The sequence below is a fragment of the Embleya sp. NPDC025285 genome (assembly GCF_055558835.1).
Window position 1 is genome coordinate 70157 of the sequence record NZ_JBVHLU010000015.1, and the last position, 57176, is coordinate 127332.

The following is a 57176-nucleotide window of genomic DNA, read 5'->3' on the forward strand; positions in this document are numbered from 1 at the left end:
GTGACGCCGCGAAGGACGGGACGATGACCAGGCGTGCCGGGTCGGACCGGGGAACCAAGCCCGTGACGCCGCGAAGGACGGGACGATGACCAGGCGTGCCGGGTCGGACCGGGGAACCAAGCCCGTGACGCCGCGAAGGACGGGACGATGACCAGGCGCACCCCGTCGGACCAGGAAGCCGTCCGCACCTTCGAGGCGTTCCCGTCCACCAAGGGCAGTCGAGCGCCGTTCGCCGAGTCCTGGTGGGGCCGCGAATGGCTGCGCGCGCTGGAGGAGTCCTCCCTGGACTCCGGGCGCCTCCAGCGCGGCCGGACCTATGCGCGCGGCGGTGCGGTGGGCCGGGTCACCATCAGCCGCGGTACGGCCGCCGCCCCGGTGCACGGTAGCCGCCGCACCCCGTATCGCTCCACGATCCGGGTCGAGCGGCTGACGGACCGACAGTGGGACCGACTGCTCGACATGATCGCCGACCGGGCCGCCAACATCGCCGCTCTCCTCGACGGCGAGATGCCCGCCGGACTCGCCGACGACGCCGTGGCCGCCGGCGTCCCGCTGCTGCCCGGTCCCCGCGACCTCGACCCAGAGTGCAGTTGTCCCGACTGGGGTTACCCCTGCAAACACGCCGCCGCGCTGTGCTACCAGGTCGCCCGACTGCTGGACCGCGACCCCTTCGTGCTGCTGCTCCTGCGGGGGCGCGGCGAGCGGGAACTGATGGACGAACTCGGCCGTCGCAACACCGCGCGAGCGGCGGCCGAAGCCGCGGCGGACGCGGTGGGCGCGGGCCCGGCCGTACCTCCGGCCCGGGCCGGCGACCCGGCCGGTCTCGCCTTCGCCGCCCGAACGGAACTGCCGCCCCTGCCCGCGCCGCCTGCATTGCCCGAACGGCCCGGTCGAGGCCCCGCACTGGTGGACTCGGCGGTCCCGGAGCCCGGTGTGGACCCCGCCGCGCTCGAACTGCTCGCCGCCGACGCCGCGACGCGCGCCCGTCACCTGCTGGCCGCAGCCCTCGGCGAGCGGCACGCCGACACCGCCCCACCCCTCCCGCTCACCGAATGGCAGGACGCCGTCCGCCTGGCGGCCGCCCACCCGACGCCGGAGGTCCTCACCCGGATCTCCTCGAACTGCGGCCGTACCCCCGGCGAACTCGCCCTCGCCACCCGCGCGTGGCGGCACGGCGGCGCGGCATCCCTGGAAGTGCTGGAAAACCACTGGACGCCACCCGCCACCCGCCTGGAACGCGACCGCGAGGCGCTGCGGGCGAACTGGCCCGACGGCGAACCACCCCGACTCCGCTCCTGGCGCAACCGCTGGACCGTCGAGGGCCGAGCCGCCCAACTCCGCCTGGGCCGGGACGGCCTGTGGTACCCGTACACCAAGGACCGAGGCACCTGGTGCCCCGCCGGCCCACCCGACGCCGACCCCGCCATCGTCCTGACCACCCTCCTCGACCCCTGACGCCGCCCTCGGGCCGCTCAGGGGTCCTGGTCACGGCGGAGTTGCCCGGCGTGCGCGGTCATGCGTCCGGGGCGCCCGGCCGAGGGTGTCGCCCGGAGACTTGCCGCCCCACCAAAGGCGACGTACAGTTTCTTGTACTTAAGGAGGGTGGGCCATGAAGACCATGACGTACTCCGAGTCTCGCGCGCGCTATGCCGAGGTGCTCAACTCCGTCAACGACGACCGCGAAGAGGTTGTCATCACCCGAGCCGGACACGACCCGGTCGTGATCGTCTCCCTGGAGGACTACGAGTCCTTGAAGGAGACCGCCTACCTGTTGCGAAGCCCTGCGAACGCCCGGCGTCTGCTCGCCTCCATCGACGAGTTGGAAAACGGCGGCGGCACCGTACGCGAACTGACGGCCGACGAGTGAGGGTCGGCGGCGTATGAAGATCACGTTCTCTTCCCGCGCCTGGGAGGACTACCTGTGGTGGCAGCTTCAGGACCGGAAGGTCCTGAAGCGCATCAATACGCTCATCGCGGATATCTCCCGAACGGGCAACGAGGGGATCGGCAAACCCGAACCGCTCAAGCACGGGTTCCAGGGCTACTGGTCGCGCCGCATCAACGACGAGCACCGACTGATCTACAAGGCCACCGAGGACACGGTTCTGATCGCGCAGTGCCGCTACCACTACGAGAGCTGACCCGACCCGAGCGGATCAAGCTCATGGACGGCGTACGCGTCCAGGGGTCGTTGCTCGGTGACGACTCGGGGCGAGCTGTTTCGTGTGGTGGGTACGTGCGCGGCCCCGCACTTGGTGTGCGGGGCCGCGGGGGAGTCGGAGGGGCGGGTCAGCGGGCGTCCGGGATCCAGGAGCCGTGGATCATCGCGGGGACCCGGCGGGGGAGGTGGACGGTGGCGACCGGGGGCGCGGTCAGGTCGCGGGCATCGAGGACCAGGAGCCGGGAGCTGTCGGTGTTGAGGTCGCCGACGACGCTGAGGAGGTATCCGTGGTCCTCGGCGGCGGCGTGCGCGGCGGGGACGAAGATGGCCTCGCTGGGGAGTTGGCCGACGCCGATGGGGCGCAGCTGCCGGGCGCCGGTGGCGCGGTCGTACTTGACGAAGGTGTGGTTGCCGACGCCGTCGTCGTCCGGGAAGGCCAGTGCGTACTGGTAGCGGTGCGGGCGGCCGAGCAGGGTCTCGTTGATGGTCGGGAACTCGACGATCAGGTCGTCGGTCTGCTCCTCGCGTGCCACGCCCGCGGCCAGGTCGATCGTCCACCGGCGGCTACGGGAACCGGAGGTGGGCTCGGCACCACGACCCGGTGCGCCGACCCACCAGTTCCAGGAGCGCTGCCAGCCGGTGCGGTCCACGGTCGCGCCCTCGACGATGATGCGGCCCAGTGCGTCCTGGTACGCGTTGGCGAAGTGCATACCGAACCCGGCGCCGACGTCGAACCAGCGGATGTTCGCCGCGCCGCCGGGACCCATCGGCATGACGCCGACGCGGCAGGGCTGCGCGTCGCTCCAGCTGTACGGGATGCCGGAGGCCTCGGTGTGGTCGAAGGTGACCGATCCTTCGAGGAACACGACATGGTGCTCGGTGATCGCGAAATCGTGCTTGAGCGCGGCGGATGCGCCGGGGACGTCCTGGCTGAGCGTCAGGTCGCCCTGCGGGGAGACCACGTAGTGGGTGAGGAACGGCGGGAACGGCGACGATGCGAAGAAGTGCAGTTCGCCGGTGGCCGGGTCCTCCTTGGGGTGCGCGGTCATGAAGGACTTCAGCTTGCCGCCGAAGTCGTAGGCGCCGACGGTGTCCAGCTCGGGGGTGAGCTCGTACGGCAGCGCCGACTCGCACAGGGCGAGCAGCCGGCCGCCGTGCTCGATGACGTGGGTTCCGGCGGTGCTGACGGTGAAGTCCGGGCCGTGCTCGGTCATGTACGGCGCGCCGTCCAGGGCCGGCGTGCGCACCCAGCGGTTGCGGTACCACTCGGCGCGGCCGTCGCGGAGCCGAATGCCGTGGACCATGCCGCTGCCCTTGAACCAGTGGCTGGGGATGACGCCGGGCTTGGGGTTGTGGCCGGCGCGGAGCAGGCTGCCGGTGAGTTCGGGCGGGAGGGTGCCTTCGACGGTCAGGTCGGTGGCGGTGATCTCGTCGGCGACGGGGGCGTAGTGGCCGGTGAGGTAGGGCTTGCGGGCGGCGGGCCGGCCTGCGGCGGTGGTGTTCATGTCGGGTTCCTTCCGGTCTGCGGCTCTCGGGTTTGGGGCTCTCGGCTCTGCGGTTCTCGGGTCTGCGGGTCGGGCGAGGTGCGGGGGCGTGCTTCGGTTGCGGCGGAGTTCAGGGGGTCGGCGTGGTTCGCCGGGTGAGCAGGGGAGTCAGCAGGGCGCCGACGGCGGCGATGCCCGCGGAGACCAGGAAGGCGGTGCGGTAGCCGTCGGTGAGCGCGACCTCGTGGGGGACCGCCGATCCGGCGGCATCGGTGCGCGCGGTGGCGAGGGTGCCGAGTACGGCCAGCCCCAGCGCACCGCCGATCTGCCGTGTGGTGTTGACCAGTCCGCCGGCCGACCCCGCGTCGGCGGTCGGGACTCCGGCGACGGCCGCGCCGGTGAGTTGGACGAAGGCGGCGCCGAGGCCGAGGCCGACGACGACGGTCGGGCCGAGGAGGTCGCCGAGGAAGCCGCCGTCCGCCGATATCCGGGAGAGCCACAGGAAGCCGCCGGCGATGGTGGCCATACCGGCCGCGAGCACGGAGCCCGCTCCGAACCGCCGGGCGAGCCGTGGTGCGACGGCCGCGCCGAGCATGTTGGCCACGGCAAGCGGGAGTTGTGTGAGCCCGGCCCGCAAGGCGGTGTATCCCAGGGCTTGTTGCTGGTAGAGCGGCAGGAAGAAGAACAGGCCCACCCACACGCCGCCCAGCAGCGTCATCACGAGGTTCGCCGGAGCGACCGCGCCGGACCTGAGCAGGCGCGGCGGCAACAGCGGTGCGCTGTGGCGCCGTTCCAGCACCGCGAACAGGCCGAGCAGGGGTACGGCGACGGAGATCGCGGTCAGGACCCGGGGGTCGGTCCAGCCGTTGCGGCCCGCGGTGGTCAGGCCGTAGGCGAGGGCGACCAGTCCGAGTGTCACCGTCGCGGTGCCGCCGAGGTCGAAGGAGCGGGTGCCGTGGTCCCCGGCCGGCCGTGTGCCCGGCAGCAGCCGGGAGGAGGCGGCCAGCACGGCGGCGCCGAGCACCGCGACCGCCACGAACACCGCACGCCAGCCGAAGGCTTCGGTGAGCACGCCGCCCAAGAGGACGCCCGCTGCGCCGCCCGCCCCCGATACCGCGCCCCACACGCCGAGCGCCTTGCCGCGCGCCGGTCCCGGTGCGAAGGTCCGCATGACGAGCGCCAGCGCGGCCGGTGCGATCGCGGCGGCGCCCAGCCCTTGGGTGGCCCGGGCCGCGATCAGCAACCACGGTGCGGTGGACGATGCCGCCGCGACCGACGCGGCGGTGAAGACGGCGAGTCCCGCGAGCAGGACTCGGCGCTGTCCCAGCAGATCGGCGAGCCGCCCGCCGGGCAACAACAGCGCGCCGAAGGCGAGGCCGTACGCGTTGACCACCCACGCCATCCCGTCACCCGACAGGCCGATCCCGTCGCGGACCTGCGGCAGGGCGACGTTCACGATCGACGTGCTCAGCACCACCGCGAACTGCGCTGCCGCGAGGACGGCCAGCACCCGACCGGCCGGGCCGGCGGCCGGGTCCGCTGCGGTGGAGGGCGGGTCCGCCGGTTGGGCGAGGGGTGCCGAGGACATGGGGGACTCCTGTTCCGAGGTCGTCTCGATGTGACGTCAGTGTGTGATTGATCAATCATTCTTTGCCGCAAAAAAGAACGCCCCGGAGGGCCGCGCACGAGCGCGCGTCAGTCGCAGCGTTCCGCGCGTTGCTTGAGGTTGTTCAGCCAATGGCCGAGCGAGCCGTCGAGCGCCTGCTGCAGGAACTCCTTGTTCGCCTCGACGGGTTCGCCGGTCCAGGACTCCTCGGTGTGGACGCGCACACCTTCCTTGGTCTTGGTGAACGTCCACACGTGGACCGCCGTGATGCCCTGGGCCGGCCCGCCCCACACGATGCGCCGCTTCGGGTCGACCTGCTTGACCGTGGACGTGATGTCCTCCAGGCCCTCGGTCGACCAGACCCACGACGATCCCGGACGCAGCGGCCCCGGCGTCTGCTTGACCACCGAGCTCACGCCGGGCTGCCAGGCGGGCCATGCCTCGACGTCGGTCTGGATCCGCCACACCCGGTCCAGTGGCGCGTGGATGGTGATGTCGTCGCGGGTGATGACCGGGGCGTTTTCGTCGATGCCGATCGAGCCGTGTCCGCCGGGCGAGAAGGCGAGCGGGAGGGCGGTGGCGGTGGCGATGGCGGCGGCGAACATGGGGGACTCCTCGGGGGTGGGGTGGATTGAGGTGCGGCGAGGTCGTAACTTGAATGAGTGATCAACCACTCACTGCAAGGTCCGACCAAAGGCGCTCCCGGGCGGTGGTGTGGTGCGACGTGGGGATGTGGCTCGGACGGGTCAGTAGTGCCGGATGCCGGCCGCGAGTGTGCGCGTCCACGGCGCGTCCACCTCGGCGGCGCCGATCGCCGACACCAGGTGGCACAACATCCCGCGGGCGAAGAACTGCTGGACCTGCGCGTCGTCGCCCCCGGAGGCGCCGCGCACGTACTCGACGAGCCGGGCGTACCCGGTGCGCACCACATCGCGCACGGCGGGCTCGGAAGCCGCCGCGGCCTGGGCGTGGATCTGCACCAGGAGCAGGTCGTTGTCGGTGATCAGGCGGGCGTACGCCTCACCCATGGCGGACAGCACCGCCTCGGGCGAACTGCCCTCGGCCGCCGCCGCGCCGCGCTCCAGGCTCTCCCGGACGCGGAGGAAGCAGTACTCGACCACGGCGACGAACAGGCTCTCCTTGTTCGGGAAGAGCCGGAACACGTAGGCCTGCGAGATGCCCGCGGCCTTGCCCACCTCGGTGGTCGTCGTGCCGTAGTACCCCTTCGCCGCGAACGCCCCGATGGCGGTGCGCAGCACCGTCTCGCGGCGTTCGTCGGCGGTGGAGAGTGTTCGGCGTGGTTCCGTCTTCATGTGAGTACTCAATCACTCACACCCTGCGGCGTCAACCTCGGCGTGCTGGTTCAGTCGATGACAGCGATCGCCTCGACCTCGACCAGGTGCTCGGGGACGTCCAGCGCCGCGACGCCCAGCAGAGTGCCCGGCGCTACCGGCGTGACGCCCAGCTTCCCGGCCGCCCGCGACAGCCCGTCCAGGAACAGGGGCATCTTGTCGGGCGTCCAGTCGACGACGTAGACGGTCAGCTTCGCCACGTCGTCGAAGGACGCGCCCGCCCCGGCCAGGGCGGTGGCGACGTTGAGGTAGCACTGTTCGACCTGCGCGGCGAGATCGCCCGGGGCGGCCGTGACGCCGTCGGCGTCCCAGGCGACCTGCCCGGCAACGAAGACCAGCTTCGACCCGGTCGCGATCGACACCTGCCGGTACACGTCGATCTCCGGCAGTCCGCCGGGGTTCACCAGGGTGATGGCCATGCTGTTCGCCTCCTCGTCCTGCGGGCCGCAGCCCGTTCCCACCGAATCGAGGCGATCGCTCTCTTTCGGTTACTCGGAAACCGTAGGAGAGTCTGCACTGACGTGGAAGAACGCACTTTTCGGTGAGAGGGGAACCAGATGGTGACCATGCAGTTCACGGCCCATCGACGAGCCGGATCCGATGTCGCCAACAAATGGGCTCTCCGCTATTGCCACAAAGGAGTACCCGGCGGCCGAACCGACCTGGGTCGGGTCCGCGACCCCGGGCGCGAAGAGCAGGAAGTCCGGTTTCTCGAAGAAGAACAGAAAGCCCCGCGATCGCGTCGGCAAGGCGGCGGCCTACTCGGGCCTCGGCGTGCTGGTCCTGGTGGAGCCGTGGCCGCCGCTACGCAAAAAAGAGACCCTTCCGGAAATTCCGGAAGGGTCTCCAATCCGAGTCGGGGTGGCGGGATTTGAACCCACGGCCTCTTCGTCCCGAACGAAGCGCGCTACCAAGCTGCGCCACACCCCGATGCTGCGCGTTCAGCTTAGCGGGTCGGGGGCCTGAGGCGAAATCCGGTTTAGCGGGGGGCCGGGGGGAGGGAGCCGGCGGTGGATTGACGGGGTGTCAGGGTGAGGAGGGTGGCCTCGGGGGGGCAGGCGAAGCGGAAGCGGGCGTAGCGGGAGGTGCCGCAGCCGGCGGAGACGTGGAGGTAGGCCTCGCGGTCGGCGGAGGTGTGTTTGGACAGGCCCTTGGCGCGCTTGCGGTCGAGGTCGCAGTTCGTGGTGAGCGCGCCGTAGAAGGGGACGCAGACCTGGCCGCCGTGGGTGTGGCCGGCGATCACGAGGGGGTAGCCCTCGGCGGTGAAGGCGTCCAGGGCGCGCAGGTACGGGGCGTGCACGACGGCGAGCGAGATGTCCGCTGCCGGGTCGGGGCCGCCGGCCACCTGTTCGTAGCGGTCCCGGTCTATGTGCGGGTCGTCCAGGCCGACCAACTCGATCTCCAGGCCGTCCACCTTGACGCGGCCGCGCGCGTTGTTGAGGTTCTCCCAGCCCGCCGCGTCGAAGCCGTCGCGCAGGTCGGTCCACGGGTTCTCGCGGCCGAGCCGGCGGGTGCCGTCGTCGCGGCGCAGGTAGCCGGTGGGGTCCTTGGGGCGCGGGCCGTAGTAGTCGTTGGAGCCGAATACGTACGCTCCCGGCCGGCCGAGCAGCGGGCCGAGCGCGTCGAGCGTCTCGGGCACCGCGTCCGGGTCGGACAGGTTGTCGCCGGTGTTCAGCACGAAGTCGGGGTGCAGCGCGTCGAGCCGGCGCAGCCACTCCTGCTTGCGGCGCTGGCCGGAGACCATGTGGATGTCGGACACCTGCAGGATCCGTACCGGCCGCGCCCCGCGTGGCAACACCGGCACCTCGACCCGGCGCAGACGGAACGAACGGGCCTCGTAGGCCGCCGCATAGGTGAGGCAGACGGCCCCGGTGACGGCAACGGCTAGGGGGAAGGCTGAACGCGGTCGCATCCCTCCATGCTGGCAGAGCCGGCCGGTCGTCGGCAGTCTCGATGGCGTTGTGCCGCTCCGCCGACCACAACGCGGCAGGTCGGCACGACGCCCTCGACAGGTCCGCCTCGGGCCGCACCCGGGTAATTGGGTGGGGCCCCCACGCCCACGGCTGCGACACTTGACCCCATGAGCCCCTTCAAGAGCCGTTTGCAGAGCGACCTCACCGAGGCCATCCGGTCCCGTGACGAACTGGTCTCCTCGACGCTGCGCCTCACCCTGACCGCGATCACCAACGAGGAGGTCGCGGGCAAGACGGCCCGCGAGCTGTCCGACGACGAGGTCCTCAAGGTCATCGTGCGCGAGGCGAAGAAGCGTCGCGAGGCCGCCGAGGCCTTCGAGAACGGTGGCCGGACCGAGTCCGCCGCCCGCGAGCGCGCCGAGGGCGAGGTCCTCGCGGCCTACCTGCCGGCGCAACTGTCCGACGACGAGCTCAAGGTGATCGTCGCCGACGCCATCGCGGAGACCGGGGCGAGTGGTCCGCAGGCGATGGGTCAGGTCATGAAGGTGGTCCGTCCCAAGGTCGGCGACAAGGCCGAGGGCGGCCGGATCGCCGCCGAGATCAAGAGCCAGCTCGGCACCACCTGACCCGACGCGGCCCCGGCCCACACCGGCCCACCCGGGCCCCATTCCGGCCGACCGCACCCGACACGACGACGATGGCGGTGCCCCCCAGAAACAGGGGAGCACCGCCATCGTCGTTCACGCGGAGCCGACGGAGCCGAGGGAGCCGAGGGAGCCGACGTGGCCGCGGAGCCCACGGGCCCGCAGAGCCCCGGAGTCACGAACCCGCAGACTCACGAATCCGCAGAGTCACGAACTCAAAGACTCACGAACCCACGGACCCCGCCCGACACCGGATTCACCAAGGAGCCCGGCCGACACCGGCCCCCTCGGTCGTCACCCGTCGGCGCCCCTCACCCGTCGTCACCAAACCCGCCACCCCCGGGCCCGCCCCCGATCGGCGGCCACGAGTGCCCCGGCGGTCGCGTCGACTCCGGCGGCTTGGTGTTGCCGCCTCCGCCACCACTGTTGCCCCCGTTACCCCCGCCGGGCGGCGTGGTGTTGGTCGGCGTGGTCGGCGGAGTCCACGGCGGCCGCGTGTTCGTACCGCCCGTCGGCGGCCGGTTCTGATCCCGCGGCTTGCCGTCGGTCGGCTTCTTGTTCGGGTCCGGCTTCGCCGGGATCGTCCCCGAGGGGGGATCGACGAAGCCGGGCGCTTCCACGCCCTTGAGCGCACCGGACATCGCGGACTTCCAGATCGGTCCGGGGACCTGTCCGCCGTAGACCTTGTCGTGGCGGACGCCGGCGATGGTGATGTCGACCATCTCGACGTCGTCCTTGGCGCCACCGATCCAGACCGCGGTGGACAGGTTCGGCGTGTAGCCGACGAACCAGGCCGCCTTGCGCTCGTTGGTGGTACCGGTCTTGCCCGCGTTGTCCCGGTCCTTCAGGCCGGCCTGGGTGCCGGTGCCGTCCTCGACCACGCCCTTGAGCAGCGCGTTGATCGTGTCCGCCGTCGACTGCTTCATCACCTGCTTGCAACCCGCCTGGGGGACGGGCAGCTTGGTGCCGTCGAGCTTGGCCACCTCGGTGACCGCGATCGGCGAGCAGTAGACCCCACGGCTGGCGAACGCGGCGTACGCGGCGGCCATGTTCATCGGCGCGACCGTGTTGGCGCCCAGCGTCATGCTCGGCACCTGCTCCAGCGCCTTGCCGTTGCCCTGGTGCACACCGAGCTGGTCGGAGAGCGTCGCGATCGGACACAGCCCCACGTCCTTGGACAACAGGACGAAGTACGTGTTGATCGACTTCTCCAGCGCGGTCTGCATGTTCCAGGTGCCGGTCTCGCTGCGGCTCTCGTTCTGCGGCTGGTACTGCGGGTCCCGGGCCGCGTCACCGCAGGTGCGGAACTTCTCTTTCCGCATGTCGATGTCGTAGCCCGTGGAGTACTCCTGGTCGACCTTCATCCCGCTCTCCAGCGCCGCCGCGGCGGTGATCGGCTTGAACGTCGAGCCGGTCTGGAAGCCGTACGTCGAGCCGCCCATGGAGTGGTCGACCGAGTAGTTGAGCGTGGTCTCGTAGTCGCCGAACCCGTACGGCCGACTCTGCGCCATCGCCTTGATTTTGCCGCTGCCCGGCTCGACCATGACGACCGCGTCGGCGACCGGGTCCTTTTGGAGTACGCCCTTGGTTGCGGCGGTGTAGGCCGACTTCTGGGCCTTTCGGTCCAACGTGGTGGTGATCCGCAGACCGCCCTCGCGCCACAACCGGTCGCGGTCGCCCTTGTTCGCGCCGAACGCCGGGTCGTTCTTGACCACCCGTTCGACGTAGTCGCAGAAGAACGCGGCACCGTCGATCTGGTCGGCGGTGATGCAGCCGTTGGGCAGCGGCTGGGTCTTCAGGTTCAGTTCGGTGGCCTTGGCCGCGTCGGCCTCGACCTGCGAGATGACCTTCACCTCGGCCATGCGCTGCAACACTATGTTGCGTCGTTCCCGGGCGGCGTTCGGGTAGCCGATCGGGTCGTACGCCGAGGGCGCCTGCACCACGCCGGCCAGGGTGGCCGCCTCGGTCAGGGTCAGGTCCTTGGCGTGCTTGCTGAAGTAGCGCTGCGACGCGGCCTCGACGCCGTACGCCTGGCGGCCGAAGAAGGTGATGTTGAGATACCTGGTGAGGATCTCGTCCTTGGACAGCCGTTGTTCCAGGCCGATCGCGTACTTCAGTTCCTTGACCTTGCGGGAGACCTCCTGGGCCTGGGCCTTGGCCACCTTGGCCGGGTCGTTGCCGGCCTCCTCCACGAAGATGTTCTTCACGTACTGCTGGGTGAGACTGGAACCGCCCTGCTTGGATCCCGTGCCACCCGACTGCTGATTGCGCATCAGGGCGCGCAGGGTGCCCTTGAGGTCGATCGGACCGTGCTCGTAGAAGCGCGAGTCCTCGATCGCCACGATCGCCTGACGCATGATCGGTGAGATCTGGTCGAAGTTCACCAGGATGCGATACCGGTCGTAGACCATCGCGAGCTGGTTGCCCTCGGAGTCGAGGATGTACGACGGCTGCGACAGGAACGGTTGATCCAGATCACTGGGCAGATCGTCGAAGTTTTCCGACGCCGCCTTCGCGGTCAGGCCGAAGCCTCCCACGAAGGGCAGTGCGATTCCCGCGACCAGGGCGCCGGCGAGGATGCTCGCACCCACGAAGGCGGCGAACCGTCCCACGAAGCCCAACGGGGATCGTGAGCGGGACGAGCCGCGTTTCGGGCGGGCCGAGCCGGAGGAAGTTCGGGCCATGGGCGACAGCCTACGTGCCGAAACACCCTACGCGGTGAAGGGACTTCGCCTAAGCTGGCGGAGCAGCCGGGGGATCCGTGTCAGTAGCCATTTCACTCTTTAGAGTGAATGCGGCCGGATGTCGGATCTCGCTGCCGTGCTCTGTGCCGCGGACGTGCCTCCTTCTGAGTGAAGCCGTGACCGGAAACGCAAGAGCATTCACCCGGACGGGTGGGTCCATATTTGCGCATAGTCCTTCCGGGCCATCGATGACTGCCCGCACAGGGGCTGTTGCGCGTGCCCAGGGTTTCGTACCGTCCTGCTTGGCGTCGGGAATTCCCTTCGCCGCCGTTGGGGGAGCCTCGAAAATCGGGAGAGGACGGCACCAGCATGAGCTGGGTTACCGACTGGAGCACGCAGGCCGCCTGCCGGAGTACCGATCCGGATGAGCTGTTCGTGCAGGGGGCGGCGCAGAACCGTGCCAAGGCAGTGTGCACCGGGTGTCCGGTCCGCACCGAGTGCCTGGCGGACGCGCTGGACAATCGAGTGGAGTTCGGTGTCTGGGGTGGCATGACCGAGCGGGAGCGGCGCGCGCTGCTGCGCCGCCGGCCGATGATCACCTCGTGGCGTCGGCTGCTGGAGACCGCGCGCGAGGAGTACGAGCGCGACATCCACGGAGACGAGGAGTTTCGGGTCGCCGGCTGAGCACGTGTCGACGGCCGAACGCCACCTCGTTCGCACGTGAGAACCCGCCGGGGCCGGGAGTCAGGCCCGGGTCCCGGCGGGTACGGACGAACCCCGTGGCACGGTGGGTCGATACGGACGACAGCCGCGGCGTGGTGCGCGGGTGCGGATGAAACCGGGTGAACCCGATCGACAGCGATCGCGGGTCGCCGAGCGGATTCGGGCTGCCGGCGGACCCGGGCTCAGCCCGTGCCCAGGCTCTCGCCGATCACCCGCAGCCCGTCCAGGTCGTGCACGTCACCGGGCAGCGCCGGAACCTCGGCCACCCGCACCTCGGGGTGGATCGAGGTGAAGCGCGTGCGCATGCGCTCCTCCCGGTCGATCACCCGCAACCGCTCGGCGTGCAGCGTCAGCAGTCCCGCGACCAGGCGCAGGTCGGCGGGCCGCGACGGGTGCTCACCGTCGAGCGGTTCGACCTCCTCGACCTGCGCGAGCTGTTCGGCCTGCTCCGCCTGCTCGGTCAGCGCCTCGGCCGCGGCCACGCTGCGTTCCGCGGACAGCCGACCGGCGCGCGTGGCGTGCACGCGGTTGAGCACGAGGCCGGCCAGCGGCATGCGCTCGGTGCCCAGTCGGTCGACGAAGTACGCGGCCTCCCGCAGCGCGTCCTTCTCCGGCGCGGCGACCACCAGGAACGAGGTGCCGCGCGCCTGGAGCAGTTTGTAGGTCGCGTCGGCCCGCTTGCGGAAGCCGCCGAAGGTGGTGTCCAGCGCGGCCACGAAGGTCTGGATGTCGGTCAGCAGGTGGGTGCCGACCACCTTGCTGAGCGCGCCGGTCATCAGGCCCATGCCCGCGGACAGGAACTTGAGCGCGCCGCGCCCGCCGACCTTGGCGGGAGCGGAGAGTATCCGGATCAGCCGGCCGTCCAGGAACGAGCCCAGGCGCTGGGGGGCGTCGAGGAAGTCGAGCGCGGACCGGCTCGGCGGGGTGTCCACCACGATCAGGTCCCACTCGCCGGTCGCGTGCAACTGGCCCAGCTTCTCCATCGCCATGTACTCCTGCGTACCGGCGAAGCTGGAGGACAACGATTGGTAGAACGGGTTGTCCAGGATCTGCTGCGCGCGCTCGGGGTCGGCGTGTTGTTCGACGATCTCGTCGAACGTGCGCTTCATGTCGAGCATCATCGCGTGCAGGCTGCCGCCCTTGGTCTCGTCGACGTCGACGACCCGGCGTGGCGTGTTGTCCAACTCGGTCAGGCCCATCGACTGGGCGAGCCGGCGTGCGGGGTCGATGGTCAGCACCACCACGTCCCGACCGCGTTCGGCCGCGCGCAGCCCGAGCGCCGCGGCGGTGGTGGTCTTGCCGACGCCGCCGGAGCCGCAGCACACCAGGATGCGGGTGCCCGGGTCGTCGATCAGCTCGTCGATCTCCAGCCTGTTCATGCCATCCCCTGCTCGCGCAGCGCTTCGGCGAGGCGGTACAGACCGCCCAGGTCCATTCCGTCGGCCAGCAGCGGCAGTTCGTACACCGGCAGGTCCAGCCCGCGGACCAGGGCGCGGCCGGTGCTCTCCAACTCGATCCGGCTCGCGTGCTCGTCGGCCTCGGCCAGCAGCGAGGTGACCAGCGGCCGGGTGGGCTTGATGCCGCCCGCGACCAGGCCGGCCTCGAGCAGCTCGGCGGTGAGCCGCTGTCCGGTGTCGCTCTCGTCCTCGGCTTGGAGCGGCGGCCGGGCCATGTTGATCACCACGCCGCCGGTGGGCAGGCCCGAGTCGCGCAGTTCGGTGACGCCGTCCACGGTCTCCTGGACCGGCATCTCCTCCAGCAGGGTGACCAGGTGGACCGCGGTCTGCGGTGAGCGGATCACCCCCATCACCGCCTCGGCCTGGGTGTGGATCGGGCCGAATCTGGCCAGCCCCGCGACCTCGGTGTTGACGTTGAGGAAGCGTGCGATCCGGCCGGTGGGCGGCGCGTCCATGACCACCGCGTCGTAGGCGAACTTCCCCTGCGTGCGGCGCCGGGCCGACTCGCACGCCTTGCCGGTCAGCAGCACGTCGCGCAGCCCCGGCGCGATGGTGGTCGCGAAGTCGATCGCCCCGAGCTTCTTCAGGCCCTTACCGGCCCGACCCAGGTGGTAGAACATGTCGAGATATTCGAGCAGCGCCTCTTCCGGGTCGATCGCGAGCGCGTACACCTCGCCGCCACCCGGGGCGACCGCGATCTTGCGGTCCTCGTAGGGCAGATGCGGGCAGTCGAAGAGCTGCGCGATGCCCTGTCGCCCCTCCACCTCGACCAGTAGCGTGCGCCGCCCGCCCGAGGCCAGCGCCAGTGCCAGCGCGGCGGCCACGGTGGTCTTGCCGGTGCCGCCCTTGCCGCTGACCACGTGCAGGCGCACGCCCTCCCAGTCGGCGTTGCCGTCGGTCGTGCGTGCGCCCGCCGTCGAGGTGCTCACGGCGTCCGTCCAGCGGGTACGGCCGGGGCGGCCGGCGCGACGGTCGTCTCGGGTACGTGGCATGCCCGGATCCCTGCCCTCGAAGGCTTGCGCCATTCGGCCGCAGCCGAGGCGTTACCGGACCCGTGTGACCGCGCACCCAAACTCACGAGTCGAGCCTAACCACCCCGTCCCCGCCCGGTCGGAGGTGATCCCCCTGTGGTGACCCGCGTCACGTCACCGTCGCCCGAACGGCGTAGCGCGCGTCCTTGTACGCCCCCGTCTCCAGGATGTCCCCGAGGACGCGCGCGGCCTCGACCACGTCGGCGTGGCCGATGTAGAGCGGGTTGAACCCGAAGCGCAGCACATCCGGCGGCCGGACGTCGCCGATCACGCCCCGGTCGATCAGCGCCGCCATCACCGCGTGCGGTTCCGGGTGGCGCACCGCGACCTGGCTGCCGCGCCGCGCGTGCTCGAGCGGGGTCAGCGTCTCCAGGCCCAGATCGGTGACGCAGGCGATGAACAGGTCGGTCAGCGCCAGGCCCTTGGCCCGCACGGCCGTCATGGACACGTCGTCGTAGGCGCCGAGCGCGGCTTCGAGCGCGAGCATCGACAACAGCGGCGGGGTGCCTATCCGGGCCCGCTCGATGCCCGGCGCGGGCGCGTATCCCGGCTCCATGCCGAACGGGTTCGCGTGCCCGTGCCAGCCGGTCAGGGCGGGCGCGAAGTCGGCGATGTGCCGCTCGGCCACGTAGACGAACGCCGGCGCGCCGGGGCCGCCGGACAGGTACTTGTAGCCGCAGCCGACGGCGAGGTCGACGTCGTGCGCGTCCAGGTCGATCGGGAACGCGCCGGCGGAGTGGCACAGGTCCCACAGCGCCAACGCGCCGACCGCGTGCGCCGCGGCGGTCAATCCGGGCAGGTCGCGCAGTTCGCCGCTGCGGTAGTCGACGTGGTTGTAGGCGATCACCGCGACCGTGTCGCCGTCCGCGCGCAGCACCTCGGCGAGTTCGCCGACCGGGACCCGGCGCACCTGGGCGCCGAGCAGGCCGGCCATCGAGTCGGCCAGGTAGAGGTCGGTGGGGAAGCTGTCCGGGTCGGCCAGCACCACGGTGCGTCCCGGGCGCAGCCGCAGGGCACCGGCGATCGCGTTGAAGATCTGCACCGACGTCGAGTCGCCGCACACCACCCGACCGGGCGCGGCGCCGATCAGCGCGCCGATCCGGTCGCCGATCCGCGCGGGCGCCCCCCACCAGTCGTTGGCGTTCCAGGAGCGGATCAGGTCGGTGCCCCACTGGCGGTGCACCGCGTCGTTCAGCGCCTCGGGCACCGCGGCGGGCAGCGCGCCCAGCGAGTTGCCGTCGAGGTAGATCACGCCTGCCGGCAGCAGGAACCGCTCGCGCACGTGCGCCAGCGGGTCGGCCGCGTCCAGTTCGGCGGCTTCGGCCACCCGTCCGGCCGCTAGGCGACCGTTGGAGAGTCGGACCGACGCGTCGTCGGCGGCCGTGTTCGGCAAGGAATCGGACATGCTTCACCCATCTTTCGATGAATCAGACCTTCGATGGTTCGACCAAGGTGCGCATGGTCCACAATTCGGGAAAAACGCGCACACGTACGGTCTGCTCCAACCAAGACGCTCCGGCCGAGCCACCCGTGCCCGGCCGGTTTCCCAGCGCTCGCAGTGTGGCGGCCAGATGTCGCTCGCGCCAGCGGGTCCAGCGCTCGGAGATGTCGGTGAGCACCTCGCCGAGCTCGACCAAGTCGACCACGCCGTCCGTGTACACGCCCGCCCACGCGCGTTCGACGTCCTGGGACGGCTCGTACGGCCGACTCGGATCCGCGCCGGGAGTCGGGGTGTGTCGACCCCGGCGGGCGAGCAGGGCGAGCGCGTGGTCGTACAGGCTCGGCGCGCGCAACGAGCGCTCCAGCTCGGCGTGCACCTCCGGACTGCCCGTGTAGGGCCGCAGCACGCCCGCGCGTTTGACGCCGAGCAGGAATTCGAGATGCCGGTACAGGTGCGACTGGAAGCCGGACGCGTCGCCGAGCGCGTCCCGGAAGCCGCCGAACTCGCCGGGGGTGAGCGTCGCGAGCAGGTCCCACGTGGACACCAGCACGTCCAGCTCGCGGATGCTGCGCCGCAGCGTGCCGATCGCGCCGGGCACGTCGTTTGCGTCGAGCCGTTCGCCCGCGATCGTCCATTCGTGCCGCAGCAGCGCGAACAGCAGCTCCATCACCTGGGAGGAGATCAGGAACGACAGCTCGGCGGGCACGTCGGTGCGGGTGCGCTGGAGGGAGAGCAGCCGGTCGAGTTGCACGTAGTCCGCGTACGGCGGCGCCGCGGCGTCCGCGGGGCCTCGACGCGGGCCCGCCATCGGACACGTCGCGCTCGCCGGATCGGCCGGTGGGGTCCGTTCGTCGAACGTCATCGCAGGTCACCTCTCCGGCCGGTCCCGCCGGTGCGCCGGAAGGGCCGGTCGGGGAGTGCCCATATGGAATCGTGCGACCATTCGGTTGGGAATGGGTGTCGAGCATCGGAAGCCCCGGTTCGGTTTACGCTCGCAAAGTGTCGAAGGACATGTGCTCACGATCGTGAACGGAGGGTGCGCATGGACGCGATCGACCGCAGATTGCTCGCCGAATTGCAGCGCGACGCCCGGGTCTCGCTCAACGAGTTGTCCCGGCGGATCAACCTCTCCGCGCCCGCGGTGGCCACCCGGGTGCGCCGGCTCGAACACACCGGCGTGATCACCGGTTATCACGCGCATGTGGATCCGGCCGCGGCCGGCCGCGGTGTGGTGGCGCTGGTCCGGATGAATTGCTACGGCCCCGGCTGCCTGCTGCGCCGGGACGCGGACACCGTGCGCGAGTGGCCCGAGGTGCTCCAGGTGCACCGGGTCACCGGTGACGCGTGCTGCCTGCTCATGGTCGCGGTCGCATCGATGTCCGACTTCCAGATTCTGATCGACCGGCTCGCCGAGCACGGCAAACCCTCCAGCACGATGGTGTTGTCCTCGCCGGTGGCGTGGCGCCCCGTCGAACCGCCCGACGTGTCCGTCTAAAGTCTGCACACATGACGAAGTGGGAATACGTGACGGTCCCCCTGCTGGTGCACGCGACCAAGCAGATCCTGGACAACTGGGGCGACGACGGCTGGGAGCTCGTGCAGGTCGTGCCCGGCCCCAACCCGGAGAGCCTGGTGGCCTACATGAAGCGTGCGAAGCAGGAGGCGGCGAAGTGAGCGAGGTACACCCCGAGCAGCGCCTGACCGAGCTGGGGCTTACCCTGCCCGGCGTGGTGCCGCCGGTGGCCGCGTACGTTCCGGCGATCCGCACCGGCAATTACATCTACACCTCGGGCCAGTTGCCGATGGTCGAGGGCAAGCTGCCCTCGACCGGCAAGGTCGGCGCCGAGGTCACCGCCGAGGAGGCGAAGGAACTCGCCCGCCAGTGCGCGCTCAACGCGCTCGCGGCGGTCAAGGCCGAGCTCGGCGACCTGTCGCTGGTGCGTCGGGTGGTCAAGGTGGTCGGGTTCGTGGCCAGCGCCCCGGACTTCACCGGCCAGCCCGGCGTGATCAACGGCGCCAGCGAACTGCTCGGCGAGGTGTTCGGCGAGTCCGGGCGGCACGCCCGCAGCGCGGTCGGGGTGGCCGTGCTGCCGCTGGACGCCCCGGTCGAGGTGGAGATCCTCGTCGAGGTGGTCTGAGCGGATCGCCCGCTGCGCCATCGTGATGATCGGACCTGGCCCTTTCGGGTCGGGTCCGATCGTTTTCGGGGGCGAGGGATGGAACTTGACTCGGTCAGGCGTACGATCCGGCGCATGGCCGAATCAGGGAGTACGCGAGCCGGGAAGGCCCAGCCGGGCATGCCCGCGTCCTGGGCCGAGCGGGCCCGCGCGATCATCGCCGGCGAGGCGGAACCGGTGGCTCCGCGCCGCGCGGCGACCGTGGTGCTGCTGCGCGAGCGGCCGCACGGTGCCGAGGCGTATCTGCTGCGCCGGCACACCACGATGAAGTTCGCGGCCGGGATGTACGCCTTCCCCGGCGGCGGCGTCGACCCCCGGGACGCGGACCACTCGGTGGCCTGGGCCGGCCCCGAACCCGCCGAGTGGGCCAAGCGGCTGGGCACCGGCGTCGCCGAGGCCCGCGCGATCGTCTGCGCCGCCGTGCGCGAGACCTTCGAGGAATCCGGTGTGCTGCTCGCCGGGCCCGACCCGAGCACCGTCGTCTCGGACACCACCGGCGCGGACTGGGAGGCGGACCGCGCCGCGCTGGTGGCGCGCGAGCAGACGCTGACCGAGTTCCTGGAGCGGCGCGAACTGGTGCTGCGCTCCGACCTGCTGGGCGCGTGGGGGCGCTGGATCACCCCCGAGTTCGAGGACCGCCGCTACGACACGTGGTTCTTCGTCGCCGCCCTGCCCGCCGGCCAGCGCACCCGGGACGTCTCCGGCGAGGCCGACCGGGTCACCTGGGCCCGGCCCGGCGACGCGCTGGCACAACACCGGGCGCAGGAGATGGCGATGTTGCCGCCCACCATCGACACGCTGCGCCACCTGGCGGAGCTGGCCGACCCGGCGGCTGCCCTGGCCGCCGCGGCCGACCGGGAGATCACCCCGATCATGGCCCAGGGCCGTTTCGACGGGGATCGCCTCGTGCTCGAATGGCCGGGGGTCGCGGACCCGTTCGGTCTGCGCTGAGGCCCCACCGACGACCCGGAGCCGGTCCGAGGGCATCCACCGGATCGGTCCGGGCCACCGAGGTACAGGATGACCACCATGAACGCACAGCCCCTGCCCGGCAACCCGCGCCCGACCATCGGCGGACCCGCGAGCTCCCGGGTGACCTGTCTGCTCGCACCGAACCCGAGCGCGATGTCGCTGGACGGCACCAACACGTGGATCGTGGCCGAGCCGGGCGCGGACACCGCCGTGGTGATCGACCCCGGCCCCGACGACGAGGGCCATCTGCGCGCGATCGTGGCCGCGGTGGAGGCCGAGGGCCGCCGCGTGGGCCGGATCCTGCTCACCCACGGCCACCCCGACCACTCGGCCGGCGTGGCCGGCCTCAAGGCGCTCACCAACGCCGTCGTGCACTCGGTCGACCCGCAGTGGCGCTACGGCGGCGAGGGCCTGGTGGACGGCCAGGTGATCGACGACGGCGGCTTGGACCTGCGGGTACTGGCCACTCCCGGCCATTCCGGCGACTCGGTGTGCTTCGTGGTGGCCGCGGACCGCTTCGTGATCACCGGCGACACCGTGCTGGGTCGTGGCACCACGGTGGTCGCGCACCCCGACGGCCGACTCGGCGACTACCTGGACTCGCTGCGCCGGCTGCGCGCCCTCGCCGCCGCCGGCGAGGTCACCGCGGTGCTGCCCGCGCACGGCCCGATCCTGGACGACGCGGTCGGCGTGCTCGACTTCTACCTGGCCCACCGGGCGGCCCGGCTGGCCCAGGTGGAGGCCGCGGTCGCGGCGGGCGACAAGACCGCCCAGGACGTCGTCGAACGGGTCTACGCGGACGTGGACCGCGGCCTGTGGTGGGCCGCCGAGATGTCGGTCCGCGCCCAGCTCGAATACCTGACCGAGCGCGCGGACGCCTGAACGCCGCGTGGGGGCCCGCCGACGGCGGACCCCCACGTGTTCGGTGCGCGACGTGCTAGCGCGAGCGGCGCGACAACCGCTCGACGTCCATCAGGACCACCGCACGCGCCTCCAGTCGCAGCCAACCCCGGCTGGCGAAGTCGGCGAGCGCCTTGTTGACCGTCTCCCGCGAGGCGCCGACCAACTGGGCCAGCTCCTCCTGGGTGAGGTCGTGCGCGACGTGGATGCCTTCGTCGGCGGGCACGCCGAACCGGCGGGACAGGTCGAGCAGGGCCTTGGCCACCCGTCCCGGGACGTCGGAGAAGACCAGGTCGCCCAGGCTCTCGTTGGTCCGCCGCAGCCGACGCGCTATCGCCCGCAGCAGTGCCGCGGCGACCTTGGGCCGACCGGTCAGCCAGGGCTGCAGGTCGGAGTGGCCCAGGCCGAGCAGGCGCACGTCGGTGAGCGCGGTCGCGGTCGCCGTACGCGGTCCGGGGTCGAACAGCGACAGCTCGCCGAACATCTCGCCCGGGCCCAGCACCGCGAGCATGTTCTCGCGGCCGTCGTTGGAGCTGCGGTGCAGCTTGATCTTGCCCTCGATCACCACGTACAGCCGGTCACCCGGGTCACCCTCGTGGAAGAGCGAGTCCCCGCGCTCGAGCGCGACCTCCGTCATGGAGGCCCGCAGCTCGGCGGCGTCCTCATCTTCGAGCGCCGCGAACAGCGGAGCCCGCTGCAAAACGTCGTCCACGAGGTTCCTCCTAGGCCGGCCTGGTCGACACCAATGAAAGCCGAGCGGTCAAACAGTGCGATCGGTCACAGTCTGACGCACCGGTACCCGCAATCATCACGCGGGGTGGCCTGGATCACGAACGGGCGGATCCACAGTAACCGGACATGTCGCTCCTGTGATCAAGCATGTGCGGACTGCTCGACCGTACGCCCCGTCCATCTGCGTACTCTGGCCGGGTGTCGAGCAACGTGACGGAGCCCGCGCCGCGCAGGTCGCGGGCGGCCGCGAAGGTCGTGAAAACCGAGTCCCATCTCGCTCTGGTGCGCCGCGCGCGCCGGATCAATCGCGAATTGGGCGAGATATACCCGGGTGCGCACTGCGAACTCGACTACGGCGACGCGTTCCAGCTCCTGGTCGCGGTGGTGTTGTCCGCGCAGACCACCGACCGACGGGTCAACACGGTCACCCCGGCACTGTTCGCCCGCTTTCCCGACGCCGCCGCGGTGGCCGCCGCGGAACCGGCCGAACTGGAGGCGATCATTCAGCCGACCGGGTTCTTCCGGGCCAAGACGCGCTCGGTGCAGGGCCTGGCCCAGGCGCTCCTGGAACGCTACGACGGCGAGGTGCCGGGCAAGCTCGCCGAACTGGTCACGCTGCCCGGCGTGGGTCGCAAGACCGCCAACGTGGTGCTCGGCGAGGTCTTCGACGTGCCCGGCATCACCGTCGACACCCACTTCGGCCGGCTGGCCCGGCGCTTCGGGTGGACCAAGGACGATGATCCGGTCAAGGTCGAGCAGGAGGTCGGCGCGCTGTTTCCGCGCAAGGACCTGACCCTGCTGTCGCACCGGGTGATCTTCCACGGCCGCCGGGTCTGCCACGCCCGCCGCCCGGCGTGCGGGGCGTGCGCCATCGCGCCGCTGTGTCCGGCGTACGGCGAGGGCGAGACGGATCCGATCAAGGCCAGGGCGCTGCTGAAGTACGAGATGGCCGGGCAACCCGGCCAACGGCTCAAGCCGCCGGCCAAGCCGGTGCTTGCCGTGCCGGGCGACGCATCCGAAGACGTGGACGCATCCGAAGACGTATCCGAGACGAAGGCCGCACCGGCCGAGGCCGCACGAACGAAGGCCACCCGAGCGAGGGCCGCACGAGCGAAGGCCGCACCGCGAGACGAGGGGGACGCCGGGTGACCCAGACCGGAACCGGGATCCAGACCTGGGCCGAAGCGGATCTGCCGGAATGGCTGCGCCCGGTCGCGCGCGCCGCTCGGGAGATCCGCCCCGAGCAACTGAGCCGTTTCCTGCCACCGGCCGAGGGCGGTCGGCGCTCCGCCGTGCTGGTGTTGTTCGGCGAGGGGCCCGACGGTCCGGACCTGCTGCTGCTGCAACGCGCCGCGACGCTGCGCTCGCACGCGGGCCAGCCCGCGTTTCCGGGCGGTTCGGTGGACCCGGGCGACGACGGCCCGGAGGGCACCGCGCTGCGCGAGGCGCAGGAGGAGGTCGGGCTCGACCCCTCCGGTGTGCGGGTCTTCGGCCGGCTGCCGGACCTGTACATCCCGGTGAGCGACTTCGTGGTCACGCCCGTGCTCGCGTGGTGGCACCGGGAGAGTGAAGTCGCCCCGGGGGCACCCGAGGAGGTCGCGCGCGTGTTGCGGGTGTCGATCGCCGAGCTCGCCGAACCGGCGAACCGGGCCCGACTGCGCCACCCCGGCGGTCACCTGGGCCCGGCGTTCCTGGTGCACGACCTGGTGGTCTGGGGCTTCACCGCGGGGCTGATCGACCGGGTCCTGCACCACACCGGCTGGGAACGGCCGTGGGACAGCCGCCGCGAGGTCGCCCTTTCGGAGACCGAGAGCCGGTTGGCCCGGCGCGGGTTCGACCGCTACGAGGAGACCGCCTCCGAGCCCGAGGTCCGCGACTGACCGCCGGCCCGCCCGCCGCACCCGGTGCGGGGCGGGCTGACGGCACGTCAACACCGGTCCTGTACGGCTGTGTCACCGGTGTTCGACGAACCGGCACGGCGGCGGACAGCGCGGGCTCGCACATGAGAACGTGAGCCCGTGAATGTCCTGGACCTGTTGCTGCTCGCCGCCGCGGTGGCCTTCGCCATCTCCGGATACCGGCAGGGCTTCATCGTCGGCGTGCTCTCGTTCCTGGGCTTCATCGGCGGCGGTGTGTTCGGCATGTGGCTGGTGCCGTCGCTGCTCAACCGGTTCGAGCCGGGGCTGGGTCCCTCGATCGCGGCGATCTGTGTCGTGCTCGTGCTGGCCACCGCGCTCCAGGCGCTGACCACCGCGGCCGGCAACCGGCTGCGCCGGCAACTCACCTGGCGTCCGGCGCGACTGGTGGACGCGGCCGGGGGCTCGATCGTGAGCGTGTGCGCGCTGCTGATCGTGGTCTGGCTGATCGGCTCCTCGGTCGCGGGCGCCTCGATGCCCACCATCTCGCGCGAGGTGCGTTCCTCGCAGGTGCTCGGCGGCGTGCAGAAGGTGTTGCCGCAGGGCGCCGACACGTGGTTCTCCTCGTTCGGCAACCTGCTCGACCGCAACGGCTTCCCGCAGGTCTTCAGCCCGTTCGTTCGCGAGGACATCCCGCAGGTCCCGCCGCCGGACCCGAGGTTGTTGTCGATGCCGGCGGTCCAGGAGACCCGGGACAGCATCGTCAAGATCGTCGGCACCGCGAAGAGTTGCGGCAAGGTGATCGAGGGCTCCGGCTTCGTCTACGCCCCGCAGCGCGTGATGACCAACGCCCACGTAGTAGGTGGCGTCAAGAAGCCGACCGTGCAGATCGGCGGCGAGGGCCGCGAATACCCGGCCGAGGTCGTGCTCTACGACTGGAAGCGCGACATCGCGGTGCTCAAGGTGCCCGGACTCAAGGCCACCCCGCTGCAGTTCGAACCCAAGGTGGAGAGCGGCGCGGACGCGATTGTGGTGGGCTTCCCGGAGAACGGCGCCTTCCACGTCGAACCCGCCCGGGTCCGGGCCCGGATCCAGGCCGGCGGCCCGGACATCTACAAACGCGGCACGGTCAGTCGCGACGTCTACTCGCTGTACGCGAAGGTGCGCCAGGGCAACTCCGGCGGCCCGCTGATCTCACCGAACGGCAAGGTCGCCGGGGTGATCTTCGCCAAGTCGCTCGACGACGAGTCCACCGGGTACGCGCTCACCGTCGAGGAGGTGCGCGCGGACGCCGAGGCGGGCGCGGTCGGCGACCGTCCCGTGGACACTCAGAGTTGCGCCATGTGACGCATGTCCGCCGGGTTCTCGGGCAGACGTTCGGGCACAGCCGCGACGAGCGGCGAGGGCGGGGCGAGGCGGGGTGGGGTGGGGGAATGCTCGGGCATTCGCACGCGGTCAGCGGGGCACTGGTGTTCGCGGCGACGGCACCGACGCTGCCCCAACACCTGTGGCACAACCACCTGTCCCCGTCCGAGATCGTGATCGGTACGTTCCTGACCGCCGGCGCGGCGCTGCTGCCCGACCTCGATCACCACAACGGCACGATCGCCAACTTCCTGGGACCGCTCTCGCGGGCGCTGTGCGCGGGCGTGGCCAAAGTGTCCGGCGGGCACCGACACGCGACCCACTCGATCGCCTTCGTCGTCCTGGCCGGACTGCTGACCTGGCAGGGGGTCGAGCACTTGGGGCGGCCGTTCACCCTCACCATGGTCTTCCTGCTGCTCGCGCTCGCGCTGCGCGCGCTGAACCTGTGTCCGCCGGGCAAGGGCGTCGCCTCCTGGATCACCATCGTCGCGCTCGCCGGCGGCGGCACGGCGGTGGTCGACCACTGGATGCCGGCGGCCCCCGACTGGTTGCCGATGGTGATCGTGCTGGGCTGTATCGCGCACCTGCTCGGCGACTTCCTCACCAAGCAGGGGATACCGCTGTTCTGGCCGCTGGGCACCCGCTTCGAGGTGGCCGTGGTCAGCCGGACCGGAAATCGCGTGGAGACGCTCGTCCTGGTGCCGGTGATGATGCTCGCCACCGTCGCGCTCTTGTGGTTCAGCACGTTCGCCTGAGCGGCGAAAAGCGGCATCGAGCGCTGCGCGGAGCCCGTGCGCGAAGCGGAACCCGTACGCGAGACAGGGGATGGTGCGACGCGACCCGGTCCCGGGTCGCGTCGACACGTCAACGCAGGAAGCGCAGGCGCAGACTCAACCAACGCGCTCGTCGGCGCAATATCCCCATCAGCCCCGGCAAATGATCCCCCCGGTCGGCAACCGCGCCGGCCGGCGCCCCTCGCGTGTGCTCGAACCCGTGAGTGCCAGTGGTGCCGATCTCAACCATGAGGGTCTCTGCCGTCTCCGACCGGGTGTCCCCGGCCCCCGCCGCCATGCTCGGAGCGTTGTACGTCCGGCTCATACGGTGGCGCCTACCCGGGTCACCGACGGCGTAATCGCGCCGCCTCGGCGGTCCGAAAATCATTTCCGGACACGTCGGAGGCGATCTGTACGGAAGTGTCGGATATCCCCGTCAAGATCGTACAAGAAAGGCCCGAAAGCGCTGTCGGAACTTCAGCGCTCGGGTTCCGGGTCCTTCAACCAACCCAGGAGTTCCTCGGTGAACACGGCCGGTTGTTCCTCGTGCGGGAAGTGCCCCACGCCCTCGATCAGTCGCCAGCGGTAGGGCGCCTCCACGTAGCGCCCGGAGCCGGCCGCCGTGCGCGGCAGGATCACCGGGTCGAGCGCGCCGTGCAGATGCAGCGTGGGCACCTCGACGGGGGCCTTCATCCGGGCCGAGTACTGGATGCCGTCCGGGCGCGGGATGGACCGGATCAGCCAGCGGTAGTGCTCCGCCGCGCAGTGCGCCGTGCCGGGCACCAGCATCGCCTGGCGATAGCGCGCGATCGACTCGTCGGCCGGCCGGCCCGGCGCCGACCACGCGCTCAACATGTCGCCCACCATCGCCGCGCCATCGCGGACCAACTGCCGCTCGGGCACCCACGGTCGCTGGAAGCCGAAGATGTGCGAACTCGCGGCCATCTGGTGCCGGTCGGTCAACAGCGCGCCGCGCAGTTGCCGGGGATGCGGCATGGACACCGCGACCAACCGGCGCACCACCTTGGGCCGCAACACGGCCGCGGTCCAGCCCAGGTAGGCGCCCAGGTCGTGGCCGACCACGATCGCGTCCGGCTCGCCGAGCGAGCGGATCACCCCGGTCACGTCCAGGGCCAGGGTGATCGGGTCGTAGCCGCGCGGGGTGCGGTCACTGCCGCCGTACCCGCGCAGGTCCATCGCGACCGCGCGGTAGCCGGCCCGGGCCAGCACCGGCATCTGATGCCGCCAGGCCCACCAGAACTCCGGGAAACCGTGCAGCAACAGCACGACCGGCCCCTCGCCCATTTCGGCGATGTGGAACCGCGCGCCGTTGGCGGCGATGTCGCGGTGTGTCCAGGGCCCGTCCACGTTGACCACGGTGCTCTCGGGAACCGTCATGCGGAGCAGCGTCGCACACTCGCCATCGCACCCCGGTTTCCGCCGCCGGTTTGGCCGGCCCGGGCGCGTTGCCGGATCAACCGACGTTCTTGAGCGTGGTGACCGTGTCCCGGGTGGTGGTGATCGTGCGCTCCGGCGCGCGGACGTTCTTGAACGACTTGATGCCGTAGAACGCGAGCCCGCCCGCGAGCAGGAGGTAGAAGCCGCCGACGATCAGGAAGCTCCACGCCACGCCGAGACCGAGGGCGTGGATTCCGTACACGATCGCGAAGCTCAGGAAGATGAACGCGAACACGCCGATGAAGGCAGCCGCGCCGAACGCGCCGCCGCCCTTCGCGACGTTGACCACGCTGACCTTGACCTCGCTCTTGGCGAGCGCGATCTCGCTGCGCACCAGCGTGGACATGTCGCGGCTGGCCGACGAGAACAGCTCGCCGAGGGATCGCTGTGCGTCGACGGGCACGTCCTGGGCCGGGGACCTGTCGGTGCCTGCCATGGTCACTCCTTGTACCTGTATGGATAATCCGACCCCGATCATGCCCTGCTGCGGCGATACGTATCCAGCGGGGCGCGTCGTACGAGTGTTTCGGATGGGAAACGAAGTATTCAGGAGTGGCCGAGCTTCTCGTCGCGGAGTCGATCCGCGTCCGCTTGATAGACGTCCGGAATGCCGTCGCCGTCGTCGTCGCGATTCTCCTCGACGCACAACCGGGCGTAGGTGTTGTTCCTTATCCGCAGCACCACCGACGCCGCGACGGCCGCGAGCACCGAACCCACCAGCACCGCGGCCTTGGCCTGTTCGGTCAGCGTCGGGTCGTCGGTGAAGGCCAGTTCGCTGATCAACAGGGACACCGTGAAGCCGATGCCGGCGAGCATGGACATGCCGAACACGTCCGACCACGCGAGGTCGTCGCTGAGTTGGGCCCGGGTGAACCGGGCGACCAGCCAGGTGCCCGCGAAGATCCCGACCACCTTGCCCGCGACCAGGCCGATCATGATGCCGAGCGTGGGCCGCTGGGTGAACACGTCGCCGAGCACCGAACCGGAGACCGCGACGCCCGCGGACAGCAGCGCGAAGATCGGCACCGCCACGCCCGCGGAGACCGGCCGCACCAGGTGCTCGACGTGCTCGGCCGGCGAGGTTCGCTCGTCCGGGTCCGGGACCACGCGCATCAACAGGCCCATCGCGACACCCGCGACCGTGGCGTGTACGCCGCTCTCGTGCATCAGCGCCCAGGTCACCAGGGCGAGGGGTACGTACCACCACCAGCCGCGCACCCGGAAGCGCTGGAGCAGCGCGAACACCACGAGCAGGGCGAAGGCCCCGGCCAGCGCGAGGAAGTCGACCGAGTCGGTGAAGAAGATCGCGATGATCAGGATCGCGCCGAGGTCGTCGACCACCGCGAGGGTGAGCAGGAACGAACGCAGCGCGGAGGGCAGGCTGGTGCCGATCACCGCGAGTACGGCCAGCGCGAACGCGATGTCGGTCGCGGTGGGGATGGCCCAGCCGTCGGGCGATCCGCCGCCCGCGTTGACCGCGAAGTAGAACAGCGCGGGAGTGAGCATCCCGCACGCGGCGGCCACCACCGGCAGCACGGCCTGGGCCGGATTGCGCAGGTCGCCGACCACCAGTTCGCGCTTGAGTTCGATGCCCGCCACGAAGAAGAACACCGCGAGCAGGCCGTCCGCGGCCCACGTGCCCAGCGACAGGTCCAGGTTGAGCGCGCTCGGACCGATGCGGAAATCGCGCAGATCGTGGTAGGCCCCGCTCCACCCGGTGTTCGCCCAGATCACCGCGATCACCGCCGCGATCAGCAACAGCGCGCCGCCGACGGTCTCGGTGCGTAGCGCGTCCGCGATGAAGTTCCGTTCGGCCAACGTGGACGGACGCCGAAAGAACTTGGTGCGTGGTGCGGACTCGGCAGCCACGGGACCTCCAGGTCGGCTGTGGTTCGCAGGCGCATACCGCCCTGCGAAAACGACAAAACAGCGCCGACCAGACTTCCCGGCATGCCTCCAAGAGGAGACCCCTGACGCGGGACGGCGGAACCCGAACCGACCCGATCCCCGTCAGTGTATCGACAAGACCCGCACCACGAGGGAACCGAACCGCGCACGGCCGCGTCGGCGCCCCTCGGCTCGCCGATGCCCCCGCCGACCCGCGCCGCCCACGCAAAGGCCCCGTACCGAAGGGGATTTCGATACGGGGCCGGAGCCGGACGCGGATTCGGCCGGTCGCTCAGTCCTGGCGACGAGGCAGCACCGCGGAGTCCGAGGCGGCGAGCGGGCGAAGCGCGGCGGGCTTGTTCTGGCCCCCGGCGGAGGCGGTGATGATCGTGCTCCAGTCGGTCACGTTCTGGCCGACGCCCAGACCCTGCAGCTTGGTGATCACCGCGGGGTCCTGGCCTTCGAGCCAGTCGGTCAACTGACGGAAGGTCACACAGCGCACGTCGGACTTGGTGCAGATCGACTTCACCGTGTCCCGGACGGCATTCATATAGATGCCGCCGTTCCAGTCCTCGAAGTGGTTGCCGATGAACAAAGGCGCGCGATTGGTGGTATAGGCGCGCTGGAATCCGTTCATGTAGAACTCGTGGGCCTCTTTCTCCCACGCGTCCTTCTTGGACGGGTCGTACTTACCGTGCAGCGCTTCCTGCTCGTACATGATGTTGTAGTCCATGGAGAGCTGCGACTTGCTCGGGTTCCCCGGCCACGGCAGCGACTGGAGCGGGAAGTCCCAGATGCCGGTCTCCTTGCCGCGCTTGGGCCACACCTGAAGACCACCGGCGGAACTCGCGTCGTAGCGGAAGCCCATTTCCTTGCCGGCCCGCATCAGATTCGTCTGGCCCTCCAGGCACGGTGCCCGGCCGCCGATGAGTTCCTTGCCGAGCGAGTAGTCGAACGGCAGCGGCGGCAGATCGGCGAACCCGGTGTTCGTCTTCCAGTTCTGGACGAACTTGACCGCCTGTTCGGTCTCGTTCTTCCAGTCCGCCGGGGCCCAGGACTTGCCACTCGTGGAACTGTTGCAGAAGTGGCCGTTGAAGTGCGTGCCGATCTCGTTGCCCTTGAGCCAGACCTCGCGCATCTGGACGATCGTGTTGCGGATCGTCTCGTCGGACATGAACGCGATGTCCGATGCGCCGGCCGCGTGCTTCGGTCCGGTGTACATGGCCCGCTTCGCCTTCGGGAGCATGTAGATGCCGCTCAGGAAGTACGTCATCTGCGCCTTGTTCGCCTCGGACAGCTTCAAGAATTCCGAGACCAGCTTGTTGCCGTCCTCGGCCGCGCCGTCCCAGGAGAACACGACGAACTGCGGCGGTTTCTCACCCGGCTTGAGCTTTTCCACCTTCGGCTGGTTCGGCTGCGGACCGGTGTCGGCGGTCGAGCCGTCGCCGATCGGCCGGACCGGACCTCTCGGTTTGTCCGATTCCTTGCCCGGAGCGCTCGGATTTCCGTTGCCAGAGGTCTTTGCAGAGGAGTTGCCGGAATCTTTCCCGTCCTTTGCGAAAACCACGAAACCGATAGCGGCCAGGACTGCGACAACGACGAGCACCGCAGCGCCGCGGACAGTTCGCACAGTTCACCTCTTCCCATGGACATGCCGGACCGAGCTGTATTCCCTATCGATACATACGCACGCCGGGGTCACCCGGTTGCGTGCGTGCCCGGACCGCTTTCCCCGCGTACCCGAGTCGGGACGCGTCGGATCGCACGGGGCGCGTGAGTGCGGACACATCACCGTACGGGGCGGAAGGGCCCCAAAGCGATCCGCCGTCACCCGGGACGGTCAGGGGTCGGCCCGGAACTCGATCCGTCCGCTGTACATGCCCATCGAGCAGGTCCAGCTGAGGGTGCCGGCGTGCGGCGTGCCCAGGTCGATCCCGGTCTCGCCGGACGTCGGCAGGACGCGCTGCACGTTGCGGGCGGGCAGGACGAAGCCCCGGGTGCAGCCGGTGGTGCGGTCGGTACGCAGCACCAACACGGTGCGTACGCCGGCCCGGGCGAGCGCGCGGGCCGGGTGGTAGCCCTCGTTCCCGACCCGCACGGTGACCCGCTGCACGCCATCGGCCCCGGTGCTCGCCGCCGCGTGGTCCACCGTGCCCACCGCGGCCGGCGTCCACCAGCCGCCCAGGCGCAGTCCGGAGGCGATCGTCCAGGCGGCCACCGCGAGCACCAACAGGCCCACGGCGGCCGTCGGTCGGCCGCGCAGGAGCCGTCCCGACGCGCCGACCAGCAGGCCGAGCGCGGCGAACAGCGGGAAGGTGCCGAGCACGAAGCCGGTCAGCACGGCGGCCCCGCCGAGGGCGTTCCCGGCGGTCACGGCGACCAGTTCGACGCTCAGCGTCACTCCGCACGGGACCAGCACCGTGGCCGCGCCCAAGAGCAGCGGACCGCGACCGGCGCCGCGCGGCGAGGGGCGCGGCAGCAGTCGGCCGACGCCGGGCACGCCGAGCATGGACAACCCGAAGAGCACCATCAGCGCGCCCGCCAGGAGCAGCAGAATCGCACGGGTGCCCGGCGCCGGTTGCACCGCGCCGCCGAGCAGGCCGAGCAGTGCGCCGAGGATGGTGTGCGCGAGCAGCTTCGCGCCGAGGAACGCGGTCAGTGCGCGGGGGAGCAGGCCGCGCGGCGGCGTGCTCGCGCAGTCGCCGGCCGGGTTCTCGCACGGGCGCACGGCCCCGGCCAGCAGGCCGCCCTGGACCGCCGCGCAGGACGCGCCACCCGCGACGATCCCCGCACCGAGCCCGGTCGCGAACAGCGTGAGCACCTGCACGGCACCACCCCCACTCCGGGGAGATTACGTGCCATCACGCACAGTGTGGAAGATCTCCGGCGCGAAACACTCGTTTCACCCATGCGGGTGCATATTTTACGTTCCGAAAAGGATAGCCTTACTGTGACGATGTAAACACTTAGAGTTAACTTGGCCTACCGGGCCCGGAACTCTCTCGTTCGACCCGCGCGCCGCCATCCCTGCGGCAGCCATGCCCGCCATGACATGACTGACATGACTGACCCGGAGGACACGGACATGCCCGTTGCCCCTACCACCACACCCGCGCCGGTCTCCCGGACCGCCACGCTGCGCGCGGACCTCGGCGCCTCACTCGTGGTTTTCCTCGTCGCCGTACCGCTCTCGCTCGGTATCGCGCTCGCCGCCGGCGCCCCCCTCGGCGCCGGCATCATCTCCGCCGTGATCGGCGGCATCGTGGTCGGCCTGCTCGGAGGCGCGCCCCTCCAGGTGAGCGGCCCCACCGCCGGCGTCATGGTGATCGTGGCCGGTCTCGTGCAGACCTACGGCTGGCGGGTCACCTGTCTCGTCACCGTCGGCGCCGGCCTGGTGCAGATCCTGCTCGGCCTGCTCCGGGTGGCCAGGGCCACCCTCGCGCTGTCGCCGGCCGTCGTGCACGGCGTCGTCGCGGGCATCGGCGTGGTGATCGCGCTGGCCCAGTTGCACGTGGTCCTGGGCGGCGCGCCACAGCGCTCGGCCTGGGAGAACCTGCGCGAACTGCCCACCCAGGTCGGCAATCTGCGCGCCCCCGCGGTCGCGGTGGGAGTGATCACCGTGGTCCTGCTGCTCGGTTGGCCGCTGTTGTCCCGGCTGCCCGGGCGGTGGGCGGCGCCGGCCAAGGTGCCCGCGCCGCTGATCGCGGTCTCGCTCGCCACGGCGGTCGCGAGCGTGACCCACCTGAACGTGGCCAGGGTGGACCTGTCCTCGGTCACCTTCACCACCCCGGTGTTGCCGCCGTCGGGCGCCTGGAGCGCGATCGCGGTCGGCGTGGTCAGCGTGGCCCTGGTCTCCGGCATGGAGTCGCTGCTGTCGGCCGCCGCGGTCGACCGGCTGCACAACGGGCCCCGGGCCAACCTCGATCGCGAACTGATCGGCCAAGGCGTGGGCAACGTGGCCTCCGGCGCGATCGGCGGCTATCCGGTCACCGGTGTCGCGATCCGCTCGGTGACCAACGTGCGCGCGGGCGCGGTCTCTCGGTTCTCGACCATCCTGCACGGCGTGTGGGTGATGGTGTTCGTGGTCCTGCTCGGCGCGCTCGTCGAGCGCATCCCGCTCGCGGTGCTGGCCGCGCTGGTGATGGTGGTCGGCATCCAGATGGTCAGCCTCGCGCACATCCGACACGTGCACCGGCACCGCGAGTTCCCCGCCTACGCGGCGACGATCGCGGGGGTGGTCCTGGCCGGTGTGCTCCAGGGCGTGCTGCTGGGCGTGGTGGTCGCGGTGCTCACCGCGCTGTACCGGCTCAGCCGCAGCACCGTGCGGGTCCAGCCCGACGACGGTGTGCTGCACGTCGAGGTGCACGGGTCGCTGACCTTCCTGTCGGTGCCGCGGCTGTCCCGAGTGCTGGGCAAGTTGCCGCCGGGCGAGCACGTCGTGCTGGACATGACGGTGGACTACCTCGACCAGGCCGCGTTCGAGGCGGTGCACTCGTGGCGGGCGGGCTACCTCGCGCGTGGCGGGCGGGTGGACATCGAGGAGATCCACGACGGGTGCTACGAGCGGGCCGCGGGCGGTTCCCCGGGGCCCAGGCGCTCGCGGCTGACCCCGTCGCCGCGCTGGTTCGCGCCGTGGTGGCACTGGCAGCGCGCGTGCCCGCGCGAGGACGGCACCGCGTCCCAGGCGCTGGTGGCCGGCGCGCGCGAGTTCCAGCAGCGCACCGCGCCGCTCGTGCAGCCGTTCCTGGAGCGGCTCGCGTTGGAGGGGCAAAAGCCCGCGCAACTGTTCATCACCTGCGCCGACTCGCGGATCGTGCCGAACCTGATCACCGCGAGCGGCCCCGGCGACCTGTTCACCGTGCGCAACGTGGGCAACCTGGTGCCGTGCGGCGAAGCCGGGCACGCCGACCCGAACACGGCCGACGCTTCGGTGGGCGCGGCGATCGAGTACGCGGTGGCCGTGCTCGGTGTGCGCAGCATCACGGTGTGCGGGCACTCCGGGTGCGGCGCGATGAACGCGCTGCTGGACAAGGTCGGCGACGCGGCCGAGGCCGGGTCGGGGCACGGCACCACGCCGCATCTGGATCGCTGGTTGCGCAACGGCGACGCGTCGCTGGCGCGCTTCACGGCCGGCCCCGCGCCGACCCTGACCGGCCACCTGGTGCCGCCGGTGGAGCAACTGTGCCTGACCAACGTGGTCCAGCAATTGGACAACCTGCTCGACCACGCGGTGGTCGCCCGGGCCGTGTCCGAGGGCCGACTGCGGCTGTTCGGGCTGTACTTCGACATCGCCTCCGCGCAGATGTATCTCTACGACGGCGTGCGCGGCGACTTCGGCCCGGTGGACGCGGAGCGGGCCGAATCCGGGGTGCTCCCGGAGGGTGTCACCCTGGGCGCCGAAGATCACACTTTTCCGGTGCTCAACGCGGGGTAGCCACCCCGTACGATCGCGCGGTCGGCCACGATGCGCCGTGAGCCGACAAGTGGTCTAAACCAATCGTGGTCCTCCTCTTGCCGGCTCGGGCCGGTCCCTGATGAGCTACGGCCAAAGGAACCGACCGCAGCGGCACGGAGGAGTACGCGTGAGCAACGCAGACCGGAACACCGGGGACAAGGCCGGAGAGGCACTGTCGAACCTGCTGCGCGAGGAGCGACGCTTCGCGCCCCCGCCGGCGCTCGCGGCAGACGCCAACGTCAAGGCCGAGGCGTACGAGCGCGCGGCTGCGGACCGGCTCGGCTTCTGGGCCGAGCAGGCCCGGCGGCTGGACTGGGCGGTGGAGCCGCAGGAGACGCTGGACTGGTCGACGCCGCCGTTCGCCAAGTGGTTCGCCGACGGCAAGCTCAACGTCGCCTACAACTGCGTCGACCGGCACGTCGAGGCGGGCAACGGCGACCGGGTGGCGATCCACTTCGAGGGCGAGCCGGGCGACACCCGCACGCTGACCTACGCCGACCTCAAGCGCGAGGTGTCCAAGGCGGCCAACGCGCTGACCTCGCTGGGCGTGGAGGCGGGCGACCGGGTCGCGATCTACCTGCCGATGATCCCCGAGGCGGTGATCTCGATGCTCGCGTGTGCGCGCATCGGCGCCCCGCACTCGGTCGTCTTCGGCGGCTTCTCGGCGGACGCGGTGTCCTCACGTGTCAACGACAACGACGCGCGCGTCGTGATCACCGCCGACGGCGGCTATCGGCGCGGCAAGCCCTCCGCGCTCAAGCCGGCCATCGACGAGGCGCTGCAGTCCTGCCCGGACGTGCGCAACGTGCTGGTGGTGCGCCGTACCGGCGGCGACGTCGCCTGGACCGAGGGCCGCGACCTCTGGTGGCACGACCTGGTCGACGCGCAGTCCGAGGAGCACGAGCCGCAGGCGTTCGACGCCGAGCACCCGCTGTTCATCCTGTACACGTCCGGCACCACGGGGAAGCCGAAGGGCATCCTGCACACCTCCGGCGGCTACCTGACCCAGGCGAGCTACACGCACAACGCGGTGTTCGACCTCAAGCCCGAGACCGACGTGTACTGGTGCACGGCCGACATCGGCTGGGTCACCGGGCACTCGTACATCACCTACGGCCCGCTCTCCAACGGCGCCACCCAGGTCATGTACGAGGGCACGCCGGACTCGCCGCACCAGGGCCGCTGGTGGGAGATCGTGCAGAAGTACGGGGTCACCATCCTGTACACCGCGCCCACCGCGATCCGCACCTGCATGAAGTGGGGCGACGACATCCCGGCCCGGTTCGACCTGTCCTCGCTGCGCATCCTGGGCAGTGTCGGCGAGCCGATCAACCCCGAGGCGTGGATCTGGTACCGCGAGCACATCGGCGCCGGGAAGACCCCGATCGTCGACACGTGGTGGCAGACCGAGACCGGCGCGATCATGATCAGCCCGCTGCCGGGCGTGACCGAGACCAAGCCGGGTTCCGCGCAGCGCGCGCTGCCGGGCATCTCGGCCAAGGTGGTCGACGACACCGCGACCGAGGTCGGCAACGGCGGCGGGGGCTACCTGGTCCTGGACCAGCCGTGGCCGTCGATGCTGCGCACCATCTGGGGTGACGACCAGCGGTTCAAGGACACTTACTGGTCCCGCTTCGATGGGCTGTACTTTGCCGGCGACGGTGCCAAGAAGGACGAGGACGGCGACGTCTGGCTGCTCGGCCGGGTGGACGACGTGATGCTCGTGTCCGGCCACAACATCTCCACCACCGAGGTCGAGTCGGCGCTGGTCTCGCACCCCAAGGTCGCCGAGTCGGCCGTGGTCGGCGCGACCGACGCGACCACCGGGCAGTCGATCGTGGCGTTCGTGATCCTGCGCGGCAGCGCGTCCGAGTCCGAGGACCTCGTCGGCGAACTGCGCGAGCACGTCGGCAAGGTGCTCGGCCCGATCGCCAAGCCCAAGCGCATCCTGCCGGTCGCCGAACTGCCCAAGACGCGCTCCGGCAAGATCATGCGCCGCCTGCTGCGCGACATCGCGGAGGGCCGCACGCTCGGCGATGTGACCACGCTGACCGACGCGTCGGTGATGGACCTGATCACGTCGCAGTTGCCCTCGGCGGCGGCCGAGGACTGACCCCGGGGCCGGCCGCCGGCCGGGACTTGATCGAGGCGGGGCGGCCCGTTCCTTCGGGAGCGGGCCGCCCCGCCGCGTTCACACCGCGGCGGAGATCGCCTGCGGGCCGAGCACGAACGCCGAGTCGACCTGCTCGGCGAGGTCGGCGCCGGTCTTCGCGTTCGCCCAGCTCCGCGCGTTCCTGAGGTGGAACTCGACCATCTGCGCGGTGTATCGCTCCCAGTCGCGGCGCTCGAACGCGGCGTCGCAGGCGCGGGTCAACTCCTCCAGCGCGGCGCGATTGGCCGGCTCCAGGGTCTCGAAGCCGGGCGCGCGGCCCTTCTCCAGGGCGCGCACGAAGTCGGACTGCACGGTCCAGGTGAGCAGGTCCGCGCCGACGTGCTCGCGCAGGAACTCGACGTCCTCGGGCCCCTGGACCTTGTTGCCGACCACCGCGAGCGAGACGCCCCAGTCGCGCGCGTAGTCGCGGTACTGCCGGTAGACGCCGACACCCCGGCGGGTCGGTTCGGCGACCAGGAAGGTGATGTCGAAGCGGGTGAACAGCCCGGAGGCGAACGAGTCGGATCCGGCGGTCATGTCCACCACCAGGTATTCGTCGGCGTCGTCGACGAGGTGGTTGAGGTAGAGCTCGACCGCGCCGACCTTCGAGTGGTAGCACGCGACGCCCAGGTCGGACTCCTCGAACGGCCCGGTCGCCATCAGCCGCAGCCCGGGTAGGCCCGGCACCTCGCGCGCGCACGCCGCGTGGATCGGGTTGTCGTCGGCGAGCCGGATCAGCCGCGAACCGCGGCCCGGTGGCGTGGTCTTGACCATCTCGGCGACCGATGCGATCCGCGGGTTGTCCCCGCGCAGCCATTCCTTGATCGCGGGCAGTTCGGCGCCCATCGCGGGCAGCGTCGCGGCGGCCTGTTCGTCCAGGCCCAGGGCCACGCCCAGGTGCTGGTTGATGTCCGCGTCCACCGCGACGACCGGCCGGCCGGTCGTCGCGAGGTGTCGGATGAACAGGGACGACAACGTGGTCTTGCCGCTGCCGCCCTTGCCGACGAAGGCGATCTTCACGGATGGGCCCTCCGATGATGGGTTCGACCGATGGAACCGATCGACGGGTTCGACCCGACGACGGGGTCGGTCCGGGTGGTTCAACGATCCGGGTTCGACGACCTGGGTTCGACGATCTGGGTTTGACAATCGTTTTCGAATACGATCATCCGTCGCTCACCGTGTCCGCGTCAAGTCGCTCGGTGATCGTGTGGTGGTGGGCGTGTGGCCGTCGCGTGTCGTGCGGACCGGGGTCGCGGGTGGTTTCCCGTGCGGCGTAATCTCGCCCGGGTGAGCACCGCAACCGATCCCCTCGCCGCCCTGGCCGCGCTGCCCGGCGTCCCGGAGGCCGTCGAGGACACCCGCAAGGCCGTCGACCGGCTGCTCGGCCACCGCACGATGCGCCGCCGCAGCATGGACATCAGCGCCGAGTCCGCGCTTCGAGGCGCGCGCGCGAGTGCCGCGCTCGAAGGGGTCGACTGGTCGCTCGAGGAGATCCGCCGCCGTACCGACTTCTCGTCCTCGCTCGACGACGGCGGCGCGGTGATCGCCGGCGCGTTGCGGCTGTCCGCCGAGATCGGCTCGTTGCTGGGCACGTGGGGGCACAGTCCGCTCCAGGTGCTGGCGCGCCTGCACGTGGTCGCCGCCGCCGACGCGGTGCCCGCGGAGGCGCTCGGCCGACCGCGCCGCGACGGCGAACTGCCCGGCCCGCTGCCCTCCGCGGAGGAGGTGGCCGCCCGCCTGGACGGACTGTCCCGGCTGCTGCTCGCGCCCTCCTCGGCGCCCGCGGTCGTGGTCGCCGCCGTCACCCACGCGGAGATCCTCACCCTCGCGCCGTTCACCTGGGGCAACGGCCTGGTCGCGCGGGCCGCGCAGCGGATCGTGCTGGTCACCCGCGGCCTGGACCCCAAGGGCGCGGCGGTGCCCGAGGTCGGTCACCTGGAACTGGGCGTGGACGCCTACGCGGCGGCGCTGCGCGCGTACGAGAGCGGCACCGCCGAAGGTGTGTCGATCTGGATCCGGCACTGCGCGGAGGCGATGACGCTGGGCGCGCGGGAGAGCGTGGCGGTCTGCGAAGCGGTGATGCGCGGGATCTGACCGCGATCCCGCGGGCGGTCGTGGCGCCGGCCGCGATCGGGCCGCGCCGTGCGTGCTCGGCGGTTTCCGACCGTGGACGCACGAGACGGCGGCGCCCGTGAGGACGCCGCCGTTTTGTCACTCCCACCGGGGTACCAAGCGTGTACCCGTTATGACGATCGGCCCCGGCATGCGCATCCACGGGGGGAAGAACATGCAGGTCATCCGACGCGTTCGGCCCCTACGAGGGTCGGTCGCACGTGGGTTCCCGGCGGTCGTGCTCGGCCTGCTCGGGCCGTCCGCCGAAGCGGGGGCCGTACGGGCCGTTGGTCCCTTTTCTAGTGGGTTGCCGGGGGGAGTGGAACCCCTGGGCCAAGATCTTTACTTTTGGCCTTTGTCGGATTTGCTCCCCGATCGTCGTGCTCCCGGCCCGCTTCGCCCGTGCCGGCGATCCGGGTTTCGGCCGGTCGCCCGGGGTCAGCGGCGCTTCCTGGCCAGGTACCACACGAAGCCGGCCGCCGTGGCGCCCGCGCCGATCGCGGTCGCGGCGAGTACGGGGCGCGAGGGCACCGAGAGGGTGGGCACCCGCTGGCGCAGTGCGACGGGTCGGCTGAAGACCAGCACGGGCCATCCCCGACCGGTCGCCTCGCGGCGCAGGCCACGATCGGGATTGACCGCGTACGGGTGGCCGACCTCCAGGAGCATCGGCAGGTCGGTGATCGAATCGCTGTACGCGTAGCAGGAGGTCAGGTCGTAGCCCTCGGTTCGGGCCAACTCCTTGACCGCCGCGGCCTTGTTGGGCCCATACGCGTAGAAGTCGATCTCGCCGGAGTAGCGGCCGTCCTCGACCACCATGCGCGTGGCCACCACCCGGTCCGCGCCCAGCATGTCGCCGATCGGCTCGACCACTTCGGCTCCGGAGGAGCTGACGATGACCACGTCGCGGCCCGCGGCGTGGTGTTCCTCGATCAGGGACGCGGCCTCGTCGTAGATGATCGGGTCGATCATGTCGTGCAAAGTCTCCGCGACGATCTCGCGTACCTGCTGGACGTCCCAGCCGCGGCAGAGGGCGGAGAGATATTCGCGCATGCGCTCCATCTGGTCGTGATCCGCGCCGCCGACGAGGAACACGAACTGCGCGTAGGCACTCTTGAGGACGGAGCGGCGATTGATGAGACCGCCGTGGTAGAAGGATCTGCTGAACGCCAGCGCACTGGACCTGGCGATGATGGTCTTGTCGAGGTCGAAGAAGGCTGCTGTCCGCTTCGGAGCCTGGGTTTCCACAGTTCACGAGGATAAGGGCAGCCATTCGGCGTAAACTCCACGTCGTGGGTTTGCTAGAGAACCCCCTCGGGTACATCCTGGAAGTCACGGATCGTTCGCGACCGTGCTAACCCGGTCCGACTCCTCCCCCCCCGAGTCGGCCGTGGAGACGACCCCCGCTCTCCCCCCCGGCGGGGGTCGTCGCTTGTCCGGGGGGCTTTTTTGCGCCCATACGAGGGTGTGGGTCGGGCTTTGTCCGACTAACCGCCGAGGTGCGCGATTGTCGGTGTGCCGTCGGGTCGGCGGGCGGGATTGTCGACGCGGTGCCCGGCGGCCCGGCTCGGATTGAATCCGCGATTCCGCGTCGATCGGTGTCGGTCTGCGTCGATCGTGCCCCGGTGTGGGTCGCGGACTTTTTCGGAACCGCCGTTCTCCGCTGTTTCGGGGGGATTCCCGGTCGATTTTCGGTGGTCTACGCGCGATCAGACACGGAAGACATGTCCGGAACGGCTGAAGCGTCCCTCTCCCGAGTGAATCCGCAATCCACAACCACGGGCTTGTCCACAGGTACGAACCACCCGCTCGGCCGAGCGCGCGCCGGCGGCGACGGTGGGGTCAGTTCTCGGGAGGCTCGGTTCGGACGGACCTCCCCGACCCCTGGAGGTTCCGTGGCAGCGCTCTCCCCGCCTCGGCCGGCCCGCCCGCTCCTGGTGACCGGCGATCCCGTCCTGCTCGACGAACTGTTGCGGCTGTGTGCCGCGGCCGGGATCGAACCGGAGGTACAACCGGACGCGGGCGCGGCGCGGGCCGCGTGGCGGGGCGCGCCGCTGGTGATCGTCGGCGACGACGTGACCCCGGGTCTGGCCCGGTGCGGATACCCGCGCCGGGAGGACGTGGTGCTGATCGGCGCCGACCTGGACGACGGCGACGTGTGGCGGCGGGCCCTGGACGCGGGCGCGGACCACGTGGTGTTCCTGCCCGACGCCGAGGCCTGGATCGTCGATCGATTGGGCGACGTGGCCGAGGGCACCGGACCGGACGCGTACACGATCGCGGTGCTCGGTGGTTGCGGCGGCAGCGGGGCCAGCACGCTGGCCTGCGCGCTCGCGGTGACCGCGGTGCGTACGGGGCTGACCACCGCGCTGGTGGACGTGGACCCGCTGGGCGGCGGTCTGGACGTGCTGCTCGGCGGCGAGGACGAGCGCGGCCTGCGTTGGCCGGATCTGGCGAGCGCGCGCGGGCGGATCGACGGCGGCGCGTTGTCCGACGCACTGGTGCACCTGCACGGACTGACCGTGCTCTCGTGGGATCGCGACCGACCACCGGGAATCCTGCCGGACACGATGCGCTCGGTGGTGCGGGCGGTGCGCAGACGCCACGACGTCGCCGTGCTCGACGTGCCGCGGCACACCGACTCGATGGGGGCGGAGGCGCTGCGCCAGTGCGACACCGGGCTGTTGGTGGTGCCGGCCGAGGTGCGCGCGCTGGCCGCGGCGGCGCAGGTGTCCACGCGGGTCGGGCCGATGGTGCGCGATCTGCGTGCGGTGGTGCGGCAGCCGAGCGCGTCGGGGCTGACCTCGGAGGCGGTCGCGCGCGGCCTCGGCCTGCCGCTCGCGGGCGAGTTGCGGCCGGAGGCGGGGCTTTCGGCGGCGGCCGAGCGAGGCGATCCGCCGGGCCTGCGGGCGCGCGGACCGCTGGCCAGGTTCTGTCGCGACTACCTCGCGGGCGACCCGGCCGGCCTGATGCGCGGGGAGGCGGCGTGAGCGCGCGCGAGGTGCCGCCGATGCCGCCGTTCCCGCCGCCGACGCCGCTTCCGGGGCCGCAGGGCACCGGGCGGGCGGGGCCGGCGGCTCGGGTGCCGCAACCGCCGCCGTGGCCGGTGCCGACTCCGGCGGGCGGCGGGACCGGGGTGTTCTCGGCGCCGCAGTTGCGGGCGGTGCCGCCGCCGGCACCGCCTGCCGCGGTGGGGACACCGCCGTCGGCGGCGACGGTGGTCGCGGTGCCGCCGCCGGAGCCGGAGTTGGTGGAGGCGGTGCGGTCGCGGTTGGCCGCCGGCGGGCACGAGCCGACCCCCGGGGCGGTGGCCGCGGCACTTCGTGCCGAGGGGCGGGTGCTGGGCGAGGCGGCGTTGCCGGAGTTGGTCCGGGCGCTGCGGTCGGAGATCGCCGGTGCCGGACCGCTGGACGCGCTGTTGCGCGATCCCGAGGTGACCGACGTGTTGGTCAACGCGCCCGACGAGGTGTGGATCGACCGGGGGGCGGGGCCGCAGCGCACGGCGGTGACCTTTGCCGACGACGCGGCGGTGCGGCGGCTCGCGCAGCGGTTGGCGAGCGGTGCCGGGCGGCGGTTGGACGACGCCTCGCCCTATGTGGACGCGACGTTGGCCGACGGGATCCGGCTGCACGCGGTGCTGCGTCCGGTCGCCGTGCGCGGGACGTGTTTGTCGCTGCGGGTGCCGCGGCGGACCTCGCTCGGCCTGGCCGACCTGGTGCGGGCCGGTTCGTTGTCGCCGGCGGCGGCCGAACTGTTGTGCGCGGTGGTCTCGGCGCGGGCCGCGTTCCTGGTCTCCGGCGGCACCGGGTCGGGCAAGACCACGCTGCTCGGGGCGCTGCTCGGGTGCGCGCATCCGGCCGAACGGCTGTTGCTCGCCGAGGACTCGGCCGAGCTGACGCCGCGTCATCCACATGTCGTGCGGCTCCAGTCGCGGCCGGCCAACGTCGAGGGCGCGGGCGAGGTGACGCTGCGGGACCTGGTCCGCCAGGCACTGCGGATGCGACCGGACCGGCTCGTGGTCGGAGAGGTGCGCGGCGCCGAGGTGGTCGAACTGCTCGCGGCGCTGAACACGGGCCACGAGGGCGGCTGCGGCACGGTGCACGCGAACTCGGCGGCGGACGTGCCCGCGCGGCTGGAGGCACTCGGGGCGCTGGCCGGCCTGGGCCGGGAAGCGTTGCACAGCCAACTGGCCGCCGCGCTCGACCTGGTGGTGCATGTGGTGCGCGAGCGCGACGGTCTGCGCCGGGTGGCCGAGATCCACGTCCTCGAACGGGACGCGGCGGGATGGGTCCGCCCGATCCCGGCAGCCTGCTTCGAACGCGGCGGAGGCCACCGAGCCGGCCCGGGCCACCAACGCTTGACCGCACTGCTGACGGGGTGGTGGCGGGGATGAGGGCGGCGGGGGCGGTTCGGGGGGCGGGCAGCCGGCGATCGGCTGCGTTGCCGGGGGTGGTGGCGGCGAGGGGGCGCGGTTCTTGGCGGGTGGTGGGGGTCGGTCGCGGGGCGGGCCGCGGACGATTGGTGCGCCGCCGGCTGGATGCGGTGGCGGCGAGGGGCGGGCGCGGCAAGGCCGGGGCGGGGCTCTTGACGGGGCGGCGGGGCGGTGGGGCTCGGTTCGGGTCGGGGCGGCTTGCCGACGAGTGGCGCTGGTGGGCGGTGGGTGACGGCGGCGTCGGGTCCGGGGTCGGCCGGCGGGCGGTGGGGCTTGAATCGGGTTGGCCCGGGCCACCAACGGTTGGTTCCGGCGGCGGGCCCGGGGCCGGTCGGTTCGGAGGTGGTGGGGCTCCGTTCGGGGTGGCTCGCCGGTCGTTGACTCCGGCGGTTGGTGGGTGATGGGCCTTGGAATGCGGGGGATCGGGCTCGGTGGTGGTTCTGAAGCCGGCCGGCCCGGTGGGTGCTCTCGGTTCGGGGCGGCTTGCCGACGGGTGGCCTGGGTGGGCGGTTCGGCCGTGGTGGTGAGGGCGGGCCGGCTGGGGGTGGTGGGGCTTGGTGGGTCGGTGGTGGGTGGCCGCCGGGCCGGCTGTGTGTGGGGGTGGAGTGAGTGATTGCGGCGGTGTTGGCCGTGTTCGGGGTTGCGGGGCTGGTGTGGTTGTCGATGACTCGGGCGGGGCCGGGTCGGTTGCGCGCGGTGCTGGGGTCGCTCGACGGCGAGCGGGTGGGGCGGTCGGTGGGCGGCACGGTGGTGGCCCGGCGGCATCGGGTGCCGTTGGCGGTACTCGCGGGCGGGAGCGGTGCGGCTTTGGCGCTGGGATCGCCGGTGCCCGCGCTGCTGGCCCTGCCGGGTGCGTGGGTGCTGCGCCGACGGCGGGCGCGGGCCGTGGCGGACCGGGAGGCGGCTGCGGTGCGCGGCGGGGTCGTCGGGCTGTGCGCGGCGCTCGCGGGGGAGTTGCGGGCGGGACGCACACCTACAGAGGCGTTGGCGGCGGCCGCGCACGCGGTGGACGGGCCGGTCCTGGCGGTGGTGGGTGAGGCGATCGGGTCGGCCCGGGTCGGTGGCGACGTGCCGGACGCGTTGGACCGGGCGTCGGTCCGACCCGGGGCGGCCGGATTACGACGGATCGCCGCGTGCTGGCGGATTGCGATCGGTCGGGGCGCCGGGTTCGCCCCGGCGCTGGAGCGGATCGCGGCCACGCTGCGGGCCGAGGAGGACGCGCACGAGGAACTGATCGCCGAACTCGCCGGGGCCCGCTCGACCGCGCACGTGCTGGCCGCGTTGCCGGTTTTCGGCCTCTTCCTGGGCAGCGGTCTGGGCGCCCGGCCACTGGACGTGCTGCTCCGCACGCCGACCGGAGTCGGGTGCCTGTGCGGGGGCTTGGCCCTGGTGGCCGCCGGCTTGGAGTGGACGGACCGCCTGGTGACCGGGGCGATGCCGAGGTCGGCATGACCGACGTCGGGCCCGTACGGGATGTCGAGGCCGCTCGGATGTGGCCGCCGCGAGAGGTGGATGGATGCCGGGGCGCCGGGAGTGGCGTGGCGGCGGTGCGGGATGGCGCGGGTTTTCGCGGTTCCTGACGTGGGGCCGGAGCCGGCCGGCTCCGGGTAGCCGCTGCGCGGGTGGGGTGGCCGCCGGGGTGGGTGGGCGGGCGTGGTGGTGGTTCGGGATGCCGCGAGTGCCTGTTGCGGCGGTCCGGAGGCGGGTGGCTTTGAGGGGTCGCTGCCGGGCAGGGCGGTGCCGGGGTTGGCGTGACCGGCGTGGTGAGGGTGTGGGACGGCGCGAGGGAGTCGTGGGTGCGTGTTGCGGTGGCTCGGAAGTGGGCTTTGGGGTGGTGGGTGTGGTGAGGGATGGCAGCTCCTGGAGGTGAGCTCAGGGAGCAGGTGGTGGGCGGGTGCTGGTGGCGTCGTAGGGGCCGGTGGCTGCTGTGGGGGTGGGGTGTATGCGGGAGGTCGAGGGGCCTTTCGGGGGCGGGCTCGGGGGTGATTGGAGGTTGGAGCGGTGGGTGGGGACCTGAGTGGGGTGGCCGTGGTGGTGGCGGTGTTCGCGGCGGCGGGTGGGGCCGGGGGTGCCGTGCGAGGGAGGGGGGTTCGGGGGCGGCGGCGGCCGTATGGGTGGGGGAGCGAATCGGCGCGACGGCGGGTGGCGGCGTTGCTGGGTGGGGCGGCCGTCTTCGTGGTGTTCGGGGGGTGGGTCGGGGGTGGTGTGGGCGTCGTCGTGGCCGTGCTGCTCGATCGGCGATTGGGGCGGCTGGAGTCGCGGTCCGGGCGAGTGCTGCGGGAGCGGCTGCGAGCCGATCTGCCGTCCGCCGCCGACTTGTTCGCGGCGTGTCTGGTGGCCGGGAGTTCGCCGGTGGAGGCCGCCGAGGCGGTCGCGCACGCGGTCGGTGGGCCGCTCGCCGGCCGATTGCGGCCGATCGTTGCTTCGTTGCGGTTGGGCGGCGAGCCGAGTCGGTGCTGGCTCGGGTTGACCGACGATCCCGTGCTCGCGCCGCTGGGACGGACTCTCGCGCGCGCCGCGACAGGTGGCGCACCGGCCGCGGCCCTGGTGGCTCGGATGGCCGACGAGCAACGCGCCGAGCACCGGCGGGCCGCCAGTGCGGCCGCTCGCCGGGTGGGGGTGCGGGCCACCGTTCCGCTCGGGCTGTGCTTTCTGCCGGCTTTTCTGCTGATCGGGGTGGTCCCGATCGTGATCGGGCTGACGACAACGTTGCTGCGGCCGTTCTGATCGATCGATTTATTCATTCATATACGCATCAATAAGGGGGAATGTCATGCGAATTCTTATGCCGATTCTCGGTCCGGCCGCGCGTCGGATGTGGCTGCGGTTGCGCGACGACGCCGGGATGACCACGGCCGAGTACGCGGTGGGCACGGTCGCCGCGGTGGCCTTCGGGGCCGTGTTGTTCAAGATCGTGACCAGCCCCGGGGTCGCTACGGCGCTCACCGGCGTGATCACCAAGGCGCTCGATGTCTCGTTCTGACGCGGGGTCGCGGGTCGCCGTCGCCGTTCGCCGAGTGCGCGAGGAGGACGGCTTCGTGACCGCGGAGACCGCCGTCGTGCTGCCGGTGCTGGTGCTGCTGACGGCCGTGCTGGTGTCCGGACTCGGTGCCGCCGCCGCGCAGATCCGCTGTGTGGACGCGGCGCAGGCGGGGGCGAGGGCACTGGCCCGAGGCGAGCCGATGGCGGTCGCGCAAACCCGGGCTCGGGCTGCCGGGCCGGCTGGGGCACGGACGGAGGTGTCCGGCGGGGAGGGGCTGGTGCGATTCCGGGTGGCGGCCGAGGTCGGCGTGCCGGGGGCTGCCTGGGCCGGGGTGAGGTTCCACGTGGAACATGTGGCGGTGGCGGCTGCGGAGGACGAGGTGCCGCCGTGAGCCCACGCGCGTCGACGCAGGAGGGCTCGGCGACGCTGTGGGTGATCGCGCTCGCGCTGGTGCCGATGTGTGTGGCCGCGTTCGTGTTCGTCTTCGCCGGAGCGGTCGCGGCCCGACATCGCGCGGGCGCCGCGGCCGACCTGGCCGCCCTCGCGGCGGCCGGTCGAGCCGCGGCCGGCGCCGATGCCGACGAGGCGTGCGCGCTGGCCCGCCGAGTGGCCCGCGCCCAGCACACCGAACTGACCCGCTGTCGGCTCACCGCCGGGTTCGCGGAGGTCGACGTGACGGCCCCCGCCCCGGCGGCACGCACAGCCCGAGCAACCGCCCGCGCGGGCCCCTCGGACCAGCCCGACACCCACGCACACCGCTGACGCGGCCCGACCCGATCCCCGATTGCAGCCATCCGCCCGGCTCACATCGTCCGTACCGATCGCGCGTCCACGCCATCCGACCCGTCAGCCCGCTCACCCATCCCACATCGCTCACGCCCGCCACCCCACCCGAACCCGCCGCGCCGTCTGCGGGTCCGTACCCGTTGCGGCCGCCGGCCGGTCGCGCCGTGCGTGCCTCCACCGGGCCGTCCGCGTCATTCGTCCGGACTACCCGCGCCTGCCGGGCCGCCCTCGTCGCCCGCGCAGGTCGCGCCCCTTCGTGGCGGCTCAGCTGCTTGCGCCTTGCGCGAACGCCGGGCCGTCGACCCCATCCGCGCAAGCCGCGCTCGTTCGTGGCGGCCGAGCCGTTTGCGCCGCGGCCGCCGAGCGCGCGCCGTCCGCGCCGTCCGGGCAGGTCGCGCCCATCGCGACAGCAAGGCCGCCGCTTGCGTTGTGCCCGCCCGCCGGGCCGCCCATGTCACCCGTGCGGGCTGCCCGTTCCCGCCGGCCGTCGGCGCCACCGCGCGGGTCGTGTCTGTCGCGGCAGCCGGGCCGTCGGCCGGCACCGGGCTGTCTGCGCAGGTCACCCTGCCCACGTCACCCGGGCAAGCCGCCCGACTCCGCCGCGCCGTCCGCGGCCGTCCGCGCAGGTCGTGCTCGTCATTCCGCCCATGTCACCCGTGCGGGCTGCCCGTTCCCGCCGGCCGTCGGCGCCACCGCGCGGGTCGTGCCTGTCGCGGCAGCCGGGCCGTCGCCCGGCACCGCGCTGCCCGCGCAGGCCACCCTGCCCACGTCACCCGGGCAAGCCGCCCGACCCCGCCGCGCCGCCCACGGCCGTCCGCGCAGGTCCTGCTCGTCGTCCCGTCCATGCCACCCGCGCGGGTCGCCTGAACCCGGCGGGTTGCCCTCGCCGGTCGCGTAGGTCGCGTCCGTCGCCCTGTCCGTGCCATCCGAGCCTGTGCCCTACCTGTGCCGCCTCAGCCGGCTGCCCCGTCTGCGTCTTCCGAGCCGCCCGGCCCGCCCGAGCTTCCCGAGCCCGCCGCACCGCCCGCGCCCGCCACCCCGTTGGTTCCCAGTAGGGCGTCCAACAGGGCGACTGCGCCCGGCTTGTCCAACGGCTGGTTGCCGTTGCCGCATTTGGGGGATTGCACGCAGCTTGGGCAGCCGTGGTCGCATTCGCAGGACGCGATCGCCTCGCGGGTCGCGGTCAGCCATGCGGTGGCGGTCACATACGCGCGTTCGGCGAAGCCCGCGCCGCCGGGGTGGCCGTCGTAGACGAATACGGTCGGCAGCCGTGTGTCGGGGTGCAGCGAGGTGGACACGCCGCCGATGTCCCAACGGTCGCAGGTGGCGAACAGCGGCAGCAGACCGATCGAGGCGTGTTCGGCCGCGTGTGCCGCGCCGGGCAGGTCGTTCGGGTCGATGCCCGCCGCGGCGACCTGCTCGGGCGTGACCGTCCACCACACCGCGCGGGTGCGCAGGCTGCGTTCGGGCAGGTCCAGCTTGTGCTCGCCCAGCACCTCGCCGGTGATGATCCGCTTGCGCTGGAAGGAGACCACCCGGCCGGTGACCTCGACCGAGCCGAAGTGCAGCCGGGCCGCGCCCCACTCCTGGCTGCGCGCGGTCTCCAGGATCCGGATCTCGGTGACCTCGCGCGCGCTGGTGGTCCAGTCCGGATTCGCCGCGCGCACCAGCGCCACGCCCTCGCCCAGGTCGAGTTCGCGGACCAGGAAGGTGTCGCCCTGATGCAGGTGCACCGCGCCGGGGTGGACGGCCGAATGCGCCGCCGGCGCGTCGACCGTGCCGAGCAGTCGGCCGGTGTCCTGTTCGACCACCCGCACCGCCGGCCCGCCCGCGCCGCGGATGTCGGTCAGATCCGTGGCCCGCTCCCGGCTCGTCCAGTACCACCCGGTGGACCGCCGGCGCAGCAGCCCGCGCCGCTCCAGGCCCGGGAGCAGCTCGGCGGCCACCGGCCCGAACAGCTCCAGGTCCTCCTCGGTCAGCGCGAACTCTGCCGCGGCCGCGCACAAGTGCGGGGCCAGCACGTACGGGTTGTCCGGATCCAGCACGGTCGCCTCGACCGGCCGGTCGAACAGGGCCTCGGGGTGGTGCACCAGGAAGGTGTCCAGCGGATCGTCGCGCGCGACCAGGACGGCCAGCGCCTCCCGCCCGGCCCGCCCCGCCCGACCGGCCTGCTGCCACAGCGAGGCCCGGGTGCCGGGGTAGCCCGCGATCAGCACCGCGTCCAGACCGGAGATGTCCACGCCCAGTTCGAGCGCCGTGGTCGCGGCCACCCCCAGCAGGCTGCCGTCGTGCAACGCGCGCTCGATCGCCCGGCGCTCCTGCGGCAGGTAGCCGGCGCGATAGGTGGCCACCCGATCCGCCAGCGCCTCGTCGACCCGGGCGAGGTGGTCGCGCGCGATCACCCGCACCACCTCGGCGCCGCGCCGCGAGCGCACGAAGGCGACCGTGCGCACGCCGTCGAGCACCAGGTCGGTGAGCAACTCGGCGGTCTCCGCGGTTGCGGTACGCCGGACGGGTGCACCGTGTTCACCCTCGTGGCCGGTCAGTGGCGGCTCCCACAGGGCGAACACCAGTTCACCGTGCGGCGAGCCGTCCTCGGTCACCTCGACCACGGGCGCGCCGATCAGCCGTTCGGCGGCGTGCGCCGGATCGGACACGGTCGCCGACGCCAGGATGAACACGGGGTCCGAGCCGTACCGGCGACACACCCGGCGCAACCGGCGGATCAATTGGGCCACGTGCGAGCCGAAGACGCCGCGATACGTGTGGCATTCGTCGATCACCACATAGCGCAACGAGCGCAGGAAGGCGGCCCACGAACGGTGTCCGGGCAGCAACGCACGGTGCAACATGTCCGGATTCGTCAGGACGTACGACGCGTGCGCACGGACCCACTGGCGGATCTCCACGGGGGTGTCGCCGTCGTAGGTGGCGACCCGGACACGCCCGAGCGCGGGGTTCGCGGCGCGCAACTCCTCGACCGCGCGCGCCTGATCCGAGGCCAGCGCCTTGGTCGGGGAGAGGTAGAGTGCGGTCGCACCGCGCCCGCTGGGCGCGTCCGCGCCCTCGACCAGGGTCGTGAGGACCGGCAACAGATAGGCGAGGGACTTGCCCGAGGCGGTGCCGGTGGCGATCACGACCGAGCGGCCCTGTGCCGCAACAGAGGCGGCGCGGGCCTGATGCTCCCACGGCAGTTCGATACCCGCCGCGCGAAACGCGTCGCCCACTTCCGGCCGAACCCAGTCGGGCCAGGCCGAGGTAACGCCTTCGCGAGCGGGTATGCGCCGGACGTGCGTCACTCGATCGGGTCGATCCCGACTCGCCAAAAGGCGGCCGAGAAGACCTTCCGGGGGGCGTGTACTGGGCTGCATCGGGCACCAGTGTTACATCCAATGTCGCGGGATTCATCGTCCCCTAGTGCCCATAAGTGGTTGAATGCCTTGGCGGCTGCCGATCCATGGGGGGCGACCGCTCAAGAGCAAGGTGCTGGAGGATCCGTGGACTTGTCCCTGTCGACCCGAACCGAGGGCGGTCGTACGATCGTCGAGGTGGGCGGCGAGATCGATGTATACACCGCACCCAAGCTGCGCGAGCAACTGGTGGAACTCGTCAACGAAGGCCAGTTCCACCTGATCGTCGACATGGAAGCCGTCGACTTCCTGGACTCGACCGGGCTCGGTGTGCTGGTGGGTGGCCTGAAGCGGGTGCGTGCCCACGAAGGGTCGCTGCAGTTGGTGTGCACTCAGGAGCGCATCCTGAAGATCTTCCGCATCACCGGCCTGACCAAGGTCTTCCCGATTCATCCGTCGGTGGCCGTGGCCATCGCCTCGTCCGACTGACCGACGTGCGTCCTGACCGGACGCACACCGCACCCGCGCCGGCCCGGGCGGGTGCTCGCACGGCTGGGGGAACCATGGCCATCGTCGAGCTGCGCTTCAGCGCGCTGCCCGAACACGTCCGCACGGCGCGGCTCGTCGCCGCCGCCGTGGCGCGGCGCGCGGGGGTTGCTGAGACGGTGCTCGACGAGGTGCGCCTCGCCGTCGGCGAGGCGTGTTCCCGCGCCGTCGGGATGCACCAGGACCGGGTGGACGACGACCGCCCGGTCACGGTCACCCTGGACGACGGCGACGGCCGCTTCTGTATCGAGGTCAACGACGGCGTGCCACAGCCGGCGTTGACCGAGGCGGGCCTCGCGGAGGGTGCCGGGCTGATGCCCGACCTGTCCACGAACGGCCGCGGTCTCGATCTGATCGAGAACGAGATGGGCCTCGCCGTGATCCTCGGCCTGGTCGACGATCTCGACGTGCGGACCGGCGCCGAGGGCGGCGTGATCCGCATGTCGTGGCCCTCCGGCGCGAAGTCCGCCGAGACCGTGGGCTGACCGAGAGCCCCACCCCGCACCACCTCATCGCCCCCGGGACGCCCGGGGGCGATTTCGGCGTTCTCGTGTATCCCCTTTTCCGGGTCGTAAAACCTGATTCCGGATCGATAGGCCATTTTTGGGAATCGCGCCCGGATTTCATCGGTAATTTGATCTGATCATGGCGATTCCCATGGTCTGATCTTGATCATTTGCATACACTCCTTTCGCATTGAGAAGTCCCGATCTGAAAGTGCTCCTAGCCAAGGAGGACGAATGTCCGGGATCCACCCCTCCGAACTCACCGTCGCCGCGGACGTCTCCGTCACCGGCGGCAACCTCACCTACGTCGTCATCGTCGCGGTGATCGCCCTCGGTGCCCTGGGCGTCGCCGCCGGACTCGTGCGTCAAGTGCTCGCGGCGGACGAGGGCACCGAATCCATGCGCCGGATCGCCGGTGCCATCCAAGAGGGCGCGGCCGCCTACCTGGCCCGTCAGTTCCGCACGCTCGCGGTGTTCGCGGTGGGCGTTTTCTTCCTGCTCATGCTGTTGCCCGCGGACGACTGGAACGAGCGGATCGGCCGCTCGATCTTCTTCCTGGTGGGCGCGGTCTTCTCGGCCGTCACCGGGTACGTGGGCATGTGGCTCGCCGTGCGCAGCAACGTGCGGGTTGCCGCCGCCGCCCGCTCCGGCAACGCCGGCCGGGACGCCGCGACGCGGATCGCCTTCCGCACCGGCGGCGTCGCGGGCATGTTCACGGTCGGCCTGGGCCTGTTCGGGGCGGCCCTCGTGGTGATCCTCTACCGCGAGAACGCCCCCAAGGTGCTCGAGGGCTTCGGCTTCGGCGCCGCGCTGCTCGCGATGTTCATGCGCGTGGGCGGCGGCATCTTCACCAAGGCCGCCGACGTCGGCGCGGACCTGGTCGGCAAGGTCGAACAGGGCATCCCCGAGGACGACCCGCGCAACGCCGCGACGATCGCCGACAACGTCGGGGACAACGTGGGCGACTGCGCGGGCATGGCCGCGGACCTGTTCGAGTCGTACGCGGTCACCCTGGTCGCCGCGCTGATCCTGGGCAAGGCCGCCTTCGGCGACGCGGGCCTGGTCTTCCCGTTGATCGTGCCCGCGATCGGCGTGCTGACCGCGATCGTGGGCATCTACACGGTCGCGCCGCGGCAGGGCGACCGCAGCGGCATGACCGCGATCAACCGGGGCTTCTTCGTCTCGGCGGTCATCTCGCTGATCCTGGTCGCGGGCGCGGCGTTCCTGTACCTGCCGAGCAAGTTCTCGGACCTGGACGGGCTCACCGATCAGGAGATCCTCGCGCACGACGCCGACCCGCGCGTGTTCGCGCTGGTGGCGGTGCTGATCGGGATCGTGCTCGCGGCGGTCATCCAACAGTTGACCGGCTACTTCACCGAGACCAGCCGGCGACCGGTGCGCGACGTCACCAAGACCTCGCTGACCGGCCCGGCCACGGTGATCCTGTCCGGCATCGCGCTGGGCCTGGAGTCCGCGGTGTACGCCGCGGTGCTGATCTCGGTGGCGGTGCTGGGCGCGTACCTGCTCGGCGCCGGGATCATCATGCTCGCGCTGTTCGCGGTCGCGCTCGCGGGTACCGGGCTGTTGACCACGGTCGGCGTGATCGTGGCCATGGACACCTTCGGACCGGTTTCCGACAACGCCCAGGGCATCGCCGAGATGTCCGGCGACGTCGAGGGCGAGGGCGCCCAGGTGCTCACCGAGCTCGACGCGGTGGGCAACACGACCAAGGCGATCACCAAGGGCATCGCCATCGCGACCGCCGTGCTCGCGGCGACCGCGCTGTACGGGTCCTATCGCGACGCCGTGCGCACGGCCGTGGACGAGGCGGGCGGACTGGCCGACGCCTCCAAGCTCACCTCGTTCTCGTTCGCCACCGACATCACCCAGCCGAACAACCTGGTCGGGCTGATCCTGGGCGCGGCCGTGGTGTTCCTGTTCAGCGGCCTGGCGATCAACGCGGTCTCCCGGGCGGCGGGCGCGGTGGTGTTCGAGGTGCGCAACCAGTTCCGCACCCGGCCCGGGATCATGGACGGCACCGAACTGCCCGAATACGGCCGGGTGGTGGACATCTGCACCCGCGACTCGCTGCGCGAGTTGGCCACTCCCGGGCTGCTCGCGGTGATGGCTCCGATCGCGGTCGGCTTCACCCTGGGCATCGGCCCGCTCGCGGCGTTCCTCGCCGGTGCGATCGGCACCGGCACGCTGATGGCGGTGTTCCTGGCCAACTCCGGCGGCGCGTGGGACAACGCCAAGAAGATGGTCGAGGACGGCAGTTACGGCGGCAAGGGTTCGGCCGCGCACGAGGCCACGATCATCGGCGACACGGTCGGCGACCCGTTCAAGGACACCGCCGGACCGGCGATCAACCCGCTGCTCAAGGTGATGAACCTGGTGTCGCTGCTGATCGCGCCGGCCGTGGTCAAGCTGAGCATCGGCGCGGACGAGAACGGCGCGCTGCGGGCCCTCGCGGCGGCCTTCTCGGTCGTGGTGATCGTGGGCGCGGTCTGGTACAGCAAGCGCAAGTCGGTGGTCGTCGGCGAGGACGAGGACGACCACGAGGAGCGGACGACCAAGGCGGCCGCCTGATCCGATCCGAGGTGAGCACGGGCGCGGAACCGGGGGAATCCGGTACCGCGCCCGTGCCGCGTCCGAGGTGCGCGTTTGGCCGAACACCTTTGCGCTGTGCGAGTCTGCGTCCGGCTCCGAGCAAAGGTGGAAAGCGTGTCGAGGAAGTTCCTGGTGGTCTCCGCGCTGGTCCTGGCATCGGCCTTGACCGCGTGTGGTGGCGGCGACGACGACAAGAACGACGAGAAAAAGAAGAAGCAGGCCGAACTGCGGGCGTGGGCCGCGAAGGTCTGCGCGGTGGAGGTGACGGCGCGCATCGACGAGGCGCGGGTGGCGCTGGCCGACGTGGGCAAGGTGATCCCCAACGAGCAGCCCGCGACCCTGCGCACCCGGCTGGCCGCCGACATCTCCCGACTCGCCGACGCGGACAACGCGCTGGCCGACGCGATCGACCGGGCGGGCATACCCGCCGTCGCGGACGGCGCCACGCTGCGCACGTCGGTGGTCGCGGAACTGCGCAACGCGGCCAAGGGCTGGGCCGGGATCCAGGCCAAGATGGAGAGCCTGGCCACCGACAAGCAGAACGTGTTCGCCGACGGACTGCGCTCCCTGAATCCGGAGATCGAGGGGCTGCGCGCGTCCGCGCACACGGCGCTGGACAAGCTGCACCGCGGCGAGCCGGGCAAGGCGCTCGCGGCGGTGCCCGGATGCGCGGCGGGCAAGCCGGACGCGCTCCCCACCGCGCCGGTCACCTCGGCGCCGACGAGCGCCGCGCCGGGCGGTACTCCGAGTGCCGGTGCCTCGGGCGCCGCGCCGAGCGCGTCCGGGTCGCCGAGCGCCTCCGCGAGCGCGTCCACCACGTCGAGCGGCCCGCCGCCGAGCGGCGGCACGTCGTCCTCCTCGGCGCCGCCGACCGGCACGGCGCCCACCGGCTGAACCGCCAGGGGGCGCGCACGAGGCAGGATGGTGCGCGTGACCATGAACGACACCTCCCAGGTGGCCCGACTTCGCGAGGCCCTGATCGCGGCCGGCTACACCGTCGACGGCTGCCTCGACGCCCTCGGTCCGCAGGCGTACGCGGCGCTGTCGCGCGGTGAGACCGTGCCGGCGCTGCGTGCCCTGCGGGCGGACGCGGCGAGCCCGCTGGCCGTGCTGATCCGGCTGTTCCTGCTGCAGACCTCGGCGCCCGAGGCGCACGTGCGACGGGCCCTGCCGCTGGCCGAGGCGCTGGCCGGCGGGCTGCTGGAGCAGGACGGCGAGGACGTGCGCCCGCTCGTGGACATCCGGCCCTACGGCGAGGCGGACACCGACTGGTGGGTGGTGTCCGACCTGGGCGCGGGCATCGGCGGCGTCAACGGCCCGGTCCGGGCGGACCACGTGCTCGGCATCGGCGGGGCGTCCACCACGCTCGCCGGGATCACCGTGCGTGAGCGGGTGGGCCGCGCGCTGGACCTGGGCACCGGATGCGGCGTGCAGGCGCTGCACGCGTCGCGACACGCCGACTCGGTGCTGGCGACCGACGTCAACAAGCGGGCGCTGGACCTGACCCGGCTGACCATGGCGCTGTCCGGGGTGGGCAACGTCGGCTTGGCCGAGGGCAGCCTGTTCGAGCCGGTCGAGGGCGAGCGGTTCGACCTGATTGTGTCCAACCCGCCGTTCGTGATCACTCCGGTGGGTGAACGATTCACCTACCGCGACGCGGGCCTGCCCGGCGACGAGGTGTGCCGACTCCTGGTGGCGCAGGCGCCGCGCTTCCTGAACGACGGCGGCTACTGCCAGCTACTGGCCAATTGGCAGCACCTGCGCGGGCAGGACTGGCAGGACCGGCTGGCCGCCTGGCTCGCGCCCACCGGCTGCGACGCGTGGGTGGTCCAGCGCGACGTGCAGGACCCGGCGCAGTACGCCGAGCTGTGGTTGCGCGATTCGGGTGACCATCGCGGGGCCGCCTACGCCGAACGCTACGACGCGTGGCTGGCCGCGTTCGAGCGGGACGGCGTGGAGGGGATCGGGTTCGGCTGGATCACGCTGCGCGCGTCGGGCGCCGACACGCCGAACGTGCACATCGAGGACTGGCCGCACGCGATCGAACAACCGCTCGGTGCGGAGGTGCACGCGTGGTTCGGCCGGCAGGACCGGCTGGCCGGGACGGACGACGACGGCCTGCTCGACGTCCCCTTCCGGCTCGCCGACCACGTGGTCCAGGAACAGACCGGCGCTCCGGGCGCGGAGGATCCCGAGGCGGTCGTCCTGCGGCAGCGGCGCGGCATGTGCCGCGCGGATCGGGTGGACACCGTCGGCGCGGCCCTGGCCGGGGCCAGCGACGGTCGGCTTCCGGCCGGCGTCATCGTGGACGCGATCGCCGAGCTGCTCGAGGAGGAGCCGGCCCGGTTGCGCGACGCCGTACCCGGCGAACTGCGCGGTTTGGTCGCCGACGGATTCCTGCTGTTCCCCGAGGTCGGGGAGGCTCTCCCGGCGGAGTCCGACACCACCGACTGAGCGCGGCTTGGGCCGGTGCACCGTGATCCGGGGCGACACGCCTGTACAGTCGCAGGTGTTGTCCCCACCGGATACTCCTTGCCGTTGCCAAGAAAATGTGTTGTATGGAGGCGGCGGCTTCCCGTTCGGCCACGAACCAACGGGGTCGGGAGGCGGGAACCGCGATGCGCGCGTTACCGTTCGAGGGGCATGGGCCCGGCCGTCGGAGCATTCGCCGGATCCGGGGGACGGTCCGGCCGGACAGCGGCGCCGGGACGACTCCGTGACGCAAGCCGAGCAGAACCGGTTTGACACACGGGGCCGACCCCCGGTCACGCTCCGCCACCCGGCAACCGCAATGTGAATACGAACCCCCGAGTACGGCCTTGCCCAACTGGGCACGGCCGCTGCCGACGACGATGGAGAGAGAAGCGAAGGTGTCCCCGAGCAGCGAGACCGCGCGCGACGGCCTGAGACTCGTCATTGTCGAGTCCCCGGCCAAGGCGAAAACGATCAAGGGCTATCTCGGCCCCGGTTACGTGGTCGAGGCGAGCGTGGGACACATCCGCGACCTGCCCAACGGCGCCGCCGAGGTCCCGGCCGAGTACGCCGGCAAGCCGTGGGCCCGTCTCGGGGTCGACGTCGACGCCGACTTCGAGCCGATCTACGTGGTCAACGCGGACAAGAAATCCCAGGTCGCCAAGCTCAAGAAGCTCCTCAAGGACGCCGACGAACTCTTCCTCGCGACCGACGAGGACCGCGAGGGCGAGGCCATCGCGTGGCACCTGCTCGAAGTGCTCAAGCCCAAGGTGCCGGTGCACCGGATGGTGTTCCACGAGATCACCAAGGACGCGATCCGCACCGCGGTGAACAACCCGCGTGAGCTCAACCAGCGACTGGTCGACGCGCAGGAGACCCGCCGCATCCTCGACCGCCTCTACGGCTACGAGGTCTCGCCGGTCCTGTGGAAGAAGGTCGGTCCGCGCCTGTCGGCCGGCCGTGTGCAGTCGGTGGCCACCCGCCTGGTGGTCGAGCGCGAGCGGGAGCGCCGCGCGTTCACCTCGGCCTCCTACTGGGACCTGCTCGGCGTCTTCGGCACCGGGCGGGCGGGCGACCCCACCGACCCGAGCACGATGAACGCGCGCCTGGTCTCGTTGGACGGCAAGCGGGTCGCCTCCGGTCGCGACTTCGGCCA

Annotated in this window: 50 protein-coding genes and 1 tRNA gene (1 of these 51 cut by a window edge); 30 read left to right on the forward strand and 21 right to left on the reverse strand. The window is 71.5% G+C overall.

Features of this window, described 5'->3' with window-relative positions; translation table 11 throughout:
• Positions 1 to 147: 147 nt before the first annotated feature.
• The 3 genes from ACZ4FV_RS12705 (at position 148) to ACZ4FV_RS12715 (ending at position 2141) form a co-directional block, all read left to right on the forward strand.
• Complete coding sequence (locus ACZ4FV_RS12705) at positions 148 to 1455, forward strand: SWIM zinc finger family protein (protein WP_465322623.1); 1308 nt, start codon at positions 148 to 150, stop codon at positions 1453 to 1455.
• Between the two features lie 154 nt (positions 1456 to 1609).
• Positions 1610 to 1867: a type II toxin-antitoxin system Phd/YefM family antitoxin gene (locus ACZ4FV_RS12710; RefSeq protein WP_395866628.1), complete on the forward strand. Its 258-nt coding sequence runs from the start codon at positions 1610 to 1612 to the stop codon at positions 1865 to 1867.
• A 13-nt stretch (positions 1868 to 1880) separates the two neighbouring features.
• The gene (locus ACZ4FV_RS12715) at positions 1881 to 2141 is read left to right on the forward strand and encodes a Txe/YoeB family addiction module toxin (protein WP_395866630.1); all 261 of its coding nucleotides are present in this window, start codon (positions 1881 to 1883) and stop codon (positions 2139 to 2141) included.
• A gap of 148 nt (positions 2142 to 2289) precedes the next feature.
• Here ACZ4FV_RS12715 and ACZ4FV_RS12720 read toward each other — a convergent pair whose 3' ends face one another.
• The 7 genes from ACZ4FV_RS12720 to ACZ4FV_RS12750 all read right to left on the reverse strand — a co-directional run bounded on the left by ACZ4FV_RS12720 (position 2290) and on the right by ACZ4FV_RS12750 (position 8515).
• Complete coding sequence (locus tag ACZ4FV_RS12720) at positions 2290 to 3666, reverse strand: carotenoid oxygenase family protein (RefSeq protein ID WP_465322624.1); 1377 nt, start codon at positions 3664 to 3666, stop codon at positions 2290 to 2292.
• Positions 3667 to 3775: 109 nt separating this feature from the next.
• Positions 3776 to 5233, reverse strand: coding sequence for an MFS transporter (locus tag ACZ4FV_RS12725; RefSeq protein WP_465322625.1), 1458 nt, complete (start codon positions 5231 to 5233; stop codon positions 3776 to 3778).
• Between the two features lie 107 nt (positions 5234 to 5340).
• Positions 5341 to 5856, reverse strand: coding sequence for an SRPBCC family protein (locus ACZ4FV_RS12730; RefSeq protein WP_465322626.1), 516 nt, complete (start codon positions 5854 to 5856; stop codon positions 5341 to 5343).
• 141 nt (positions 5857 to 5997) lie between these two features.
• Positions 5998 to 6564: a TetR/AcrR family transcriptional regulator gene (locus tag ACZ4FV_RS12735; RefSeq protein ID WP_402234434.1), complete on the reverse strand. Its 567-nt coding sequence runs from the start codon at positions 6562 to 6564 to the stop codon at positions 5998 to 6000.
• Positions 6565 to 6614: 50 nt separating this feature from the next.
• Positions 6615 to 7022: a RidA family protein gene (locus tag ACZ4FV_RS12740; protein WP_395866639.1), complete on the reverse strand. Its 408-nt coding sequence runs from the start codon at positions 7020 to 7022 to the stop codon at positions 6615 to 6617.
• A gap of 437 nt (positions 7023 to 7459) precedes the next feature.
• Positions 7460 to 7533 (reverse strand) — tRNA-Pro (locus ACZ4FV_RS12745).
• A gap of 49 nt (positions 7534 to 7582) precedes the next feature.
• Complete coding sequence (locus tag ACZ4FV_RS12750) at positions 7583 to 8515, reverse strand: metallophosphoesterase (protein ID WP_465322627.1); 933 nt, start codon at positions 8513 to 8515, stop codon at positions 7583 to 7585.
• Positions 8516 to 8683: 168 nt separating this feature from the next.
• Between ACZ4FV_RS12750 and ACZ4FV_RS12755 the strand changes: the two genes are divergently transcribed.
• The gene (locus ACZ4FV_RS12755) at positions 8684 to 9142 is read left to right on the forward strand and encodes a GatB/YqeY domain-containing protein (protein ID WP_395866643.1); all 459 of its coding nucleotides are present in this window, start codon (positions 8684 to 8686) and stop codon (positions 9140 to 9142) included.
• A gap of 329 nt (positions 9143 to 9471) precedes the next feature.
• On the opposite strand, the gene ACZ4FV_RS12760 is transcribed toward ACZ4FV_RS12755, so the two are convergent.
• Positions 9472 to 11844: a transglycosylase domain-containing protein gene (locus tag ACZ4FV_RS12760; protein ID WP_395866645.1), complete on the reverse strand. Its 2373-nt coding sequence runs from the start codon at positions 11842 to 11844 to the stop codon at positions 9472 to 9474.
• A 369-nt stretch (positions 11845 to 12213) separates the two neighbouring features.
• On the opposite strand from ACZ4FV_RS12760, the gene ACZ4FV_RS12765 reads away from it, so the two are divergent.
• Positions 12214 to 12528, forward strand: a complete 315-nt coding sequence (locus ACZ4FV_RS12765; RefSeq protein WP_020554910.1) for a WhiB family transcriptional regulator — start codon at positions 12214 to 12216, stop codon at positions 12526 to 12528.
• Positions 12529 to 12749: 221 nt separating this feature from the next.
• Here the strand turns inward: ACZ4FV_RS12765 and bagB are convergent, their stop codons facing one another.
• The 4 genes from bagB to ACZ4FV_RS12785 all read right to left on the reverse strand — a co-directional run bounded on the left by bagB (position 12750) and on the right by ACZ4FV_RS12785 (position 17358).
• On the reverse strand, positions 12750 to 13946 hold the full coding sequence (bagB, locus tag ACZ4FV_RS12770) for an ATPase BagB (RefSeq protein WP_465322628.1): 1197 nt from the start codon (positions 13944 to 13946) through the stop codon (positions 12750 to 12752).
• On the reverse strand, positions 13943 to 15016 hold the full coding sequence (gene bagA / locus ACZ4FV_RS12775) for an ATPase BagA (protein ID WP_395866649.1): 1074 nt from the start codon (positions 15014 to 15016) through the stop codon (positions 13943 to 13945). The genes bagB and bagA overlap by 4 nt, the downstream gene beginning before the upstream one ends.
• Positions 15017 to 15164: 148 nt before the next feature.
• Positions 15165 to 16460: a kynureninase gene (gene kynU, locus ACZ4FV_RS12780; protein ID WP_395866651.1), complete on the reverse strand. Its 1296-nt coding sequence runs from the start codon at positions 16458 to 16460 to the stop codon at positions 15165 to 15167.
• Positions 16461 to 16482: 22 nt separating this feature from the next.
• Complete coding sequence (locus tag ACZ4FV_RS12785) at positions 16483 to 17358, reverse strand: tryptophan 2,3-dioxygenase (protein WP_465322629.1); 876 nt, start codon at positions 17356 to 17358, stop codon at positions 16483 to 16485.
• 180 nt (positions 17359 to 17538) lie between these two features.
• On the opposite strand from ACZ4FV_RS12785, the gene ACZ4FV_RS12790 reads away from it, so the two are divergent.
• The 5 genes from ACZ4FV_RS12790 to ACZ4FV_RS12810 all read left to right on the forward strand — a co-directional run bounded on the left by ACZ4FV_RS12790 (position 17539) and on the right by ACZ4FV_RS12810 (position 20527).
• A complete protein-coding gene (locus ACZ4FV_RS12790) occupies positions 17539 to 17991 on the forward strand; it encodes an Lrp/AsnC family transcriptional regulator (protein WP_395866655.1) in 453 nt (150 codons plus the stop codon).
• 11 nt (positions 17992 to 18002) lie between these two features.
• Positions 18003 to 18170: a DUF4177 domain-containing protein gene (locus ACZ4FV_RS12795; protein ID WP_395866657.1), complete on the forward strand. Its 168-nt coding sequence runs from the start codon at positions 18003 to 18005 to the stop codon at positions 18168 to 18170.
• Positions 18167 to 18634 (forward strand): RidA family protein, encoded by a 468-nt coding sequence (locus ACZ4FV_RS12800; protein ID WP_395866659.1) that lies wholly within the window; start codon positions 18167 to 18169, stop codon positions 18632 to 18634. The genes ACZ4FV_RS12795 and ACZ4FV_RS12800 overlap by 4 nt, the downstream gene beginning before the upstream one ends.
• 114 nt (positions 18635 to 18748) lie before the next feature.
• A complete protein-coding gene (locus ACZ4FV_RS12805) occupies positions 18749 to 19624 on the forward strand; it encodes an NUDIX hydrolase (RefSeq protein ID WP_402234441.1) in 876 nt (291 codons plus the stop codon).
• A gap of 78 nt (positions 19625 to 19702) precedes the next feature.
• Positions 19703 to 20527, forward strand: coding sequence for an MBL fold metallo-hydrolase (locus ACZ4FV_RS12810; protein WP_395866662.1), 825 nt, complete (start codon positions 19703 to 19705; stop codon positions 20525 to 20527).
• A gap of 55 nt (positions 20528 to 20582) precedes the next feature.
• Here ACZ4FV_RS12810 and ACZ4FV_RS12815 read toward each other — a convergent pair whose 3' ends face one another.
• Positions 20583 to 21257, reverse strand: a complete 675-nt coding sequence (locus ACZ4FV_RS12815) for a Crp/Fnr family transcriptional regulator (protein ID WP_020554920.1) — start codon at positions 21255 to 21257, stop codon at positions 20583 to 20585.
• A gap of 167 nt (positions 21258 to 21424) precedes the next feature.
• On the opposite strand from ACZ4FV_RS12815, the gene nth reads away from it, so the two are divergent.
• The 4 genes from nth to ACZ4FV_RS12835 all read left to right on the forward strand — a co-directional run bounded on the left by nth (position 21425) and on the right by ACZ4FV_RS12835 (position 25253).
• The gene (gene nth, locus ACZ4FV_RS12820) at positions 21425 to 22426 is read left to right on the forward strand and encodes an endonuclease III (RefSeq protein ID WP_402234443.1); all 1002 of its coding nucleotides are present in this window, start codon (positions 21425 to 21427) and stop codon (positions 22424 to 22426) included.
• On the forward strand, positions 22423 to 23157 hold the full coding sequence (locus tag ACZ4FV_RS12825; RefSeq protein WP_395866665.1) for an NUDIX hydrolase: 735 nt from the start codon (positions 22423 to 22425) through the stop codon (positions 23155 to 23157). The genes nth and ACZ4FV_RS12825 overlap by 4 nt, the downstream gene beginning before the upstream one ends.
• A gap of 138 nt (positions 23158 to 23295) precedes the next feature.
• Entirely contained in the window at positions 23296 to 24480 is a 1185-nt protein-coding gene (locus ACZ4FV_RS12830) for a MarP family serine protease (protein ID WP_395866667.1), read from the forward strand.
• Between the two features lie 86 nt (positions 24481 to 24566).
• Positions 24567 to 25253: a metal-dependent hydrolase gene (locus tag ACZ4FV_RS12835; protein WP_395866669.1), complete on the forward strand. Its 687-nt coding sequence runs from the start codon at positions 24567 to 24569 to the stop codon at positions 25251 to 25253.
• Positions 25254 to 25748: 495 nt separating this feature from the next.
• On the opposite strand, the gene ACZ4FV_RS12840 is transcribed toward ACZ4FV_RS12835, so the two are convergent.
• The 5 genes from ACZ4FV_RS12840 to ACZ4FV_RS12860 all read right to left on the reverse strand — a co-directional run bounded on the left by ACZ4FV_RS12840 (position 25749) and on the right by ACZ4FV_RS12860 (position 31443).
• Positions 25749 to 26669, reverse strand: coding sequence for an alpha/beta fold hydrolase (locus ACZ4FV_RS12840; RefSeq protein WP_402234445.1), 921 nt, complete (start codon positions 26667 to 26669; stop codon positions 25749 to 25751).
• Between the two features lie 76 nt (positions 26670 to 26745).
• The gene (locus ACZ4FV_RS12845; RefSeq protein ID WP_395866673.1) at positions 26746 to 27165 is read right to left on the reverse strand and encodes a phage holin family protein; all 420 of its coding nucleotides are present in this window, start codon (positions 27163 to 27165) and stop codon (positions 26746 to 26748) included.
• A gap of 110 nt (positions 27166 to 27275) precedes the next feature.
• A complete protein-coding gene (nhaA, locus tag ACZ4FV_RS12850) occupies positions 27276 to 28598 on the reverse strand; it encodes a Na+/H+ antiporter NhaA (RefSeq protein ID WP_402234447.1) in 1323 nt (440 codons plus the stop codon).
• 310 nt (positions 28599 to 28908) lie between these two features.
• Positions 28909 to 30246: a polysaccharide deacetylase family protein gene (locus ACZ4FV_RS12855; protein ID WP_395866677.1), complete on the reverse strand. Its 1338-nt coding sequence runs from the start codon at positions 30244 to 30246 to the stop codon at positions 28909 to 28911.
• A gap of 210 nt (positions 30247 to 30456) precedes the next feature.
• A complete protein-coding gene (locus ACZ4FV_RS12860; RefSeq protein WP_465322630.1) occupies positions 30457 to 31443 on the reverse strand; it encodes an urease accessory protein UreH domain-containing protein in 987 nt (328 codons plus the stop codon).
• 258 nt (positions 31444 to 31701) lie between these two features.
• Here ACZ4FV_RS12860 and ACZ4FV_RS12865 point away from each other — a divergent pair, with 258 nt between their 5' ends.
• On the forward strand, positions 31702 to 34050 hold the full coding sequence (locus ACZ4FV_RS12865) for a SulP family inorganic anion transporter (RefSeq protein ID WP_395866681.1): 2349 nt from the start codon (positions 31702 to 31704) through the stop codon (positions 34048 to 34050).
• Positions 34051 to 34198: 148 nt separating this feature from the next.
• Positions 34199 to 36184: an acetate--CoA ligase gene (gene acs / locus ACZ4FV_RS12870; protein ID WP_465322631.1), complete on the forward strand. Its 1986-nt coding sequence runs from the start codon at positions 34199 to 34201 to the stop codon at positions 36182 to 36184.
• A 78-nt stretch (positions 36185 to 36262) separates the two neighbouring features.
• On the opposite strand, the gene ACZ4FV_RS12875 is transcribed toward acs, so the two are convergent.
• Positions 36263 to 37243 carry an ATP-binding protein gene (locus ACZ4FV_RS12875; RefSeq protein ID WP_395866685.1) on the reverse strand — a complete coding sequence of 327 codons (981 nt, stop codon included), beginning with the start codon at positions 37241 to 37243 and terminating at the stop codon, positions 36263 to 36265.
• 270 nt (positions 37244 to 37513) lie between these two features.
• On the opposite strand from ACZ4FV_RS12875, the gene ACZ4FV_RS12880 reads away from it, so the two are divergent.
• Complete coding sequence (locus tag ACZ4FV_RS12880) at positions 37514 to 38320, forward strand: Fic family protein (protein ID WP_465322632.1); 807 nt, start codon at positions 37514 to 37516, stop codon at positions 38318 to 38320.
• A gap of 456 nt (positions 38321 to 38776) precedes the next feature.
• Here the strand turns inward: ACZ4FV_RS12880 and ACZ4FV_RS12885 are convergent, their stop codons facing one another.
• Positions 38777 to 39583 carry an HAD family hydrolase gene (locus ACZ4FV_RS12885; protein WP_395866689.1) on the reverse strand — a complete coding sequence of 269 codons (807 nt, stop codon included), beginning with the start codon at positions 39581 to 39583 and terminating at the stop codon, positions 38777 to 38779.
• A gap of 689 nt (positions 39584 to 40272) precedes the next feature.
• On the opposite strand from ACZ4FV_RS12885, the gene ssd reads away from it, so the two are divergent.
• From ssd to ACZ4FV_RS12920, 7 genes are all read left to right on the forward strand, one after another.
• Positions 40273 to 41325 carry a septum site-determining protein Ssd gene (gene ssd / locus ACZ4FV_RS12890; RefSeq protein ID WP_395867028.1) on the forward strand — a complete coding sequence of 351 codons (1053 nt, stop codon included), beginning with the start codon at positions 40273 to 40275 and terminating at the stop codon, positions 41323 to 41325.
• Positions 41322 to 42728, forward strand: coding sequence for a TadA family conjugal transfer-associated ATPase (locus ACZ4FV_RS12895; protein ID WP_402234454.1), 1407 nt, complete (start codon positions 41322 to 41324; stop codon positions 42726 to 42728). Before ssd ends, ACZ4FV_RS12895 begins: the two co-directional genes overlap by 4 nt.
• Before the next feature lie 648 nt (positions 42729 to 43376).
• Positions 43377 to 44219 (forward strand): type II secretion system F family protein, encoded by an 843-nt coding sequence (locus ACZ4FV_RS12900; RefSeq protein WP_395866693.1) that lies wholly within the window; start codon positions 43377 to 43379, stop codon positions 44217 to 44219.
• A 690-nt stretch (positions 44220 to 44909) separates the two neighbouring features.
• The gene (locus ACZ4FV_RS12905) at positions 44910 to 45494 is read left to right on the forward strand and encodes a type II secretion system F family protein (RefSeq protein ID WP_395866695.1); all 585 of its coding nucleotides are present in this window, start codon (positions 44910 to 44912) and stop codon (positions 45492 to 45494) included.
• Between the two features lie 46 nt (positions 45495 to 45540).
• A complete protein-coding gene (locus ACZ4FV_RS12910) occupies positions 45541 to 45750 on the forward strand; it encodes a DUF4244 domain-containing protein (RefSeq protein ID WP_395866697.1) in 210 nt (69 codons plus the stop codon).
• The gene (locus tag ACZ4FV_RS12915; RefSeq protein WP_395866699.1) at positions 45737 to 46141 is read left to right on the forward strand and encodes a TadE family type IV pilus minor pilin; all 405 of its coding nucleotides are present in this window, start codon (positions 45737 to 45739) and stop codon (positions 46139 to 46141) included. Before ACZ4FV_RS12910 ends, ACZ4FV_RS12915 begins: the two co-directional genes overlap by 14 nt.
• Positions 46138 to 46512, forward strand: a complete 375-nt coding sequence (locus ACZ4FV_RS12920; RefSeq protein WP_395866701.1) for an Rv3654c family TadE-like protein — start codon at positions 46138 to 46140, stop codon at positions 46510 to 46512. The genes ACZ4FV_RS12915 and ACZ4FV_RS12920 overlap by 4 nt, the downstream gene beginning before the upstream one ends.
• A 977-nt stretch (positions 46513 to 47489) precedes the next feature.
• Here ACZ4FV_RS12920 and ACZ4FV_RS12925 read toward each other — a convergent pair.
• Positions 47490 to 49907, reverse strand: coding sequence for a DEAD/DEAH box helicase (locus tag ACZ4FV_RS12925; RefSeq protein ID WP_395866703.1), 2418 nt, complete (start codon positions 49905 to 49907; stop codon positions 47490 to 47492).
• 126 nt (positions 49908 to 50033) lie between these two features.
• On the opposite strand from ACZ4FV_RS12925, the gene ACZ4FV_RS12930 reads away from it, so the two are divergent.
• From ACZ4FV_RS12930 to topA, 6 genes are all read left to right on the forward strand, one after another.
• Positions 50034 to 50375, forward strand: a complete 342-nt coding sequence (locus ACZ4FV_RS12930; protein WP_020549531.1) for an STAS domain-containing protein — start codon at positions 50034 to 50036, stop codon at positions 50373 to 50375.
• Between the two features lie 74 nt (positions 50376 to 50449).
• Positions 50450 to 50917, forward strand: coding sequence for an ATP-binding protein (locus ACZ4FV_RS12935; protein ID WP_402234459.1), 468 nt, complete (start codon positions 50450 to 50452; stop codon positions 50915 to 50917).
• A gap of 255 nt (positions 50918 to 51172) precedes the next feature.
• Positions 51173 to 53527: a sodium-translocating pyrophosphatase gene (locus ACZ4FV_RS12940; protein WP_395866707.1), complete on the forward strand. Its 2355-nt coding sequence runs from the start codon at positions 51173 to 51175 to the stop codon at positions 53525 to 53527.
• Positions 53528 to 53662: 135 nt separating this feature from the next.
• Positions 53663 to 54442, forward strand: coding sequence for a hypothetical protein (locus tag ACZ4FV_RS12945; protein WP_395866709.1), 780 nt, complete (start codon positions 53663 to 53665; stop codon positions 54440 to 54442).
• A gap of 27 nt (positions 54443 to 54469) precedes the next feature.
• Positions 54470 to 56002, forward strand: a complete 1533-nt coding sequence (locus ACZ4FV_RS12950; RefSeq protein WP_402234461.1) for a DUF7059 domain-containing protein — start codon at positions 54470 to 54472, stop codon at positions 56000 to 56002.
• Between the two features lie 416 nt (positions 56003 to 56418).
• Positions 56419 to 57176, forward strand: partial view of a type I DNA topoisomerase gene (gene topA, locus ACZ4FV_RS12955; RefSeq protein ID WP_395866713.1) — the start only. Its footprint extends 2107 nt past the window's final position; only the first 758 of its 2865 coding nucleotides appear in the window; it begins with the start codon at positions 56419 to 56421; its stop codon lies beyond the right edge, outside the window.

Excerpts from the sequence above, each read along its gene's own strand:
- ACZ4FV_RS12840 (WP_402234445.1), bottom strand. The coding sequence starts at position 26,669 with ATGACGGTTCCCGAGAGCACCGTGGTCAACGTGGACGGGCCCTGGACA.
- ACZ4FV_RS12805 (WP_402234441.1), top strand. The coding sequence starts at position 18,749 with ATGGCCGAATCAGGGAGTACGCGAGCCGGGAAGGCCCAGCCGGGCATG.
- ACZ4FV_RS12940 (WP_395866707.1), top strand. The coding sequence starts at position 51,173 with ATGTCCGGGATCCACCCCTCCGAACTCACCGTCGCCGCGGACGTCTCC.
- ACZ4FV_RS12750 (WP_465322627.1), bottom strand. The coding sequence starts at position 8,515 with ATGCGACCGCGTTCAGCCTTCCCCCTAGCCGTTGCCGTCACCGGGGCC.
- ACZ4FV_RS12865 (WP_395866681.1), top strand. The coding sequence starts at position 31,702 with ATGCCCGTTGCCCCTACCACCACACCCGCGCCGGTCTCCCGGACCGCC.
- ACZ4FV_RS12790 (WP_395866655.1), top strand. The coding sequence starts at position 17,539 with ATGGACGCGATCGACCGCAGATTGCTCGCCGAATTGCAGCGCGACGCC.
- ACZ4FV_RS12765 (WP_020554910.1), top strand. The coding sequence starts at position 12,214 with ATGAGCTGGGTTACCGACTGGAGCACGCAGGCCGCCTGCCGGAGTACC.
- ACZ4FV_RS12720 (WP_465322624.1), bottom strand. The coding sequence starts at position 3,666 with ATGAACACCACCGCCGCAGGCCGGCCCGCCGCCCGCAAGCCCTACCTC.
- ACZ4FV_RS12710 (WP_395866628.1), top strand. The coding sequence starts at position 1,610 with ATGAAGACCATGACGTACTCCGAGTCTCGCGCGCGCTATGCCGAGGTG.
- ACZ4FV_RS12735 (WP_402234434.1), bottom strand. The coding sequence starts at position 6,564 with ATGAAGACGGAACCACGCCGAACACTCTCCACCGCCGACGAACGCCGC.
- ACZ4FV_RS12795 (WP_395866657.1), top strand. The coding sequence starts at position 18,003 with ATGACGAAGTGGGAATACGTGACGGTCCCCCTGCTGGTGCACGCGACC.
- ACZ4FV_RS12785 (WP_465322629.1), bottom strand. The coding sequence starts at position 17,358 with ATGACGTTCGACGAACGGACCCCACCGGCCGATCCGGCGAGCGCGACG.
- ACZ4FV_RS12730 (WP_465322626.1), bottom strand. The coding sequence starts at position 5,856 with ATGTTCGCCGCCGCCATCGCCACCGCCACCGCCCTCCCGCTCGCCTTC.
- ACZ4FV_RS12760 (WP_395866645.1), bottom strand. The coding sequence starts at position 11,844 with ATGGCCCGAACTTCCTCCGGCTCGGCCCGCCCGAAACGCGGCTCGTCC.
- ACZ4FV_RS12755 (WP_395866643.1), top strand. The coding sequence starts at position 8,684 with ATGAGCCCCTTCAAGAGCCGTTTGCAGAGCGACCTCACCGAGGCCATC.
- ACZ4FV_RS12845 (WP_395866673.1), bottom strand. The coding sequence starts at position 27,165 with ATGGCAGGCACCGACAGGTCCCCGGCCCAGGACGTGCCCGTCGACGCA.
- nth (WP_402234443.1), top strand. The coding sequence starts at position 21,425 with ATGTGCGGACTGCTCGACCGTACGCCCCGTCCATCTGCGTACTCTGGC.
- ACZ4FV_RS12810 (WP_395866662.1), top strand. The coding sequence starts at position 19,703 with ATGAACGCACAGCCCCTGCCCGGCAACCCGCGCCCGACCATCGGCGGA.
- ACZ4FV_RS12740 (WP_395866639.1), bottom strand. The coding sequence starts at position 7,022 with ATGGCCATCACCCTGGTGAACCCCGGCGGACTGCCGGAGATCGACGTG.
- ACZ4FV_RS12715 (WP_395866630.1), top strand. The coding sequence starts at position 1,881 with ATGAAGATCACGTTCTCTTCCCGCGCCTGGGAGGACTACCTGTGGTGG.
- bagA (WP_395866649.1), bottom strand. The coding sequence starts at position 15,016 with ATGCCACGTACCCGAGACGACCGTCGCGCCGGCCGCCCCGGCCGTACC.
- ACZ4FV_RS12835 (WP_395866669.1), top strand. The coding sequence starts at position 24,567 with ATGCTCGGGCATTCGCACGCGGTCAGCGGGGCACTGGTGTTCGCGGCG.
- ACZ4FV_RS12910 (WP_395866697.1), top strand. The coding sequence starts at position 45,541 with ATGCGAATTCTTATGCCGATTCTCGGTCCGGCCGCGCGTCGGATGTGG.
- ACZ4FV_RS12705 (WP_465322623.1), top strand. The coding sequence starts at position 148 with ATGACCAGGCGCACCCCGTCGGACCAGGAAGCCGTCCGCACCTTCGAG.
- bagB (WP_465322628.1), bottom strand. The coding sequence starts at position 13,946 with ATGAACAGGCTGGAGATCGACGAGCTGATCGACGACCCGGGCACCCGC.
- ACZ4FV_RS12915 (WP_395866699.1), top strand. The coding sequence starts at position 45,737 with ATGTCTCGTTCTGACGCGGGGTCGCGGGTCGCCGTCGCCGTTCGCCGA.
- ACZ4FV_RS12725 (WP_465322625.1), bottom strand. The coding sequence starts at position 5,233 with ATGTCCTCGGCACCCCTCGCCCAACCGGCGGACCCGCCCTCCACCGCA.
- ACZ4FV_RS12935 (WP_402234459.1), top strand. The coding sequence starts at position 50,450 with ATGGCCATCGTCGAGCTGCGCTTCAGCGCGCTGCCCGAACACGTCCGC.
- ACZ4FV_RS12950 (WP_402234461.1), top strand. The coding sequence starts at position 54,470 with ATGGTGCGCGTGACCATGAACGACACCTCCCAGGTGGCCCGACTTCGC.
- kynU (WP_395866651.1), bottom strand. The coding sequence starts at position 16,460 with ATGTCCGATTCCTTGCCGAACACGGCCGCCGACGACGCGTCGGTCCGA.
- ACZ4FV_RS12925 (WP_395866703.1), bottom strand. The coding sequence starts at position 49,907 with ATGCAGCCCAGTACACGCCCCCCGGAAGGTCTTCTCGGCCGCCTTTTG.